The organism is Pseudomonas sp. UBA5706, assembly GCF_002419965.1.
Lineage (GTDB): Bacteria > Pseudomonadota > Gammaproteobacteria > Pseudomonadales > Pseudomonadaceae > Aquipseudomonas.
Map to the genome: position 1 here is coordinate 1 of NZ_DIHC01000017.1, position 42,356 is coordinate 42,356.

Below are 42,356 nucleotides of genomic sequence, written 5' to 3' on the forward strand. Positions count from 1 at the left end.
CCCCGGACACTAGTGACGCGCTGCGTGGGAACGCATCCAGGGACGCTCGCGTCCGCTATGAATAACGCGCAGCGTCATGAGCGGCATTCCCATGCGGAGCATGGGAACCATCCGCGCTTGGCCATGAATTTCACGGGTGCTTAATGGTGCTCACGCGTTGCGCGGAATTTCACGTCCGGCCAGCGCTCTTCCATCAACGCCAGGTTGACCCGGGTTGGCGCCAGATAGGTGAGGTGACCGCCGCCGTCCACGGCCAGGTTTTCCACCGCCTTGTTCTCGAATTCCTCAAGTTTCTTCTTGTCAGCAGAGTCGATCCAGCGCGCCGACCACACGGTGATTGGCTCGTAAGAACATTCCACCTTGTATTCTTCCTTCAGGCGGCTGGCGACCACGTCGAACTGCAGCACACCGACGGCGCCGAGGATGATGTCGTTGCTGCGCGTCGGGAAGAACACCTGGGTGGCGCCTTCTTCGGCCAGCTGTTGCAGGCCCTGACGCAATTGCTTGGATTTCAGCGGATCGCGCAGACGCACACGGCGGAACAGTTCTGGGGCGAAGTGCGGAATACCGGTGAAGCCCAGCGCTTCGCCTTCGCTGAAGGTGTCGCCGATCTGGATCGTGCCGTGGTTGTGCAGGCCGATGATGTCGCCGGCGTAGGCTTCTTCCAGCTGCTCACGCTCGCTGGAGAAGAACGTCAACGCGTCGCCGATGCGTACGTCCTTGCCGGTGCGCACGTGGCGCATTTTCATGCCCTTGTCGTATTTGCCCGAACAGATGCGCATGAAGGCGATACGGTCGCGGTGTTTGGGGTCCATGTTCGCCTGAATCTTGAACACGAAGCCGCTGAACTTCTCTTCGACCGGCTCGACCGTGCGCTCGTTGGCGACACGCGCCAGGGGTTTTGGCGCCCAATCGACAACCGCATCGAGTACATGATCGACGCCGAAGTTACCCAGCGCCGTACCGAAGAAAACCGGGGTCAGTTGACCGTCGAGGAATTCCTGCTGATTGAATTCATGACAAGCGCCTTGCACCAGCTCCAGTTGCTCGACGAAGCGATCATACTCATCACCCAGGTGGGCGCGGGCTTCGTCGGAGTCCAGCTTCTCGATGATTTTCACATCGGTGCGTTCATGCCCGTGACCGGCGGTGTAGACGATGATGTAGTCGTCGGCCAGGTGGTACACGCCCTTGAAATCGCGGTAGCAACCGATCGGCCAGGTGATGGGCGCAGCCTTGATCTTCAGGACCGCTTCGATCTCGTCGAGCAGCTCGATCGGGTCACGAATGTCGCGGTCCAGCTTGTTGATGAAGCTGACGATCGGCGTATCGCGCAGGCGGCAGACGTCCATCAGGGCGATGGTCCGCGGCTCGACGCCCTTACCGCCGTCGAGCACCATCAGCGCCGAGTCCACGGCGGTCAGGGTGCGATAGGTGTCTTCGGAGAAGTCTTCGTGGCCCGGGGTGTCGAGCAGGTTGATCATGTGTTCGCGATACGGGAACTGCATGACCGACGTGGTGATGGAGATACCACGCTGCTTCTCCATCTCCATCCAGTCCGAGGTGGCGTGGCGATCGGACTTGCGGGATTTCACCGTACCGGCGACGGCAATCGCCTTGCCCATCAGCAGGAGCTTTTCGGTGATGGTGGTCTTACCGGCATCGGGGTGGGAAATAATGGCGAAAGTGCGGCGTTTCGCGACTTCGGCGGCCTGTCTGGTCATGGGAAATCGCCCGAGAGGTGATTCAAAAAAAGGGCGGCGATTATAGCCCAAACCAACGCAATATCCGAACCGTTCAGTCAATCAAGGGTGGCCAAATAGCATCTCGCATGGGAACCTTGCGGTTCCGGAGACGTCCATTCCTGGCTGCACAAGTAGCCAAGGACCGCAAAATCAGCAAGTTAGCTTGACGAAGCTGCGCTCATGGCTCGTGTTTTCGCCGAGGTTAAACCCTTTCCGGCGACCCACCCGCTGCTCTTCGCGAACGTTCGCAGGCTGTCTGCAAAGGTCAGTCAACGTGAGGCGTTCGCCGACTGAATAAGGAGTCCGCCTGTGGCAAATCGCTATGGCAAGGGGCTATTGGGAGGTGTGATTGTCATCGCGCTTCTGGCCCTGCTGGTCCAATGGATCGGCATCGACACACTCAGGCAGTATCAGGATGATCTGCTGTTCTATCTGCAAGCGCATGTGCTGCTTGTGCTGGCATCGATGCTGGCGGCACTGGTAGTCGGAATTCCGACTGGCATTGTGCTTAGCCGACCGAATATGGTTGGCCGAGCCGAACGCTTCATGCAGATCTTCAACATCGGTAACACCGTTCCTCCTCTTGCAGTTCTGGCCATTGCCCTGGGTGTTCTGGGTATTGGCAGCGGACCTGCCATCTTCGCGTTGTTCCTCGCCTCTCTGTTGCCCATCGTGCGCAACACCTACGAAGGCCTGAAAAACGTTCAGGGCTCACTCAAGGAAGCTGCCACCGGCATCGGCATGACACCGCGTCAGGTGCTGTGGCGTGTCGAGCTGCCCAATGCCGTGCCGATCATCGTGGGCGGCGTGCGAGTCGCGCTGGCGATCAACGTCGGTACCGCGCCGCTGGCCTTCCTGATCGGTGCCAACAGCCTTGGCAGCCTGATCTTCCCTGGCATCGCCCTGAATAATCAGCCGCAGCTTGTGATCGGTGCCGCGTGCACTGCATTGCTGGCCCTGTTGCTCGATGGCGCCGTGACCCTGGCGAGTCGTATCTGGCTGGAACGTGGCCTGGCTCGATAACCGGTCGCGCTGATGAAAGGAATACGAATGAAGAAGTTATGCACATTGATAGTGGGCGCTGGCCTGCTGCTGGCAGGATTCGTCCAGGCAGCCGAAATGCCCGTCTTGCGCATTGGCGCACGGGTCTTTACCGAACAGACCATCCTCGCCGAGCTGACCGCGCAGTACCTGCGCGACAAGGGCTATCAGGTCCAGATCACCGGTGGGCTGGGCAGCAACCTGGCGCGCAGTGCGCAGGAATCCGGACAACTCGACATGCTCTGGGAATACACCGGTGTCTCGCTGGTGGCCTATAACCATGTCGACGAAAAACTCGACAGCGAGCAGACCTATCAGCGGGTCAAGGAACTCGACGCGAAAAAGGGCCTGGTCTGGCTCTCGCCATCGAAGTTCAACAACACCTACGCCCTGGCGTTGCCGGACAAGATCGCGCAGCAGTATCCGCAGATCAACAACGTCTCCGAACTGACAACCTTGCTCAAGGATGAGGCCAAGGAGGGTCATATCGTCGCGCTCGACACTGAGTTCGCCAACCGTTCCGACGGACTGGTGGGCATGGTCAAGCACTACGACATGAACCTGAGCCGTGAAAATACTCGTCAGATGGACGCCGGTCTGGTCTACACCGCGCTGCACAACGGGCAGGTCTTTGCCGGGTTGGTATACACCACCGACGGGCGCCTCAATGCCTTCAAGCTCAAGGTATTGGCCGATGACAAACACTACTTCCCGGACTACACCGCAGCGCCAGTGATCCGCAAGGAGTACCTGGACAAGCACCCGCAACTGGCCGAGCAACTCAAGCCGCTGGCCACGCTGCTGGATGATCAGACAATGATTGCGCTGAACGCCCGCGTCGACGTGGATCACGAAAGTCCTACCGTGGTGGCGGCAGATTTCCTGCGCACCCATCCGATCAATCCTTCCGCGGAAAGCGTGCCGATCAAGCAGACGCCAGCGGAAAAACAGGAGGAGAAACCATGAGCTTCTGGAGCGCTTTCTCCCATCTTGACTGGAACCAGGTGTTTCACCTGACCCTGCAACACATCACCCTGGTTGGCATCGCAGTCTCGCTGGCGATTCTGGTGGGTGTGCCGCTGGGCGTGCTCATGACCCGCTTTCCTACCCTTGCCGGTCCTTTGCAAGCCAGTGCCACGGTGCTGCTGACCATCCCGTCGATTGCCTTGTTCGGCCTGCTGTTGCCGTTCTATTCCAGGTTTGGGCAGGGCCTGGGTCCGATGCCTGCCATTACCGCTGTGTTTCTGTACTCCTTGTTGCCGATCATGCGTAACACCTACCTGGCGCTGACCGGCGTCGAGCCCGGCATTCGCGAAGCCGCCAGGGGCATTGGCATGACCTTCGGCCAGCGTCTGCGCATGGTCGAATTGCCAATCGCCGTGCCGGTGATCCTCGCCGGTGTACGCACGGCCGTGGTCATGAACATCGGCGTCATGACCATTGCTGCCACCATCGGTGCCGGTGGTCTTGGCGTACTCATCCTCGCTTCCATCAGCCGCAGCGACATGTCGATGCTGATCGTCGGCGCCGTACTGGTCAGCATTCTGGCCATCTTCGCTGACCTGCTTCTGCAATGGCTGCAACGCTCGCTGACTCCAAAAGGATTGCTCAAATGATCGAACTTCAAAACCTCACCAAGACTTTCCAAAGCAACGGCAAAGAAGTGAAGGCCGTCGATTCAGTGAGCCTGACCGTCAATGAGGGCGAGATCTGCGTTTTCCTGGGGCCGTCCGGTTGCGGCAAGAGCACGACACTGAAGATGATCAACCGCCTGATCATGCCCACCTCGGGCAAGGTGCTGATCAACGGTGAAGACACCACCAGCCTCGATGAAGTGACCCTGCGCCGTAACATCGGCTATGTGATCCAGCAGATCGGTCTGTTCCCCAACATGACCATCGAAGAAAACATCGTGGTCGTGCCCAAGTTGCTCGGCTGGGACAAGCACAAGTGCCACGACCGCGCTCGCGAACTGATGAGCATGATCAAGCTCGAACCCAAGCAATATCTGCATCGTTATCCGCGCGAACTGTCCGGTGGTCAGCAGCAGCGCATCGGCGTGATCCGTGCGCTGGCAGCCGACGCCCCGTTGCTGTTGATGGACGAGCCATTCGGTGCCGTGGATCCGATCAACCGGGAGATGATCCAGAACGAATTCTTCGAGATGCAGCGTGCGCTCAACAAGACCGTGATCATGGTCAGCCACGACATCGACGAAGCCATCAAGCTGGGCGACAAGATCGCTATTTTCCGCGCTGGCAAACTGCTGCAGATCGACCACCCGGACACGCTGCTGGCGCACCCGGCAGACGACTTCGTCAGCAATTTCGTCGGCCAGGACAGCACCCTCAAACGTTTGTTGCTAGTCAAAGCCGAAGACGCCGCTGACAACGCGCCGTCCGTCAGCCCGGAAACCCCGGTGGCCGACGCGCTGGAAATCATGGATGAAAACGACCGACGCTACGTCGTCGTGACCGACGGCGACAACAAAGCCATGGGTTACGTCCGCCGCCGCGACCTGCACCGCCAGAGCGGCACCTGCGAGCAATACCTGCGTCCGTTCAACGCCACCGCCGCCTACGACGAACACCTGCGCATCCTGCTGTCGCGCATGTATGAATTCAACCGCGCCTGGCTGCCGGTGCTGGATGCCGAGAATGTGTTCCTGGGTGAGGTGACTCAGGAATCGATCGCCGCGTACTTAAGCTCCGGGCAGTCGCGGGGCAAGAAAACCAGCATTGTTTCACCGGCTGAGGTGGCGGAGCAGGCGGCTGGCTGAGGCGTGTGATTCTGGCCGAAGGCCGTAGGAGCCTTGCTTGCAGGCGATCTGGCGCGAAGCGGCAGCAAGATCAGGCTGCGTGGTTGTGTCCAGGCACACTCCATTTCTTCGAATCTACTGCCCTTCGCTCGGACGCGGCCTGGGGCAGATCGGCGGCGAGCCAGGCTCGCCACCTTCGGGCAGAAGCAGGGCAGCACTCACTGTGCGGGAACATCGTCCTGTCACGTCTGTCGGTTACTACAGGGTGATTGAACGAGCGCGAATGCCCGTCTGGCAAAAACGGGCACAAACGCGACAGTTTTTGTTGATCTCCAGCCCTTCTGGTCCTACAGTTCGCGCCGAACGTCCATGCTGGAAACGATCCATCCGGCTCAAGTACTGACGACGAGACAGCAAGGCCAACCGGGGGGGCACCACCGGATGGCCTTTTTGCTTTCGGCGAACAGCCTTGGGAAGTAGGCGAACCAAAGTGGGGATACGGAGGACGTTCATTTGCACCCATTGATTTTTACCGTTTGCCAACAGGAGTCCCCCGCATGTCGATCCAGGTCGAAGACTATTTCGAGAAAAGCACCTTCGAGAAAATGAAGGCGTTCGCCGACAAGCAAGAAACCCCGTTCGTGGTCATCGATACCGCAATGATCAGCAAAGCCTATGACGACCTGCGTGCCGGTTTTGAGTTCGCCAAGGTGTACTACGCCGTAAAGGCCAATCCTGCCGTCGAGATCATCGACCTGCTCAAGGATAAAGGCTCGAACTTCGACATCGCTTCTATCTATGAGCTGGATAAAGTGATGAATCAGGGCGTTGGCCCGGATCGCATCAGCTATGGCAACACCATCAAGAAATCCAGGGACATTCGCTACTTCTACGACAAAGGCGTGCGTCTTTACGCGACCGATTCGGAAGCCGACCTTCGTAACATCGCCAAGGCCGCACCGGGCTCGAAAGTGTACGTGCGTATTCTGACCGAGGGTTCGACCACGGCCGACTGGCCGCTGTCGCGCAAATTCGGTTGCCAGACCGACATGGCGATGGACCTGCTGATCCTGGCGCGTGACCTGGGTCTGGTGCCTTACGGCATTTCGTTCCACGTCGGCTCGCAACAGCGCGACATCAGCGTATGGGACGCGGCAATCGCCAAAGTGAAGGTGATCTTCGAGCGCCTGAAAGAAGAAGACGGCATCGAGCTCAAGCTGATCAACATGGGGGGTGGCTTCCCGGCCAACTACATCACCCGCACCAACAGCCTGGAAACCTACGCCCAAGAAATCATTCGCTTCCTCAAGGAAGACTTCGGTGATGACCTGCCGGAAATCATCCTTGAGCCGGGGCGTTCGCTGATTGCCAACGCCGGCGTCCTGGTCAGCGAAGTCGTGCTGGTGGCGCGTAAGTCGCGTACCGCCGTGGAGCGTTGGGTCTACACCGACGTGGGCAAGTTCTCCGGCCTGATCGAAACGATGGACGAAGCCATCAAGTTTCCGATCTGGACCGAGAAGAAGGGCGAAGTCGAGGAAGTGGTCATCGCCGGGCCGACCTGTGACAGCGCGGACATCATGTACGAGAACTACAAGTACGGCCTGCCGCTGAACCTGGCCATCGGTGACCGCCTGTACTGGCTGTCCACCGGCGCCTATACCACCAGCTACAGTGCCGTGGAGTTCAACGGCTTCCCGCCGCTGAAGTCGTTCTACGTCTGAGGCTGACGCTGCAGCGCAAAAAGCCCGCGAGTGATCGCGGGCTTTTTTGTGTGCAAGGATCCTGGTCTTTTTTTTGCGACGAATCTACAGCAGGGCTTCCAGTTCAGCGTGATCCGACGCGTCACCCAACTCGGCGGCGCGTTGGTGGTAATCCTGCGCCATTGCGCGAATGTCCGGGTGCGTGGCGTGCAGCAGGGTCTTGCGGCTGACTCGAAGGAAATTCAGATTACCGATGCGCAGCGCTGTCTGGAACCAGACCACGGCTTCGTCGATCAGGCCCCGGTCGGCCAGGGCAGCGGCGTGGCTGAACTGCCCGCGGAAATCGCCAGCCTCTGCCGAACGTCGATACCAGTCGTGAGCGGCTGGCACGCTCCGTTCGCAGCAAAGGCCCTCTTCCAGATAACGGCCCAGCATGTTCATCGACTTGGCGTGACCCATTTGCGCGGCCTTGCGGTAGCAGGCCAGCGCGCGGGCCTGATCCTTGTTCACGCCCCGGCCGGTGGCCAGCAGGTTGCCGTAGTTGTAAAACCCCCAGTCCAGCCCGGCTTCGGCCGCCTGTCGGTAGTGTTCAGCGGCTTTCACTGCATCCGGTTCGCAGCCCCAGCCATGTTCGAAGCACCGCCCGACCATGTTGCTTGCCATGGCGTGGCCATTGCGTGCGGCGATCTGAAACCAGGTCAGCGCCAGGGCTGCATCCTGTTCGATGCCGGTGCCGTCCAGCAGAATCTGCCCGAGCAGTGCCTGGGCTTCGACCATGTTTGCCTGTGCGGCAATGAGGATTGCCCGCGCGGCGCTGGCGGGGTTGTCCTGCAGCATGGCGCGCAACTGGTCGCCATCGAGCACCTCCTGACGTCGCAGATTCCAGCTCATGTCAGACCTCGACCCATTGGCGCAGCAGGTTGTGATAGGTGCCGGTCAGCTGGATCAATGAGGGATGATCGGGGATATCGCGGCTTAGCTGCTGGATCGCCGTATCCATCTCGAACAGCAAGGTGCGGTGGCCGTCATCGCGTACCAGGCTCTGGGTCCAGAAGAACGATGCATAGCGCGCCCCCCGTGTCACCGCGTTGACCTTGTGCAAGCTGGTGGCGGGGTAGAGCAACATGTCGCCCGCCGGTAGCTTGACTGCGCGCGTGCCGAAAGTGTCTTGAATCACCAGTTCGCCGCCGTCGTAGTCGTCGGTATCGCTGAAAAACAGCGTTGATGAAAGGTCGGTTCGCACGCGCTCGATGCTGCCTTGGGCCTGACGCACCGAATTGTCGATGTGGAAATCGAAGCTGCCACCGCCGGTGTAACAATTCACCAACGGCGGGAACACCTTGTGCGGCAGCGCGGCAGACATGAACAACGGGTTCTGCCACAGGCGCTCGAGCATGGCCGCGCCGATTTCCTTCGCCAGTGGATGGCCTTCGGGCAACTGCAGGTTGTGCTTGACTTTTGCCGACTGATGCCCGGCGGTGATCCTGCCATCCGCCCATTCGGTCTGCTCCAGGGCTTGGCGAATACGCAGCACTTCCTCGCGGGTAAAGAGGCCGGGTATGTGTAGGAGCATGGTGTTGCCACTCGAGACGGAAACGGTAGCGAATGGTAGTGATTCTTATTGATCGTGTAAAACCCCTGAGCGCGCGTAGACGAACGATGGGCGCAAGACTGCAAAACGAAATTGTAAAGAATGTAAGTTTTATGCGAATACAAATGATTCCCAACTATATTGCGCGTCCTCAGCATTCCTTGGGGAAGGAAACCTCCTATGTCGCGCCTACACCTGCAACCCTCTGTCAGCTCACCACGACTTCTGGCCTCGGCAATCGGCATGGCCGTTACTGCAATGTCCGCATCGCAGATGGCGCACGCCGCCGAGGAATCCGAGAAGGCTAGTGGCGGCGCGATTTCGTTGGGTGCGACCAGCATTACCGGTGAGGCACAGCAGTCCACCGACTACAAGACCGAAAAAGGCGCCTCACCCAAGTACACCGCGCCTCTGGTGGACACCGCCCGTTCGATCACCGTGGTGCCTCAGCAGGTTCTGAAAGATACGGCCTCCGTCTCGTTGCAAGACGCGTTGCGCACCGTACCAGGGATCACCTTCGGTGCGGGCGAGGGCGGTAACCCCCAGGGCGACCGGCCGTTCATTCGTGGTTTCGATGCCCAGGGCGATACCTACATCGACGGCGTGCGTGACACCGGCGCACAGACCCGCGAGATTTTCGACATCGAGTCGATTGAAGTCAGCAAGGGGCCCAACTCGGCCATGGGCGGTCGCGGCTCGGCCGGTGGCAGCCTGAACCTGGTGACCAAGTTGCCCAAGGCCAATGACTTCACCGACGGCAGTTTCACGTATGGCACGGACCAGACCCGCCGCTACACCCTCGACGTGAACCGCAAGTTCCTCGACGACGCCGCATTCCGTCTGAACCTGATGAGCCACGAGCAAAACGTCGCCGGGCGTGACGCGATCAACTACGACCGTTGGGGCGTGGCGCCGTCGGTGACGTTCGGCCTGGGCACTGAAAACCGCCTGAACCTTAGCTATTACCACATGCAGAGCGACGATCTGCCGGACTCGGGGATTCCCTATGGCTACGCCTCGCCGACCGCGACCGCTCACGTGCATGACAAACCGGACGATGGTGGCAACAGCAACAATTTCTATGGCCTCAAGGATCGGGATTTCCGCAAGACCCGCACCGACATCGCCACCATCAGCTTCGAGCATGACTTCAACGAAGGCATGACCCTGAAAAATACCTTGCGTCACGGCAACTCCGGTCAGGACTACATCCTCACCCAGCCCGACGACAGCCAGCGCAACGTCAACCGCTACGCCACCGTATGGCGCCGCACCAACACGCGTGTGTCCAACACCGACACCACGACCAACCAGACCGATCTGTTCGGTTCGTTCCAGGCCCTGGGGTTCAAGAACAATTACTCCACTGGTATTGAACTGACCCGCGAGAAGAGTCGCGTCAGCGGCTACACCTACAGCACCAGCGGCCTGCAGAACTGCTCGCCGACCGGTATCGGCAACAGCGTCTCGGGCAACTGCACCTCGCTGGCCAATCCGAACCCGGACGATTTTTACGGTGGCACCACGGCGCGCAACTACACGACAACAGAGACAGCCGCCAACACGCGCTCAATCTATGCATTCGACACCCTGGAGTTGACGCCGCAGTGGCTGATCAACGGCGGCGTGCGTTACGACAGCTTCGACGTCACGGCCAATTCGCCAACCGTGCACGCCAGCAGCGACAACAATTTCTGGAACTGGCAGGCGGGCATCACCTACAAGCCGGCTGAAAACGGCAGCATCTATGCCTCGTTCGCCACCTCAGCCACCCCTCCGGGCGGTCTGGTAGGCGAGGGACAGGACGGTAATCCGTTGACTGCCGGCACGGCGACCAGCGAGCTGGAGCCCGAAACCACCAAGAACTATGAAATCGGCACCAAGTGGGATCTGCTCAACGAGCGCCTGTCGCTGACCGCAGCGGTATTCCGCACCGAAAAAGAGAACACTCGTGTATTGGTCAGCAGCGGCACTTACCAGAACGCCGGTAAGTCCCGCGTCGACGGGGTCGAGCTGTCTGCCAGTGGCAAGATCACCGACAAATGGCAAGTGTTCGCTGGCTACAGCTACCTCGATAGCGAGCTGGTCAAATCGGGTCTGGTTGGACGTAACGGCGCGGTCAACGCAGGGGCTGCCTCACAGGACGGCAATGAGATGCCGAACACGCCTAAACACAGCGCCAGCCTGTGGACGACTTATCAGGTGCTGCCCAAGCTGACCGTCGGTGGCGGCGCGTTTTATGTCGACGATGTCTGGGGGGATACCGGCAACACCGTGTATGTCCCGTCCTATACCCGTTACGACGCAATGGCTGCCTACAAACTGACCAAGAATATCGACTTGCAGCTGAACGTGCAGAACCTAACCGACAAGACCTATTACGACAAAGCCTATGCCGCGCACTTCGCGACCCAGGCAGCCGGTCGTACGGCGCTGTTGACCACCAGCTTGCACTTCTAATAAAGGCGGAACCGGGAAGCCCTGCTCGCCGTTGGTGAGTGGGGCTTTTTGTGTATGAAGCAAGCAGGGGTCTATGTACGAGCGCAGCGTGTCGACAGTGGTGTCCGCAACATCCCTGCCGCTGGCAAGCCCGACGGCTATAGCGTTGGCGTGTGGCTGATGACGAAGCGTTTTTATCTGCGAACGAAGAAGAATCAAACACGGATGAGAATGCATGCCGTTTGTGCGCATAATGCGCGTCGCAGCGGGTTATCGAGGTGATCGAGGGTGTTGAAGAAGGTCCTGTTTCAAGTGCATTGGTTCTTCGGGATCACGGCGGGTCTGGTGTTGGCCTTGATGGGCATTACCGGCGCGTTGTATTCGTTCGAAGACGAAATCACCGGTGCGCTCAATCCCGAGACGCTGTTCGTGCAGCCGAGCGAACACCAATTATCCCTGGCGCAAATGGTCAGCACGCTCCAGGCGCAAGGTAATGACACGGTCTCGATGTTTCGCATTGAAGTTGATAGTAACCGGGTCGCGCAGGTCTGGTTTAAACCGCCGCCCGGCGAACGTCGTGGTGAAATGCACAACTTCGACCCGTACACCGGCGAGTTCAAGGAGAACGCTGTCGGTCAGGACTTCTTCGACTTCGTGCTCAATCTGCACCGCTTTCTGGCTGCCGGTGAATATGGCAAGCAGGTCACTGCGGCCTGCACGCTGATGCTGCTGTTCTTCTGCCTGTCCGGCTTGTACCTGCGTTGGCCGCGTCAAGCGCTGAACTGGCGCGTTTGGCTGACCCTGGACTGGGCGAAGAAAGGACGCAGCTTCAATTGGGATCTGCACTCGGTGTTCGGCACCTGGTGCCTGATCATTTACCTGTTGCTGGCGGTTACCGGGCTGATGTGGTCCTACGACTGGTTCAGCAACGGCATGAACAAGCTGATCGGCGACCCGCCCGTGGCTGGCGAACAACGCCGTGGTGGCGGCCCGCGCTCGGGAACGGTTCCCAAGCAGGTGGCGCCTGGCCAAGCGCCTGCCCCCGATTACGTGGCTATTTGGGACACCATCCAGAAAGCCGCCGGCCCCGATCTGAAAGCCTACAATTTGCGCCTGCCGCAGGCCCCGGGGCAGATGGCGACGGTTTACTACCTGCTTAAGAACGCGCCGCACCCGCGTGCGCTGAACCAAATGACACTCGACCCGGCCAACGGAGAGCTTAAAGCCAACTCGCGCTACGCCGACAAGGGCTATGGTGGACAGTTATTGGTCAGTAACTACGCGCTGCATACCGGCAGTTATTGGGGCCTGACCGGGCGTATCGTGATCACGGTCGCGGCACTGCTGATGCCGCTGTTCTTCATCACAGGTTGGCTGTTGTACCTGGATCGTCGACGCAAGAAAGGCGAGATTCGCGCTGCCCGTGGCGAGGTTGCGCCGACCTCCGGCGGTTATGGCCATCAGGGCCCGGCGTGGCTGATCGGCTTCGCCAGCCAGAGCGGATTTGCCGAGCAACTGGCGTGGCAGACTGCCGGGCAACTGCAGTCAGCGGGCCTGCCGGTACGGGTGCAGCGTCTGGCTGACATGACCGAACAAGACTTGCATCAAAGCCGCAATGCGCTGTTCGTCGTCAGTACCTTCGGCGATGGCGAGGCGCCAGACAGCGCCCGCGGGTTCGAGCGCAAATTGCTGGGCCGCCCGCTGTCGCTGGACAACCTCCATTACGCGGTGCTGGGCCTGGGCGACCGCCAGTATCGGCACTTTTGCGGTTTTTCCCAGCGCCTGCATGGCTGGCTGACCGAGCGCGGTGGCAACACATTGTTTGCGCCGATTGAGGTGGACAGTGGCGATCACGCCGCGCTGCAGCACTGGCAACAACAATTGGGCGCACTGACCGGATCGACGTCAGCCAGCCCCTGGCAGGCGCCTGATTATGAGAACTGGATCCTGAGCCAGCGTCAGTGGCTGAACCAAGGCAGCGTGGGGTCGAAAGTGTTTCTGCTGAGCCTGCGTATGCAGGCTGATGTGCGTTGGGAGGCCGGTGATCTGGTTGAGGTATTGCCGCGCAACGTCGATTCGGTTGTCGAAACCTTTCTGTTGGGGCTGGGGACCGCCACTCATGCGCCGGTCGTCGTCGATGGCTTGAGCGAAACCCTCGGGCAGGCGCTGAGCAGCCGTCAGCTGCCTGCCAATCGCAGCCATCTGGTGGGCCTGCACGCACAATCGCTGGTAGATGCGCTGGTGCCGTTGGCGATGCGTGAGTATTCGATTGCGTCGATTCCGCAGGACGGTTCGTTGCAGTTGATCGTGCGTCAGGAGTTGCACCCCGATGGCAGTCTCGGGGTGGGTTCCGGATGGCTGACCGAGCATGCGGCGGTGGGCGGCACGGTCAGTCTTCGCGTTCGTCGTAACAGCGGCTTTCATCTACCGAACGAGCCGCTGCCGATGATTCTGATTGGCAACGGTACAGGACTGGCAGGGCTGCGCAGTTTGCTCAAGGCGCGGATTGCCCGGGGGCAGCAGCGTAACTGGCTGTTGTTCGGCGAGCGAAATGCCGCTCATGACTTGCATTGCGCGCAGGAGCTTCAGGGCTGGTTGGCGTCGGGAGACCTGGCGCGTATGGATCTGGCGTTTTCGCGGGATCAGGCGCAGAAGGTTTATGTGCAGGATCGTTTGCGCGAAGCGGCGGATGAGCTGCATCGCTGGCTGGCCGATGGAGCAGTGATTTACATCTGCGGCAGCCTGGAAGGCATGGCCAGCGGTGTGGATGAGACGTTGAAGGCACTGCTGGGTGAGGAAGGGGTTCAGGCGCTGATCGAGCAGGGGCGGTATCGACGGGATGTTTATTGATGCATCGGATAGCGCAATGTCAGGCGGCTTGTTCGCAGCTGCCGCACCGCGCTCGCTGCCGTCGTAACCTGCGACTTCTCCTGCAGCGATCGCATCAGGGCTCAAAGTCTGCGGTACTGCATGTCGGAGAGAGAGGGGTAAAAGGCGCAAACCGCGCCCTTCTACAACGGATCAACACGCGCAGTTTGATGAGTCTAACGAGAAGTTGTTGATGGCAAGTGCATCTAACCTACTGTCAAAAGTGAGAGCGACCTTAGAGGCACCCTCCCGAAGCGCGGTGACGTACATCCTCGACAATGCGCCGGATTTTCCCCGATTCCGGACCTTGTCCGAGGATAAAAAGCATGCCGTGCTGAGTGACTTCATTACCGTGATTTGCGCTACGGACTTTGTGGCTCCGTTTGACTGGATGACGGAGTTTCCCAAGGACGATCCCAGATGGGACGACGTTCATTTATTGAAAGAAGCCGACGCCGCAACGGTTAGGAAGTTGCTGATCGCACACTTGAGGCTTGACCGTTTCAGTGACGGGCATCTGCAGCGGATTATGACTTCAGGTTATCTTGAGGCTGCATTGAGCCGGCTGCGCACCTTGTTCGCTGCCACGCCCTGAAAAACAAAGCCCTCTGCTTCCGGGAAGCAGAGGGCTTTGATTTCGCTACCACGACGTGCCGGTTGGCTCGATCAAACCACAAACTGCTCCGCGTAATGACAGGCCACTTGCCGGTTATCCACAGTTCGCAACTCCGGCACTTCAGCAACGCAGCGCTCGGTCGCGTACGGGCAACGCTTGTGAAAAGCGCACCCGGACGGCGGATTCAGCGGGTTAGGCAACTCCCCAACGATCTTGATCTTTGGCTTCGACGGATCCGGATGAATCGTCGGTGTCGCCGACAACAGCGCTTGGGTATAGGGGTGCAGCGGACGGTTATAGATTTCCTCCTTCGGCCCCATCTCTGCCGGACGCCCCAGATACATCACCAGCACCGTATCGGCGACATGACGCACCACGGCCAGGTTGTGCGAAATGAACACATACCCGGTGTTGAACTCCTGCTGCAGATCCATGAACAGGTTCAGCACCTGGGCCTGAATCGATACGTCCAGCGCAGAAGTCGGCTCATCCGCCACCAGCACCTTCGGCTGCAACATCATCGCCCGCGCCAGCGCAATACGCTGACGCTGACCGCCGGAAAACATATGCGGATAACGCTGGTAGTGCTCAGGACGCAGACCCACCTGCTTCATCATGGCCTGCACTTTCTCGCGACGCTCGGCCGCAGACAGCTTGGTATTGATCAGCAGCGGCTCGCCCAGTTGATCACCGATTTTCTGGCGAGGGTTTAGCGAGGCGTATGGGCTCTGGAACACCATCTGCACGTCTTTACGCAGTTGTTTGCGCTGATCCTTGGTCGCGCCGGTCACTTCCTGCCCGGCAATTTTCAACGAGCCGGACGAAGGTTCTTCGATCAGCGTCAGGGCGCGGGCAAGGGTGGATTTGCCGCAGCCGGACTCACCGACCACCGCCAGGGTCTTGCCAGCCTCCAGTTCGAACGACACGCCGTTGAGGGCGCGCACCGTGGCGTGGGGCTTGAACAGACCCTGGGATACATCGTAGTGACGGGTCAGGTCACGGGCAGTCAATACGACTTCGCTCATTACGCCACCTCCTGATTCAGCGGAAAGAAACAACGCGCCAGACTGTGTGCCTTAGGGTCAAGCGTCGGGCGTTGTTGGCGGCATTTTTCCTGGACATAGGGGCAGCGCGGCGATAACAGGCAACCGCTGGGACGATCATAGCGACCGGGCACGATGCCGGGCAGCGTCGACAGTCGGGCGGCGCCCATGCTGTGCTCTGGGATTGCCGCCAGCAGGGCTTCGCTATACGGGTGTGCAGGTACGTCGAAGAGGCCGGGAACCTGACCGACTTCCACCGCTTGACCGGCATACATCACACAAACGCGTTGAGCGGTTTCGGCCACCACGGCCAGGTCGTGGGTAATAAGCACCAGCGCCATGTCCTGCTCTTTCTGCAGGGCCAGCAGCAGGTCCATGATCTGCGCCTGAATAGTCACGTCCAGCGCGGTGGTCGGTTCGTCGGCGATCAGCAGTTTCGGCTCGCCGGCAATTGCCATGGCAATCGCGACGCGTTGGCTCATGCCGCCGGACAGTTGATGCGGATAGGCGTCCAGGCGCTGTTCGGCGCCGGGAATCTCGACTTTCTTGAGCAACTCCAGGGCACGCTGGCGCGCCGCGCGGCCCGACATGCCCAAGTGTGCGCGCAGCACTTCCTGGATCTGGAAGCCCACGGTGTAGCTGGGGTTGAGCGCGGTCATCGGGTCCTGGAAGACCATCGACAAGTCCTTGCCGACGATCTGCCGACGCTGGCGGGCGCTGAGCTTGAGCATGTCTTTGCCGTCAAAGCTCAGCGAGTCGGCGGTGACGATGCCGGGATGATCGATCAGGCCCATCAGCGCCATCATGGTCACGGATTTACCCGAGCCCGATTCGCCAACGATCGCCAGGACTTCGCCTTTGTCCACGGCCAGGTCCAGGCCGTCGACGACCGGGGTGGCAGTGGCGTCGCCGAAGCGAACGTTGAGGTTGTTGATTTCTAGAAGTGGCATTCGGACGTCCTCAGGCGGCGTTCTTGAGTTTCGGGTCCAGCGCATCGCGCAGACCGTCGCCCATCAGGTTGATTGCCAGCACGCTGAGCAAGATGGTCAGACCGGGTAGGCTCACCACCCACCAGGCGCGTTCGATGTAATCGCGAGCCGAAGCGAGCATGGTGCCCCACTCAGGCGTCGGCGGTTGTACACCCAGACCCAAAAAGCCCAGCGCCGCGGCGTCGAGGATGGCCGAGGAAAAGCTCAGGGTGGCCTGAACGATCAGCGGTGCCATGCAGTTGGGCAGTACGGTGATGAACATCAAGCGTGGCAGGGTGGCGCCGGCCAGACGGGCAGCGGTCACGTAGTCGCGGTTCAGTTCACCCATCACGGCGGCGCGGGTCAGCCGCACGTAGGACGGCAGCGAGACAATGGCGATGGCGATCACGGTGTTGATCAGGCCAGGGCCGAGGATTGCGACGATGGCAACCGCCAGCAGCAGCGAAGGCAAGGCCAGCATGATATCCATCAGACGCATGATGGTCGGCCCGAGGATTTTCGGGAAGAAACCGGCCAGCAGGCCCATGAGGATCCCCGGAATCAGCGACATGACCACCGACGACAACCCGATCAGCAACGACAGGCGCGAACCCTGAATCAGGCGCGACAGCAGGTCACGTCCCAGCTCGTCGGTGCCCAGCAGAAACTGCCATTGGCCGCCTTCGAGCCAGACCGGCGGGGTCAGCAGGAAGTCACGGAACTGCTCGCTCGGGTCATGGGGCGCGACCCACGGGGCAAAGAGGGCGCAGAAAACCACCAGCAGCATGAACACCAGGCCTGCAACGGCGCCTTTGTTCTTCGAAAAGTGCTGCCAGAACTCTTTGTAGACGGACGGGTAGAGCAGGCTTTGATCGACTGCTACTACGGGAGTAGATGTGCTCATAAAAGTGATCTCAGCGCTGGTGACGAATGCGTGGGTTGGCAAAGCCGTAGAGGATGTCCACCACGAAGTTGACCAGAATCACCAGGCAGGCGATTAACAGGATGCCGTTCTGCACGACAGGGTAGTCGCGCGCGCCAATGGCTTCGATCAGCCATTTGCCGATACCCGGCCAGGAGAAGATCGTTTCGGTCAGTACCGCACCGGCGAGCAGCGTGCCCACCTGCAGGCCGAACACGGTCAGCACGGGAATCAACGCGTTACGCAGGCCATGGACGAACACCACGCGAGCCGGCGACAGGCCCTTGGCGCGAGCGGTGCGCACGTAGTCTTCGCGCAGGACTTCGAGCATCGAAGAGCGGGTCATCCGCGCGATCACTGCCAGCGGAATCGTGCCCAGCACGATGGCCGGCAGAATCAGGTGACGCAGTGCGTCAATGAACGAGCCTTCTTCATCGCTGAGCAGGGTGTCGATCAGCATGAAGCCGGTTTTTGGAGGAATGTCATACAAAAGGTCGATACGACCCGACACCGGGGTCCAGCCCAGCGATACCGAGAAGAACATGATCAGGATCAGGCCCCACCAGAAGATCGGCATTGAGTATCCCGCAAGCGAGATACCCATGACCCCATGATCGAACAGGGACCCTCGTTTGAGGGCCGCAATCACCCCGGCCAGAAGCCCGAGGATGCCAGCGAATATCAGCGCCGCAATCGACAGTTCCAGGGTGGCCGGGAACAGTGACGTGAATTCGGTCCACACGCTGGTGCGCGTCCGCAACGATTCGCCCAGGTCGCCATGGGCGAGCTTGCCGACGTAATCGATGTATTGCGCATAAAGGGGCTTGTTCAGGCCAAGACGTTCCATGGCTTGTGCGTGCATTTCCGGATCGACCCGGCGTTCACCCATCATGACTTCGACCGGGTCGCCCGGAATCAGGCGAATCAGTGCGAAGGTCAACAAGGTGATGCCGAAGAAGGTGGGTATCAGTAACCCCACTCGGCGGGCGATAAAACTAAACATCTTTTCGTGTACCTCATCAGCCGGTTAGGCGTGTTCCGGCGGGTCTCAACTAAGAGCCCGCCAGATTCTTCTTCTACTTCACTTGGGTGGTAGCGAAGTTATTAGTGGTGAGAGGGCTAATGTAATAACCCTCCACGTTTTTGCGCATAGCAGTGAACATCTTGGTGTGCGCCATGCTGATCCATGGCTGGTCCTGATTGAAGATAACCTGCGCCTGCTCATAGAGTGAGGCCCGTTCGGCCGGATCGGTTTTTTCCCGAGCCTGATCGATCAGCGTCTGGAACTTCTGATTGCACCAGCGTGCGTAGTTTTCGCCGTTTTTGGCGGCCTCGCAGCTGAGCATTGGGGTGAGGAAGTTATCAGGGTCGCCATTGTCGCCTGACCAGCCGGCCGACACCATGTCGTGCTCGCCGTTTTTGGCCCGTTTGAGCATTTCGCCCCATTCCATGACGCGAATATCTACCTTAATGCCGACTTTCGCCAAATCGGCCTGCATCATTTGCGCGCCCATCGTCGGATTCGGGTTGGTCGGGCCGCCGCCATTACGCGTGAAGAGGGTAAACGTGGTGCCATCCGGTACGCCCGCTTCCTTAAGCAACGCACGTGCCTTGTCCAGGTCGTGCGCAGGGTTCTTCAGGTCTTTGTTGTAGCCCAGCAGCGTGTCCGGGTAAGGGTTGACCGCAGCGGTCGCGTTGCCTGCCCCAAACAACGCCTTGACGTAGGCCTCTTTGTCGAAGGCGATGTCGATGGCCTTACGAACGCGCACGTCGCTCATGTATTTATGCGCGGTGTTCAGCGCGGTATACGCGGTGGTCATCGCGTTCAGCTCGTCGACCTTCAGATTCGGATCTTTCTTGATGCTCGGGATGTCATCGGGTTTGGGGTATAGCGCCACCTGGCATTCGTTGGCCTTGAGCTTCTGCAGACGCACATTGTTGTCGGTGGTGATGGACAGGATCAGCGCGTCAGCCGGCGGCTTGCCGCGGAAGTAGTCCGGGTTGGCCTTGAAGCGCACCTGGGCGTCCTTGGCGTAGCGCTGGAAGATGAATGGGCCGGTACCGACAGGCTGACTGTTCAGGTTGTCGGTCTTGTTGGCCTTGAGCAATTGATCGGCATATTCGGCCGGATAGATCGAAGCGAAGGCCATGGCCATGTCGGCGAGGAAGGGTGCTTCGCGACGGGTGAGGGTGAATTTGACGGTGTTGTCGTCAATCTTTTCGACACTACTGAGCAGTTCCTTGAAACCCATGCTCTCGAAATATGGATAGCCTACGGCCGACTGTTTATGCCATGGGTGGTTCGGGTCCAACTGCCGCTGGAAACTCCAGACCACGTCGTCGGCGTTCATATCCCGTGTCGGTTTGAAGTATTCGGTGGTGTGGAACTTGACGCCTTTGCGCAGATGGAACGTGTAATTGAGCCCGTCTTCACTGATCTCCCACGAATCGGCCAGCGCGGGCTGGATCTCGGTGGTGCCGGGCTTGAAGTCCACCAGCCGGTTGAACACGGTTTCGGCTGACGCGTCAGCGGTAACGGCCGTGGTGTACAGCGCGATGTCGAAGCCTTCCGGACTGGCTTCGGTGCAGACCACCAGTGGCTTGGCCGAGACGCCGACCGCGACGCTGAACAGTGCCAGTGCAACTGCGTTTCGCAATGTTGCGAGTTTGAATGTCGATTTCAAGAAAGCGCCCTCCGCAAGTGTTGAAGCCATTACTGAGTGGGTGTTTCGAGGCATTAAGTTCTGTTTGGGAACTGCCTCGAAACTGCCCACGGTTGTGGTGGTTACAAGATGTTGAACGGAATGGTGGTCACCAGACGGAATTCATTGATGTTGCCATCAGCCTGGTTGGCGCTCGCACGGTGGGTGGTGTACGTGCCGCGCATGGTCGACGCCTTCAGCGGGCCGGACTGCATGGTATAGGAAGCGCCCACGCCGTATTCGTAGTGGGTTTCGCCATCCATGCCGCGTACGTCATAGGCGGTACCTTTATAGTGGGTGCCGTCGATATCAAAACCACGCGCCTGATAGACGTTGAACTTCAAGCCCGGCACGCCGTAATCGGCCATGTTCAGCAGGTAGCTCAGCTGTACCGATTTCTCGTTCGGGCCGTTGAAGTCCGAGAGCAGGGAGTTGGCCAGGAAGATGGCGTTGGTGTCATGCACGTAGTCGAAGTAGGTGTCACCCTCGACTTCCTGGTACGCGATGCTGAAGCTGTGCGCCTTGTGGGTAGCGGTCAACGACAGGCTGTAGGTGTCGTTGTCGATCGGGCCCATCTTCTTCTGACCGGAATCTTTGGTTTTGTAGTAGTTCAGGTTGGTGCTCAGGCCCAGCACATCGGTGTCGCCCAGTTCATGCAGGAACGAGAAGTAGTACTGGTGCCAGAAGTCCTGAACGTTGGAGACGTAAAAGCTGGTGGTCAGACTCTTGAGCGGCTTGTAGTCCACACCGGCCATGTCCACGCGATCGGCTTCGACATTCGCGTTTGCAGTGTACTCGGAGCGGAATTTGGTCAGGCTCTGTTCGGAGCGCGGTGAAACGCGATCAAAGCTGCCGGCCTGGAATGACAGGTTGTTGAATTCCTCGCTGAGGATGCTCACGCCTTCAAAACTGGAGGGCAGTGCACGGTTGCCAATGTAGGCGATCACCGGCGTGTTCACAGACTGGCGGCCTGCCGTCAGGGTGGTGTTGGAAATGCGCGCCTTGATGTTGCCCAGGCCCAGCTTGCTCCACTGGCCGACCGCGTCACCGTTGTTCCGGGTGAGGGTACGGTTGGCGCCGCCCATCAGGTCGTCTTTGTCGCGATCCAGCGCAACGGCGTTGTAGACCGCCATCTGGGTCGCAAAACCGATAGGGCCTTGGGTAAAGCCCGAGCTGTAGTCAACGATGGTGCCCTGCACCCAGTTGATCCGGCGTGGATCACGGTCGACCACGGCGCCGTTCTCGCTGCGGCTGAATGTGCCGCCCCGACGCAGCAACTCATTGGCGTACCAGTTCTTGGTCGAACCGGTCACTTTCGAGTCTTCCAGAAAGCCGTTGGCTTCGCTCTGGGCGTTACTTGTCGCCAAGGTGGTCGGTACGAACTCCTGGCTGGTTGGCTCGGCGTGAGCCGTGACGCTAAATGCAATTGCGGATAAGGCGAATACAGCTGTGCTGGCTTTTTTCACGTTTTCAAGCTCCCGTTTACATCTTTTATAGAGGCCGGTTTTTATGAGTGGGCCGGCTTTGGTGGAACGGCCTCGTGGGCCTTTTTTCGCTCTTTCCGCGGATTGCGGATAAAGCTGTGCCAAAGGCGAAATCACCTGTGGCGGGGGTTGCCTTGGGTTATTCGGCGATGCTTACGCCCGAGAAGCTGTTGCGTCCGAAGGGACTGACCAGAAAGCCCTGGACCTGCGTGCGCATAGGCTGGATGACAGTTGAGTGGGCTATCGGCGTGATCGGCACCTGACTCTTGAGGTAGTGCTGCGCTTGTTTGTACAGGGTGATCCGTTGGCCGGTGTCCGCCGTTGAAATCGCCGACTTGATCAACGCCTCGTATTTTTCATCGCACCACATCGAGTAATTGTTGCCGCCGATTGATGCGCAGCTGTACAGCGTGCCCATCCAGTTGTCCGGGTCGCCGTTGTCGCCGGTCCAGCCGATCAGCGAGATATCGTGCTCGCCGTTCTTGGTGCGCTTGAGGTACTCGCCCCATTCGTAACTGACGATGGTGACCTTGATGCCGACCTTGGCCCAATCTGCCTGGAGCATCTGTGCCATCAGCTTGGCGTTGGGGTTGTAGGGCCGCTGCACGGGCATTGCCCACAGCGTCAATTCGGTGCCTTCCTTGACGCCGGCGGCACGCAGTAGCTCGCGGGCCTTGTCGAGGTCGTACGGCGCGTCCTTGACAGTTTCGTCGTAGGACCATTGGGTCGGTGGCATGGCGTTTTGCGCCAACTGGCCTGCACCCTGATACACCGCGTCGATGATGGCTTTCTTATCGACTGCCATGTCCAGCGCCTGACGCACTTGCAGGTTGTCCAGCGGCGCGTGACGGACGTTGTAGGAGATGTAGCCAAGATTGAAGCCAGGCTTCTCGATGACGTTCAATTGTTTATCCGCCTTGATCGAAGCAAGGTCAGCCGGACGCGGGTTGAGGGTAACCTGGCACTCGTTTTTCCTGAGTTTCTGCACACGCACCGATGCGTCGGTATTGATGGCGAATATCAGTTGATCAACCTTTACCCGACTCGGGTCCCAAAAGTGTTTATTGGCAACATAGCGGATCTGCGAATCTTTCTGATAACGCTGGAAAACAAAAGGGCCGGTACCAATCGGAGACTGGTTTATCTCGCGAACATTGCCTGATGCTATCAGTTTGGCGGCATATTCCGCGGAGAGAATTGAAGCGAAGTTCATTGCGATATTCTGGATAAACGCGGCGTCTACTTTGTTCAGCGTAAATACAACGGTCATTGGCCCGGTTTTTTCAACCGACTTGATGTTCTTGTCCAGTCCCATGCTGGTGAAGTAAGGGAATTCGGTCGGATAGGCGACACGGAATGGATGGTCTTTCTGCAGCATCCGGTTGAACGTAAACAGGACGTCATCGGCATTGAAGTCGCGAGTGGGTGTGAAAAATGTGTTGCTGTGGAATTTCACCCCTTCACGCAAATGGAAGGTGTAGCTCAGACCGTCCGGGGAAACGTCCCAGCCGGTTGCCAAGGCAGGAACCACGCTGGTCTGTCCGCGTTCGAACTCGGCCAGGCGGTTGTAAATTGGCTCTGCGGCATCGTTGTCCGTGCCGGACGTGTACTGGGCGATGTCGAAGCCCGCAGGACTGCCCTCGGAGCAGAACACCAGACTTTTGGTTGCAGCTTGGGTTGCCGGAACTGCAGCCAATAGCCCGGCGGTTAATACTGAACTCAGCACGATGTGTTTAAACATGACAATCCTTATCGTCTGTTGCGTGAGGCACTCCGGAAACACCATTGGCATTCGTTTGCGCAAACGGAATTTCCAGTCGGAAAACCCGACCGACAGATCAACGGCAAATATCAGATGCGGGAACCGAAGACGGTATGTCGGTCACACCGCACAGTAAATACATCTGAGTCCTTAAAACTTTGTAGGAAAAGTGTATATCGTTAGTAGGCCAATTCTTAGACTTGCGGTTGCGCATCTAACGATATGCATTTTCATTTATGAATCACGCACATAGCGACACAGTCGCGATACCTGAAGGTACCGCGACCGTGAAGTCACATGGAGGTATTACTTACCGCTGACGCTCACGCCATAGAACGAGTTCAGACCGAATGGGCTGATCTTGAAGTCCTGAACTTCCTTACGCATTGGCTGATAAACAGTGGAGTGGGCAATCGGAGTCATCGGAACCGCGTCCTTGAGCAAGTGCTGAGCCTGTTTGTACAGCTCGGTGCGCTTGGCCTGGTCGGTGGTTTCCTTGGCTTCGTGGATCAGCTTGTCGAAAGGCTTGTCACACCACTTGGCAAAGTTGTTGCCGTTCATTGCGTCACAGCCGAACAGGGTGCCCAGCCAGTTATCCGGGTCGCCGTTATCGCCGCTCCAGCCAATCAGCATCGCGCCGTTTTCACCCGCCTTGGCGCGCTTGATGTACTCGCCCCACTCGTAGGAGACGATCTTGGCGTTGATGCCGATCTTCTTCCAGTCGTTCTGCAGCATCTCGGCCATCAGCTTGGCGTTCGGGTTATACGGACGCTGAACCGGCATCGCCCACAGGGTAATTTCGGTACCTTCCTTCACGCCGGCTTGCTTGAGCAGGTCCTTGGCTTTGGCGACATCGTATGGCGAGTCCTTGATGGTGGTGTCGTAAGACCACTGAGTCGGCGGCATGGCGTTGACAGCCAACTGGCCCGCGCCCTGATACACCGCGTCGATGATGGCTTTTTTGTCGACTGCCATATCCAATGCCTGGCGTACTTTCAGGTCTGCCAGAGGGTTCGGCTTATCGTCGCCCTTGATTTTCGGCATCACGTTGTAGGCGATGTAGCCCAGGTTGAAACCTGCCTGATCAGGCATCTTCAGCGCAGGGTCGGCCTTCAACGGCGCCAGATCGGCAGGACGCGGGTAGTCGGTGACCTGGCATTCGTTCTTCTTCAGCTTCTGCATGCGAACCGAAGCGTCGGTGGTGATGGCGAAAATCAGATTGTCGACTTTGACGTCTTCAGGCTTCCAGTAATCCTTGTTTCCGGTGAAACGGATGTTGGAGTCTTTCTGGTAGCTCTTGAATACGAAAGGACCGGTACCGATCGGCTTCTGGTTGATTTCTTCCGGCTTGCCTTGCTTGAGCAACTGGGCGGCGTATTCAGCGGACTGAATCGAAGCGAAGCTCATAGCCAGGTTCTGAATGAACGCTGCGTCTACCACGCCGAGGGTCATCTTGACCGTGTGATCGTCAATCTTCTCGATCTTGGTGATGTTGGTGTCCATCGCCATGTCGGTGAAGTACGGGAATTCGGTCGGGTACGCCTTACGGAACGGATCATCCTTGTTGATCATGCGGTTGAACGTAAATAACACGTCGTCGGCATTGAAGGCACGGGTGGGTTTGAAATAGGGCGTGGTGTGGAACTTGACACCTTCACGCAGGTGGAAGGTGTAGCTCAGGCCGTCCGGGGACACGTCCCAGCTGGTGGCCAGGCCTGGAATGACAGCGGTGCCGCCTCGTTCGAACTGGCTCAAACGGTTGAAAACGGTCTCGGCCGAAGCGTCGAAGTCGGTGCCGGTGGTGTATTGACCTGGGTCGAAACCAGCGGGGCTGCCTTCAGAACAGAACACCAGGTTTGATGCTGCTTGAGCGAAGGGAGCGCTGGCGATCAAACCTGCGCCGAGTAGAAACGGAATGACCGCTTTTTTGAGCATGGTGGCCTCAGTTGTTGTCATTTTTTGGTTGAGGGTACGACCTTATGGGTCGGCCCTGCGGATACTTATGCAGGCGCCATACCCAAAGCAAGATGCAGGCGCCAATCGGGTGTCAAAGAGTGGCACGAACGTACACGAATGTCGCAAAAGTATAATTATTGACGCTGTTGAACGTTTGCGTGTCGCATATCGGTATCTTTGTTGCGCTTTTAAGGTGCGTCGCCACGTGGCGAATGCACCCGTTTGTATCGTAAGTGTTACCTTGCGATTGCTGGTCGATGATGTTATTTGGCCACGCTCACGCCATAAAAGGGCGTGAGCCCGAACGGGCTGAGTTTGAAATCCTGCACCTCGTTGCGCATTGGCTGAAACACCTTGGAGTTGGCAATCGGGGTGATCGGCACGTCGTTTTTCAGGATGTTCTGCGCCTGCTGATACAACTTGATCCGCTCATCGCGGTTGCTGGTCAGCTTGGCCTGGGTGACCAGCTTGTCGTATGCCGGGTTGCACCATTTCGCGTAGTTGCTGCCCTTTACCGCCGCGCAGCTGTAGAGCACGCCGAGCCAGTTGTCCGGATCCCCGTTGTCCCCTGTCCAACCATAGATCATCACATCGTGCTCGCCAGCTTTGGCGCGCTTGATGTACTCGCCCCATTCGTAGCTGACGATGTTGGCCTTGATGCCGATCTTCGCCCAGTCGGACTGGATCATCTGTGCGGACATCCGCGCATTCGGGTTGGAGGCGCGCTGTACGGTCATCGCCCACAGGTTGATCTGCGTGCCCGGCGCTACGCCAGCTTCCTTGAGCAGTTGTCTGGCCTTTACGGGGTCATAAGGTGCGTCCTTGATGTTTGGGTCGTAGCCCCATTGCGCAGGTGGCAAGGCGTTTTGTGCGAGTTGACCTGCGCCCTGGTAGACCGCCTTGATAATTGCCGGCTTGTCGATGGCCATGTCCAGCGCCTGACGCACCTTGAGCTGATCAAGCGGCGGGTGGGTCACGTTGTAGGCCAGAAAGCCCAGGTTGAAGCCAGCCTGACTCAACACCTTCAGGTTCGGATCTTTCTGTGCTTCGGCGATGTCTTCCGGTCGTGGATAGCCGCTGATCTGACACTCGTTGGCCTTGAGTTTCTGCAAGCGGGTGGCGGCGTCGGTATTGATCGAGAAGATCAGGTTGTCGAGCTTCACATCCTCCGGTTTCCAGTAGTCCTGGTTGCCGACAAAGCGGATCTGTGCGTCTTTCTGATAACGCTTGAACACGAACGGGCCGGTTCCAATGGGCTTTTGATTGATCTCTTCGGCCTTGCCTTCCTTTAGCAGTTGCGCGGCGTATTCGGCGGACTGAATCGAGGCGAAACTCATGGCCAGGTTCTGGATGAACGCAGCGTCGATGTTGTTCAGGTGAAACCTGACGGTCTGCTGGTCAACCTTCTCCACCTGCTTGATGGTTTTGTTCATGTCCATGTCGGTGAAGTACGGCGACTCGGACGGGTAGGCTTTGCGAAACGGATCGTCGGCGTTGAGCAGGCGGTTGAAGGTAAACAGCACGTCGTCAGCGTTGAATTCGCGTGAGGGCTTGAAGTAGTCGGTGGTGTGAAACTTCACGCCTTGGCGCAAATGGAACGTATAAGTCAGGCCGTCTTCGGAAACCTCCCATTGGGTCGCCAGCCCCGGTTCCACTTCAGTGCCGCCGCGCTTGAACTGGGTCAGGCGGTTGAATACGGTTTCGGCTGATGCATCGAACTCGGTGCCGCTGGTGTACTGGCTGGGATCGAAGCCTGCGGGGCTGGCTTCGGAGCAATACACCAGGGTGCTGGCGGCCTGCACCGATGGCGCACACATTGCCATCGCAGCAGCCAAGAGCAGGGGTTTGAAGGTTTTCTCCATGTGAACCTCATACAAGTGCGGCATTCATGCCTGGAATTATTGAGTGACAATAGACCGCGCAGAATGCCGCAGGGTTAAACGCGCCGACAAGAAAACCATTAGATCGATTTGATCAGCTTTCAGAACGCAACACGGCGGGTGGAGCGTCAGGCGCTACCGCTGACGCTCCACCCGCGCAGTCCCGTCAAAATCTTTTGAAAAACGCGATGAAGTGTTCAGCCAGGTAATCGAGGGTCGATTGCCCCTCTCTTTTCAATTGTTCGAAGGAACGTTGCGCTGCGCGCTCGATGCCTTCATGAATGTGCTCCATCTCGAACTTCGACGCCGCCCGCCGAATCTGGTGCGGGTTAGCCCGCGCCCAGTTTTTTACGTAGGTATCGAACTGATTGTAGGCGTCGTTGGGGTGGATGAAACAAGAAGACGCCACGATGACCGGGTTCGGTGCGTCGGGTCCGTGGTCCCAGCGTTGCAGCATCGCCTGTGTCAATTGATGTGCGGCAATCCGGGCCAGGTGCGCTGCCAATTCGTGAAGCGGATGATCGCCGTGATCCTTGGCCAGTTGCGAATGGGTGGGGTCGATGGAGGCGTCCAGATGGGGGTCGGCGCCCAAGTGTGTCTGGATGTCGTCGATTCTGCTACTGATCAACGTGATCACCGAATTGAACATCGAGCCAAAGGCACTGCCTACCAGGCGTGCCGGGGTCGAGGTGATCCAAAGATAGAACTGTATCCATTCGCTCGCTGGAAGCTGCGCATATTGGTCGCGCACGCTGAGGTAGGTGTTGAATGCCGAATACGGCTTTCGCAGACCGGCCTCCTTGAGCAAGATGAGCATCATCTTTTCGGTGTCCGAGCGATATCCCGCTTCGGTCGGCATGAACCGCCAGTCAATCGTCGGCTTGAGCAGATGGGCAAAGCCGGATGCGAGGCTGGCGAATGCGTCACCGGAGCCGAACGTGCCGGTCACCACTGGCAGCGTGTTGAAGCAATGGGTCGGAGCAGTCCATGGCAACACCTGGTAACCGTGCTTGATGAGGCTCAATTCGGCGTAATTGGAATGAGCATAGAAGTCCTCGAGCATGTGCAGGGCAGAGCCGAACCGACGCAGCCCTTCATCGGTCCGGCCCAGCGCCATGGCCGCTTCCAGGTCGTCGCACATCACCGCTTCGCTGCGATGGATGTAGCGCTTCATGGAGCTGTCGAAATCCACCTCCAGTAACTCGTCGCCCAGGAAAACCCACGGCTCGAAGTCAGGATCGAGAAGCGTGGGATCGCAGGAGGCTGCCTCCACTTTCGGATTGTCGATGTGCTCGCTGGGCCGGTAGACGCCCAGGTTCTCCGGGGTCACGGTAAAGGCCTGCGGATTGTCCTTGCGCACGTCAGCGAATTTGCGCACCGCCAGTACATCGACCATGGCGGTCATCGCCTTGCGCCCCACAAGCCTTGGGAAGTTTTTCGGCGCACCTTTCGGGCGGGTCAGGGCAGGGTCGACCAGTTGCGAATAATCACGCAACCAGTTGCCAAAGTTGATCGCCTGCGTCTCCCTTTCCGAGAGGCCCAGGTCTTTCAGTTCACGTTCGATCGATTCATGGGTGAAATGGTGAGTGCTGCCAGCGCCGGCCGAGAACCGTGCTTGCCTGGCGCTATCGGGGAGCGGTCGTTCATGCTCGAACCCGGGGTTTGAAATACGTTTGATCGCCGCATTGAAAGACGTTCGGATTGCGCCCGTTTGGCCATCGGCGGTGGTGTAGTTACCCACTCGAAAGTCATCGCGACGGGGCGGGGATATCTGCGCCATGGCGACCCCATAAGACGGTCGGTCTTTCCCTGACCCGTCGGGGGTCACATTAACGGTTGCATCAGAGAGCGCCGGGACCAGATCGTTGCGCAGGATATTTTCCAGATGGCTGCCAAACGCGTGCAGCAGAGCGGCCACCAGTTCCCAGGTGTGCGTCGGGTCGTCAATGACCCGGTCAAGCAGCCCTGCATGCAAGCGGATGATGCGGTCCGCAGTGTCGTATTCGATGGGGTAAACACCGTCGCTGAGCAGCTCGATGGGTGGGTTTTCTACAGCCCCGGCCAGTGCTTCTTCGCGCAGCGCGTCGTACACTTTGGGCGGCAGGTCGTAGCCGAATATCGGCACCATTGCCAGGGCGAACCCGGCCGGATCGCCGCGCTTGGCGGCCTGGATGAACTGGTTGAAGGCAAAGGTGCTGCGAAATCCACTCAGTGCTATGTCTTGAGTGCTGCCCAGCGGTGTCGGTTCGTCGTTGTGGTCGGCCATGCGGGTATCGATCGATATATTCATCAAGCACCTCAGCCCTTCGCCAGATTCAGCAGTTTCTGGCCCCAACCGGTGCTGGAAACGAGGTTCATGAACGCTTGATCGGCGAAGCCCTTGAGACCCGATGGAAGCGCGTCCTGGCTGTTGAACAGGTAGTCCAGGAACTTCTCGCTGTTCTCGGTCAGTTGGCGATGAATCTGCTCGAGTTCACTGACCGCTTTTCTGTGCACTTCATCGAGATCGGATTTGGACTGCGCCCGCAGCACCTTTTCCGGATTGGCAGCTGCCCATGCGCGGACAAGTCGATCCTGCCATTGAACGTCTTCTGGATGGCTGAAGAACGACGATGCCACGGCGATCGGATCGGCATCGGGCTTGCCGTCCCAATAGTCGATCATGGACTGCGCAACCCGGCGCACGGCTTCACCGGCAAGCCGGGCGGCGAGATCGTGCAGGGGATGCTCGGCGTGGTCCTTGGACAGTTGTGAATGCGTCGGCTCGGTTCCGGCATCGACGTTCGGGTCGTGCCCCAGTGCAGTCTGTACATCGGCAATGCTGTCGCCAATCCAGGACAACACACCCTGGGCAGCAGTGTTATAGGCGTTCAGCAAGATGCTGGCCGGACTTGAGATCACCCAGCGGTAGAACCTGACCGTATCGATACCTGCTTTTTGTGCCAGGCTCACCAACTGATCCCGCGCCGACAGCAATGAATTGAAGGCGCGGTAGTAATCCTGATCAGGGTGTTCGCTGAGCAGGATCAGCATGACCTTGTCTCGTTCTGATCGGTACTCGACGCGGGTGAGTTCGAACTCGAGGTCTTCGGTGGAATAAAGAATCTTGCCCAGCGGTTCGGCCAGACTCGCGATGACGTCGCTCGCGCCGAAGGTCCCGGTCACCAGCGGCAACTTCCATTTGGCGTCCGTCGGCGTCGTCCAGGGCAACACCTGTTCATGACCGGCCTTGATCAGGCTGAGTTCGGCGAAGTTGGAGTGGGCGAACAGATCCTCGATCACATGCAGCGCTGCGCCAAAGGCGCGCAGCCCCCTGAGCGAGCGCTTGCCGCGCATGGCGACGCGCAGCTCATGCTTGATGTACTCGACGGAGCCTGCAATGTAGCGCTTGATCGATGTATCGGGATCGGCTTCGAGCAGAGGATTGCCTTGCAGGACCCAAGGGCGGAAGCCCGGATCGCGCACTTTCGGATCGGGGAAGGGCGGGTCGGTTACCAGCGGGTTATCGATATGTTCGAACGGTAGGTAGATACCGAGCTTTGCTGGCGTCACTTTCATGTGCCTTGGGTAAGCCGCGCGCAACTCCTGAAATTTCTTCACGCTGAGAATATCGACCAGCGCGGTCCAGGCATGGCGCGATAGAACGGCCGGAAACTGTCTGGGCATGCCTGGTGCGCGCACCAGCTTGGGGTCGATGACCTGGGAGTAGTCACGCAGCCAGTTGCCAAAGTAGATGGCGTCCCTCTCGCCATCATGGAAACCCAGCTCTTCAAGCACCCATTCGATGCTCTGGTGTGTATGGGCGTGAGAGTCCTCGCTACCGGCCAGGAAACGCGGTGTTGGTTTGAAATTCATGGGTCGATTCTTCCTTGAGATAGGTGTGTTGCGCTTGGCCTTGCCCCGGTGTCGAGGCTGGCGCGTTCCGTGCGCAAGCGATCATGGATGTCGCGAAGTCGATTTTAGGGCGCGGGAGTTTTTTTCAAATCGGAAGGATCGGTGCAGAGCGTAGGACGAGGCTTCAGCGTGCTGGGGAAGGTGTTAGAAGGGAGCAAGGGAAAGAGGCGAAGCTTAAGGCGGAAACAGCGGCAGCCACGGGCTGCCGCTGGGCGAATCAGGGAATGGCGACTTCGATCACGCCGTCGGCGGTGACGCTGACCTGGCTGGTACCGGCCTCGACGTCAGGCGTGGGCGCGGCATCGGCACGGGCGGCTTTCATCATCATGACCGGCGCACGCAGGTAAGGCTGCGGGTAGCCGGATGTATTGAGGTTGAGGTTGACCAGTTTATAGCCGTTGCCACCCAGTGCCTCGGTCACCAGTTGTGCGCGGGCCTTGAACGCGTTCACGGCGTCTTTGAGCAAGGTGTCTTCACTGGCCTTGCGTGCCGGGTTGGAGATAGAGAAGTCCATGCCGCCCATTTTCATGTCGCTGCCTAGCAATTCGCCGGTCAGTTTCGACAACGCGGCGAAATCCGGGCTTTCCAGGCGCAGTTCGGCGCGCTCACGCCAACCGGTGATCTTCTGGCCCTTGTCGTCGTAGATCGGGTAGCTGTTGCGGCTGCCTTGGCGAATGGTCACTTCCTTGACCTGCCGTGCCTGGCCGAGTGCCTTATTGAGGGTTTGCGTGACCCCGGCGGCCAATTTTGCAGGGTCGGTATCCTGCGATTCGGTGTACACGGTCACGTTCATCAGGTCGCGCTGGACCTCCTGATTGACCTCGGCGCGCACGGACACCTGATTGTAATGAACCTCTTCGGCCATAACGGGAGCGCTGGCCAGAGCGACGGCGCCCAGGGTGAACAGGGTAGCGGTGGGGCGAAGGCTGAACATGTAAAACTCCTTGTTTGGCGAGCCGTCCAGGCTGCCTCCACGAAGCATGCCGGACGATGCCCATCAGACTGTGATCCGGGGAACTTGTTCCGGTGACGAATTGACCTCGCCGGTCCAGGCTGAGGCGCCGGTAGCCGCACGGCTTGTCGGCAGTGGTGCCGCTGAGATCGCTGCCGCCGGCAGGCCGAACGGCTACGGCGGCACCGCTGTGGCGCTTTGACGCACTTTGATGCTGTTTGACGGAAAGCCGCGTCGCATTGGTTATACTCGCTGCGATCCGCCTGGAGCGCTCATCAGGAGAGCTCATGCTCGCCCCCGTACAATTACTCTCTGCCACCCGTCAGAACCTCTGGCGATTGACATTCGTCCGCATTCTGGTGCTAGGTGCCCAAGCCGGCTCGGTCGGTTTCGCCTATCTGTTCAACCTGCTGCCGCTGCCTTGGCTGCAACTGGACGTCACCCTGGGTTTTTCTGCCATCGTCTGCCTGCTGACGGCGATCAGGCTGCGCACGTCTTGGCCGGTAACCGAGCTTGAATATGCCGTGCAACTGGCGTTTGACCTGTTTATCCACAGTGCGCTGCTGTATTTCTCGGGCGGCTCGACCAACCCGTTCGTCTCCTATTACCTGGTGCCGCTTACCATCGCCGCTGTGACCCTTCCTTGGCGGTTTTCCCTGATTCTATCGGGCATTGCGTTGGCGCTGTACACCCTGATGCTGGCCAATTTCTATCCACTTGAACCTTTTGCCATTGCCCGCGAGAAGATGCAGATCTACGGGATGTGGCTGAGTTTCGCGCTGGCCGCCGGAGTGATTACCTTCTTCGCCGCGCGCATGGCCGAGGAGTTGCGCCGTCAGGAGCAGATGCGCGCCTTGCGCCGGGAAGAGGGCGCGCGCGATCAGCAATTGCTGGCCGTGGCCACCGAAGCCGCCGGCGCCGCCCACGAGTTGGGCACGCCGCTGGCGACCATGAGCGTGTTGCTCAAGGAGATGCAGCAGGATCACAAAGACCCAGCGCTGCAGGACGACCTGTCGGTGCTCCAGGATCAGGTCAAACTGTGCAAGGAAACCTTGCAACAGCTGGTCCGCGCTGCCGAGGCCAACCGGCGGCTGGCGGTGCAACAGCAGACCGTTACCCGCTGGCTCGATCAGGCGCTCAATCGTTGGCACCTGATGCGCCCCGAAGCCAGTTACCGCTTTCAACGTCTGGGGCAGGGCGACGTACCGATGGTCGCGCCGCCACCCGATCTGACCCAGGCCCTGCTGAACTTGCTGAACAATGCCGCTGACGCCTGCCCGGAAGGTCTTGAAGTCAATCTGGACTGGAGCCCCGTGGAGATCAGCATCACCATCCGCGATCATGGCGCGGGCGTGCCGCTGGCCGTGGCCGAACAGATCGGCAAACCGTTCTTTACCACCAAGGGCAAAGGCTTCGGCCTGGGCCTGTTTCTGAGCAAGGCTAGCGTAACCCGCGCAGGCGGCTCGGTAAGACTCTATCCTCACGAGGAAGGCGGTACGCTCACCGAACTGCGCCTGCCCCGTAACGCACCAGGAGATGAAACATGACTGATGAGATCCAGGTCGAAGGCGAAGAGCTGCCGCACCTGTTGCTGGTGGATGACGATGCCACCTTCACACGCGTAATGGCTCGTGCCATGGCCCGCCGTGGCTTTCGCGTCAGCACCGCCGGCTCCGCCGAGGAAGGCTTGAAGCTGGCCCAGGAGGATCTCCCCGACTACGCCGCGCTCGATCTTAAAATGGAAGGCGACTCCGGTCTGGTGCTGCTGCCCAAGCTGCTGGAACTGGACCCGGAAATGCGTGTCCTGATACTGACCGGTTACTCGAGCATCGCCACCGCTGTCGAAGCCATCAAGCGCGGCGCCTGCAACTACCTGTGCAAGCCGGCCGACGCTGACGATGTGCTGGCTGCGCTGCTGTCCGAGCACGCCGACCTGGACACCCTGGTGCCGGAAAACCCGATGTCCGTGGACCGCTTGCAGTGGGAACATATTCAACGGGTGCTGACCGAGCACGAAGGCAATATTTCGGCTACGGCGCGGGCGTTAGGGATGCATCGCAGGACGCTTCAACGCAAATTGCAAAAGCGACCGGTCCGTCGTTAGGCAGGATCGCCACATAAAGATTTCTTCATGGAAGACCGTGTGTGGCGTCTGGCACATTGGGGCCAACGCCATTAAATGCCTGTCGCCGAGCCTTCACCATGAATGTTGATATCGATGAATCCAGGGTCAATGACGCTGTGACCGGAAGCTTTTTCTCCCGGGTCTGGAAGCTGGTCACTCCCTATTGGCGCAGCGAAGAAAAAGCGATGGCCTGGGTCCTGCTGGTGGCTGTGATCGCGTTGTCGCTGTTCAGCGTATTCATCTCCGTGCTGGTCAACAGCTGGTACCGGGATTTCTACAACGCTTTGCAAAACAAGGATCTGGGCGCCTTCACCCACTTGATCCTGTATTTCTGCGGGATCGCCGCCATCGCTATCCTCGGCGCTGTCTATCGCCTCTACCTCACGCAAATGCTGACCATCCGCTGGCGTCGCTGGCTCACCGAAAAGCATTTCACCAAGTGGCTGGCGCACAAGAACTATTACCGACTGGAGCAGGGCGGTTACACGGATAACCCCGACCAGCGGCTGTCCGAAGACCTCAATAATTTTACCTCCGACACGCTTAGCCTGAGCCTAGGCCTGTTGCGCACAGTGGTCAGCCTGGTGTCGTTCTCGGTGATTCTGTGGGGCGTGTCCGGCAGCATCGAACTGTACGGCATTACCATCCCCGGCTACATGTTCTGGGCCGCGCTGCTGTATGCAGCCCTGGGCAGCTGGCTCACGCACCTGATCGGCAAGCGCCTGATCCCGCTCAGCAACCAGCAACAGCGTTACGAAGCCGACATGCGTTTTTCGCTGGTGCGGGTTCGCGAAAATGCCGAAAGCATTGCGTTGTCCGACGGTGAAGCCAACGAGAACCAGCGGCTGAGCGCTCGTTTCGGCAGGGTCTGGAGTAACTTCTGGACCATCATGAAAGTGCAGAAGCGCCTGACATTCTTCACAGCAGGCTACTCACAGATCGCCATCGTCTTTGCCTTCGTCGTCGCCGCACCGCGTTACTTCGCCGGCAAGATCGAACTGGGCGAGCTGATGCAGATCAATTCGGCGTTTGGCAATGTGCAGGAGAACTTCAGCTGGTTCATCGATGCGTATACCCAACTGGCATCCTGGCGTGCGACCTGTGATCGTCTGCTCAGCTTCCGCCAGGCGATGGACGAGAACGAGGTACGCGTGCCGGCGATCAAGGTCAGCCATGAAAGCGATGCGCTGCATGTGCAGGGTCTGGAGCTGTCACTTAATGGCGGCCGTCAGTTGTTGAACAATGCCAGCATCGACATCACCGCGGGCGAGAAAGTCATGCTCAGCGGGCGATCCGGCAGCGGCAAGAGTACGTTATTACGAGCGATGGGCGGGTTGTGGACCGAGGGGCACGGTGCGCTGAAGTTGCCGGCCAAGCGCGCGTTCTTCCTGCCGCAGAAGCCCTATTTGCCCATCGGCACGCTGCGCGAAGCCTTGAGTTATCCACAAGCGCCCGAGGCATACCCGGCCGAGCGCTTCGCTCAGGTGCTGGAGACCTGCCGTTTAGGGCATTTGGTGTCGCGCCTTGACGAAAGCAATCACTGGCAACGCATGTTGTCTCCGGGCGAGCAGCAACGTGTGGCGTTTGCCCGAGCGCTGTTGTTCGCGCCGGATTGGTTGTATCTGGACGAAGCCACCTCGGCGATGGACGAGGAAGATGAGGCAGTGTTGTACCAGGCTTTGCTCGATGAGCTGCCGGGTGTGACCCTCCTCAGCATCGGCCATCGCAGCAGTCTCAAGCGTTTTCATCGCCGTCATCTGCGCATCGACGCAGGCCAGCTGAAGGAACAGCCGCACCCGGAGGCGGTGATTTGCGATTGAACTGTGCAACATGCCGCAAAAACCGACTAACTTGCCGGGTTTGTTATGTGATCGTACAACTCGCGTGAGCTATGATTGCCCCTTTCACCGTATTAGAGATGCCTGTTGGATATGGAAAATCAGAGTGCTCCGCCTCGTGCACGCAGAAAGCACCGCAGCCTCGCGCAGGAACTGGTAACCGAGCTTTCCGAGCGCATTCGCAGCGGCCAACTCAAGCGCGGCGATAAGTTGCCTACCGAGTCGGCGATCATGGAAGAGCAGGGTGTAAGCCGCACGGTGGTCCGTGAAGCCATTTCGCGGCTGCAGGCCTCCGGCTTGGTCGAGACGCGGCATGGCATCGGCACCTTCGTCCTGGATACGCCAAGTCCGAGCGGATTTCGCATCGATCCGGCGACCATCGTGACCTTGCGTGATGTGCTGGCGATTCTGGAGCTGCGCATCAGCCTTGAGGTCGAATCCGCCGGTCTGGCGGCACAGCGCCGCTCGCCCGAGCAACTGGCTGACATGCGTGCCGCCCTCGACGCGCTCAATGAGAGCGCATCTCACGCCAGTGATGCCGTGGGCGCGGATTTCCAGTTCCACATGGCCATTGCGCTGTCCACCGGCAACCGCTACTTCACCGACATCATGAATCACCTGGGCACCAGCATCATCCCGCGCACGCGGCTGAATTCCGCCCGGCTGGCGCACGACGATCATCAGCACTACATGAACCGCCTGAGCCGCGAGCACGAAGAAATCTACGACGCCATTGCCCGCCAGGACTCCGACGCCGCCCGGGCCGCCATGCGCCTGCACTTGACCAACAGCCGCGAGCGACTGCGCCATGCTCACGAAGAGGCGCAATCGCAGCGAGCTTGAGGGCTTTTGCTGATCGCTGTGTAACATCGATACCTGTAGAAGTCCGGCTTGCCAGCGTTATGACCTTGCCATTGGTGCCGCTGGCAAGCTGGACTGTCGCAGAAGGCTCGCGGAAAAGCTGGTGGTCCGTCGTGCCTGACACACCGGGGTCCATGGGTTCACGGTCGGTTCCCGGCAAGCGATGCTCCGATGCCCGTTGGGCACTCTCACAAGCCTCTCCCTTGAGCGAAGTCATCACAATCCTCCCTCCAACCTTCTCATGCCGCTACCGGATAAATAATTCCACGGCCCTATTGAGAGATGTGATTCCTAGTTGTACGATGACTTACGACATCAGCGCAGTCTGGTGATCCCTTCAAACAATTAGCTTCCCAGGGTGTTCGAATAATGAATCCACAAGAACTGAAGTCCATCCTCTCCCACGGTCTGCTTTCTTTCCCGGTCACCGATTTCAACGCCCAGGGCGACTTTCACCGCGCCGGCTACATCAAACGTCTGGAGTGGCTGGCACCGTATGGCGCCTCTGCACTGTTCGCCGCGGGCGGTACCGGTGAGTTCTTCTCCCTGACCGGCCGCGAATACTCCGAAATCATCAAGACTGCCGTCGATACCTGCGAACATAGCGTGCCGATCCTGGCGGGCGTCGGTGGTCCTACTCGCCAGGCCATCGAGATGGCCCAGGAAGCCGAGCGCCTGGGTGCCAAAGGCCTGCTGCTGCTGCCGCATTACCTGACCGAAGCCAGCCAGGACGGCGTTGCCGCCCACGTTGAAGCGGTGTGCAAATCGGTAAAGATCGGCGTAGTCGTCTACAACCGTAACGTCTGCCGCCTGACCCCGGTACTGCTGGAGCGTCTGGCCGAGCGTTGCCCTAACCTGATCGGTTATAAGGACGGCCTGGGCGATATCGAACTGATGGTTTCGATCCGTCGCCGCCTGGGTGATCGCTTCTCCTACCTTGGCGGTCTGCCGACCGCTGAAGTCTATGCCGCAGCCTACAAGGCGCTCGGCGTGCCGGTTTACTCCTCGGCGGTGTTCAACTTCGTACCGAAGCTGGCAATGGACTTCTACCATGCCATCGCCAAAGACGATCACCAGACCGTTGGCAAGCTGATCGACGACTTCTTCCTTCCTTACCTGGACATCCGTAACCGCAAGGCCGGCTACGCCGTCAGCATCGTCAAGGCGGGCGCGAAAATCGCTGGCTACGATGCAGGCCCGGTTCGGGCGCCATTGACCGACCTGACGGCCGAAGAGGTCGACATGCTGGCTGCGCTGATGGACAAGCAAGGCCAGCAGTAATCGCCGAACTGCCGCAAAGCCGCTGAGAAATCAGCGGTTTTTTTCCATGGGCGAGCCTTGTTTCAGTGTCTGGCCCGGCATCACTGTTTTGTTTTAACCCGTCACGCTGGCAGCAACGCCATGCGTGAGTTTTACCCAAGGTGTCACCGTAACAGCCTGGCTACACCTGTGAAGCGACGCTTGAATCGCATCTGGATTCAGGGACAGAGGCGAGCAGCACACACACACACACATAAAAAATCGTTTAACCCGCGCAAAAAAATAATTAGTGGGAGTTTTCGAATATGCAAAAGACCAAGCCGACTCACGTCCGCTATTTGATCCTGCTCATGCTGTTTCTGGTGACCACGATCAACTACGCCGACCGTGCAACCATCGCCATCGCAGGCTCCAGCCTGCAAAAGAGCCTCGGCATCGACGCCGTCACCCTCGGGTACATCTTCTCCGCTTTCGGTTGGGCCTACGTCGCCGGTCAGATCCCTGGCGGCTGGCTGCTCGATCGCTTTGGCTCAAAGAAAGTCTACGCACTGAGCATCTTCACCTGGTCGCTGTTCACCGTGCTGCAAGGCTATGTCGGTGAGTTCGGCCTCTCCACTGCCATCGTTGCGCTGTTCATGCTGCGCTTTTTGGTGGGCCTGGCCGAAGCGCCGTCCTTCCCCGGCAACGCGCGCATCGTCGCGGCCTGGTTTCCAACCCCTGAGCGTGGCACCGCTTCGGCGATCTTCAACTCAGCGCAATACTTCGCCACGGTTTTGTTCGCTCCGATCATGGGCTGGATCGTCTTCACGTTTGGCTGGCAGCATGTGTTCATGATCATGGGCGGCGTTGGGGTAGTGTTCTCGCTGGTCTGGCTGAAGATTATCCACAGCCCTCGCAACCATCCGATGATCAACCAGGCTGAACTCGATCACATCGCCAACAACGGTGGCATGATCGATATGGATCAGGACGGTAAAGGCAAGCGTGGTGGCCCGAAATGGGACTACGTCCGCCAGTTGCTGACCAACCGCATGATGCTGGGCATCTACCTGGCCCAGTATTGCATCAACGGCATCACCTACTTCTTCCTGACCTGGTTCCCGGTGTACCTGGTGCAGGAGCGCGGCATGACTATCCTCAAGGCCGGTTTCATCGCCTCGCTACCGGCGATTTGCGGTTTCATCGGCGGTGTACTCGGCGGAATAATCTCCGACTGGCTGCTGCGTCGTGGCAACTCCCTGACGTTCTCGCGCAAGGCGCCGATCATCGGTGGCCTGTTGCTATCGACCTCGATCGTGACCTGTAACTATGTCGACATCGAATGGATCGTGGTGGGCTTCATGGCCCTGGCTTTTTTCGGCAAGGGCGTGGGTGCGCTGGGTTGGGCGGTGATGTCCGACGCTTCGCCCAAGCAAATCGCAGGGCTGTCCGGCGCGCTGTTCAACATGTTCGGTAATATCGCTTCGATCACCACCCCCATCGTGATCGGCTACATCATCAACACCACCGGCTCGTTCAAATGGGCGCTGGTGTTCGTCGGCGCCAACGCCTTGGTGGCAGTGATCAGCTACATCTTCATCGTGGGCGAGATCAAACGAGTGGAATTGAAGGACACCCCCAAGCAGGGTGATTTGCCGGCCAGCGAAGCCAGCAAGCTTTCCCAAGCGAAAATCTGAGGAAAACCGTGATGGACTTGATTCAACATGCCGACTCGCCACGTTACATTCGCCTGCATGAGCGCGATAACGTTGTCGTCGTGGTCAATGACCAGGGCGTACCGGCGGGAACAGAGTTCGACAATGGTCTGGTGACCATCGATAACGTGCCGCAGAGCCACAAGGTCAATACAGTGGACATCCCCGAAGGTGGGGCGGTAATTCGCTACGGGCAAACCATCGGTTATGCCCTGCAGCCGATTGCTCGCGGCAGTTGGGTCAAGGAGGATCAACTGCGCATGCCGAGCGCGCCGCCGCTGGACAGCCTGCCGCTGTCCACCGAAGTGCCGGTCAGGGGCGAGCCGTTGGAGGGCTTCACCTTCCAGGGCTACCGCAACGCCGATGGCACGGTCGGCACGCGCAACATCCTGGGCATCACCACCACCGTGCAATGTGTCACCGGCGTGCTGGATTTTGCGGTCAAACGGATTCGCGAAGAACTGCTGCCCAACTACCCCAACGTCGATGATGTGGTGGCGATCACTCACACTTACGGCTGCGGCGTGGCGATCACCGCCAAGGACGCGTACATCCCGATCCGTACCGTGCGCAATCTGGCGCGCAACCCGAACCTGGGTGGCGAGGCGTTGGTGATTGGCTTGGGCTGTGAAAAACTGCAGGCCGAACAAGTCATGCACCCGAACGATCCGTCGGTCGATCTGAGCGACCAGTGGATGTATCGTCTGCAGGATTCCAAACACGGTTTTAACGAAATGATTGAGCAGATCATGGAGCTGGCCGAATCCCGCCTGAAGAAGCTCGATCAGCGTCGTCGCGAAACCGTGCCGGCCTCCGAGCTGATCCTGGGCATGCAGTGCGGCGGCAGCGATGCGTTCTCCGGCATCACTGCCAACCCTGCTTTGGGTTATGCCTCGGACCTGCTGCTGCGCGCAGGTGCTACGGTGATGTTCTCCGAGGTCACCGAGGTGCGTGATGCGATCTATCTATTGACGTCCCGCGCCGAAACTACGCAAGTGGCCGAGGAGCTGGTGCGCGAGATGGACTGGTACGACCGCTACCTGGCCAAAGGCGAAGCCGACCGCAGCGCCAACACCACGCCGGGTAACAAGAAGGGCGGGTTGTCGAACATTGTCGAGAAGTCCCTGGGATCGATCGTCAAGTCGGGCAACAGCGCAATCAACGGGGTGTTGGGCCCTGGCGAGCGCGTCAACCGCAAAGGATTGATCTTCTGCGCGACCCCGGCCAGCGACTTTGTCTGTGGCACGCTGCAACTGGCCGCCGGGATGAACCTGCATGTATTCACCACGGGCCGCGGCACCCCTTACGGGTTGGCAATGTCCCCAGTGGTGAAGGTTTCCACTCGGACCGAACTGGCGCACCGCTGGCCGGACCTCATCGATATTGACGCAGGGCGCATTGCAACCGGCCGCGCCAGCATCGAGGAACTGGGTTGGGAGCTGTTCCATTTCTATCTGGATGTTGCCAGCGGCAAGAAGAAAACCTGGACCGAGCACTATCGTTTGCACAACGACATCACGTTGTTCAATCCTGCGCCCATTACCTGATTAGAGGTGATACGTCCCAGAACCCACTTCAGATTTGCAGTGCTCAACGCCCCGCTCACAATGAGCGGGTCTCTGGCGTATTAAGATTTGAGATGCCGACAGGAGCGTTTGTTCGCAACGACGATGTGGGGTCAACCCATGCTGTTGCGGACACGCAGTTTTACCGCGCCAATGCACAACGCTGGAGCGTCACGCTGCTCAGCGGCGTACTCGTTTTTGTTTTAAGTGGGAATTTTCAGTTTCCCGGTTTGTGCTGAGGGAGCCCACTCGCTGTCTTTTGCTCTAGTTGAACTTAGTCAAGATGTATCTCGGACAAAAGTACCGCTGTTTATAAATTTATAGGTATAAAGCGCGAACGTATAACTGCATTAAACATCAAGTCTCAGCGGGCAGTCCCGTCCCCAGCGTCATGGTGTTCGATAACATCGCGCATTCGTTCCCCAAAAGTCATCAGGCGGCCTAGTGTGCCGTTTTCGAAATAATTCACCCATGAGCCTGTGAGACCAGCGTCTCACAGGCTGGCTGCATCTTGTTCAAAATAATCTTCCTTTCGAATTTCAGGCGTAGTGCGTCAGCTGAAGATTTCGCAGTGTCAGGCATAGGGTAGTCGAACTCTCTAGGTTTTGTACGAAAAGTCGGCAGGGTAGAATTGCCGCCATGATTGGCTGGAGGCCCGTATGGCAAAGCGCTACGAACTCTCCGACGCATCG

At 58.9% G+C, this 42,356-nt stretch carries 30 protein-coding genes; 15 read left to right on the forward strand and 15 right to left on the reverse strand.

From position 1 onward, the window contains the following. Positions 1-140 precede the first annotated feature (140 nt). Positions 141-1,724, reverse strand: coding sequence for a peptide chain release factor 3 (locus tag B3I26_RS09855; protein WP_296257489.1), 1,584 nt, complete (start codon positions 1,722-1,724; stop codon positions 141-143). Between the two features lie 330 nt (positions 1,725-2,054). Between B3I26_RS09855 and B3I26_RS09860 the strand changes: the two genes are divergently transcribed. The 5 genes from B3I26_RS09860 (at position 2,055) to B3I26_RS09880 (ending at position 7,265) form a co-directional block, all read left to right on the forward strand. Further along, positions 2,055-2,768, forward strand: a complete 714-nt coding sequence (locus B3I26_RS09860) for an ABC transporter permease (RefSeq protein ID WP_296257490.1) — start codon at positions 2,055-2,057, stop codon at positions 2,766-2,768. 27 nt (positions 2,769-2,795) lie between these two features. Continuing rightward, a complete protein-coding gene (locus tag B3I26_RS09865) occupies positions 2,796-3,752 on the forward strand; it encodes a glycine betaine ABC transporter substrate-binding protein (RefSeq protein ID WP_409522092.1) in 957 nt (318 codons plus the stop codon). Beyond that, positions 3,749-4,402, forward strand: coding sequence for an ABC transporter permease (locus tag B3I26_RS09870; RefSeq protein ID WP_133752733.1), 654 nt, complete (start codon positions 3,749-3,751; stop codon positions 4,400-4,402). The genes B3I26_RS09865 and B3I26_RS09870 overlap by 4 nt, the downstream gene beginning before the upstream one ends. Further along, positions 4,399-5,565, forward strand: a complete 1,167-nt coding sequence (locus B3I26_RS09875) for a betaine/proline/choline family ABC transporter ATP-binding protein (RefSeq protein WP_296257494.1) — start codon at positions 4,399-4,401, stop codon at positions 5,563-5,565. Before B3I26_RS09870 ends, B3I26_RS09875 begins: the two co-directional genes overlap by 4 nt. A gap of 536 nt (positions 5,566-6,101) precedes the next feature. Continuing rightward, positions 6,102-7,265: a type III PLP-dependent enzyme gene (locus B3I26_RS09880; RefSeq protein ID WP_296257495.1), complete on the forward strand. Its 1,164-nt coding sequence runs from the start codon at positions 6,102-6,104 to the stop codon at positions 7,263-7,265. A gap of 84 nt (positions 7,266-7,349) precedes the next feature. Here B3I26_RS09880 and B3I26_RS09885 read toward each other — a convergent pair whose 3' ends face one another. Together B3I26_RS09885 and B3I26_RS09890 are read right to left on the reverse strand one after the other, a co-directional pair. Then, positions 7,350-8,135, reverse strand: a complete 786-nt coding sequence (locus tag B3I26_RS09885; RefSeq protein ID WP_296257497.1) for a tetratricopeptide repeat protein — start codon at positions 8,133-8,135, stop codon at positions 7,350-7,352. Between the two features lies 1 nt (position 8,136). Next, the gene (locus B3I26_RS09890) at positions 8,137-8,817 is read right to left on the reverse strand and encodes a Fe2+-dependent dioxygenase (RefSeq protein WP_296257499.1); all 681 of its coding nucleotides are present in this window, start codon (positions 8,815-8,817) and stop codon (positions 8,137-8,139) included. A gap of 198 nt (positions 8,818-9,015) precedes the next feature. Here B3I26_RS09890 and B3I26_RS09895 point away from each other — a divergent pair, with 198 nt between their 5' ends. From B3I26_RS09895 to B3I26_RS09905, 3 genes are all read left to right on the forward strand, one after another. Then, on the forward strand, positions 9,016-11,295 hold the full coding sequence (locus tag B3I26_RS09895; protein ID WP_296257501.1) for a TonB-dependent receptor: 2,280 nt from the start codon (positions 9,016-9,018) through the stop codon (positions 11,293-11,295). A gap of 270 nt (positions 11,296-11,565) precedes the next feature. Further along, the gene (locus B3I26_RS09900) at positions 11,566-14,124 is read left to right on the forward strand and encodes a sulfite reductase flavoprotein subunit alpha (RefSeq protein ID WP_296257520.1); all 2,559 of its coding nucleotides are present in this window, start codon (positions 11,566-11,568) and stop codon (positions 14,122-14,124) included. A 277-nt stretch (positions 14,125-14,401) separates the two neighbouring features. Further along, positions 14,402-14,737 (forward strand): DUF6508 domain-containing protein, encoded by a 336-nt coding sequence (locus B3I26_RS09905; protein WP_296257502.1) that lies wholly within the window; start codon positions 14,402-14,404, stop codon positions 14,735-14,737. A 71-nt stretch (positions 14,738-14,808) separates the two neighbouring features. Here B3I26_RS09905 and B3I26_RS09910 read toward each other — a convergent pair whose 3' ends face one another. From B3I26_RS09910 to B3I26_RS09965, 12 genes are all read right to left on the reverse strand, one after another. Next, a complete protein-coding gene (locus B3I26_RS09910) occupies positions 14,809-15,783 on the reverse strand; it encodes a peptide ABC transporter ATP-binding protein (protein WP_296257503.1) in 975 nt (324 codons plus the stop codon). Beyond that, positions 15,783-16,751 (reverse strand): ABC transporter ATP-binding protein, encoded by a 969-nt coding sequence (locus B3I26_RS09915; RefSeq protein ID WP_296257504.1) that lies wholly within the window; start codon positions 16,749-16,751, stop codon positions 15,783-15,785. The genes B3I26_RS09910 and B3I26_RS09915 overlap by 1 nt, the downstream gene beginning before the upstream one ends. A 10-nt stretch (positions 16,752-16,761) precedes the next feature. Continuing rightward, a complete protein-coding gene (locus B3I26_RS09920) occupies positions 16,762-17,673 on the reverse strand; it encodes an ABC transporter permease subunit (RefSeq protein ID WP_296257505.1) in 912 nt (303 codons plus the stop codon). A gap of 10 nt (positions 17,674-17,683) precedes the next feature. Then, positions 17,684-18,694, reverse strand: coding sequence for an ABC transporter permease subunit (locus tag B3I26_RS09925; RefSeq protein ID WP_133752720.1), 1,011 nt, complete (start codon positions 18,692-18,694; stop codon positions 17,684-17,686). A 73-nt stretch (positions 18,695-18,767) separates the two neighbouring features. Continuing rightward, positions 18,768-20,375 carry an ABC transporter substrate-binding protein gene (locus tag B3I26_RS09930; protein WP_296257506.1) on the reverse strand — a complete coding sequence of 536 codons (1,608 nt, stop codon included), beginning with the start codon at positions 20,373-20,375 and terminating at the stop codon, positions 18,768-18,770. Positions 20,376-20,476: 101 nt separating this feature from the next. Beyond that, positions 20,477-21,859, reverse strand: a complete 1,383-nt coding sequence (locus tag B3I26_RS09935) for an OprD family porin (protein WP_296257507.1) — start codon at positions 21,857-21,859, stop codon at positions 20,477-20,479. Positions 21,860-22,016: 157 nt separating this feature from the next. Beyond that, positions 22,017-23,618, reverse strand: a complete 1,602-nt coding sequence (locus tag B3I26_RS09940; RefSeq protein ID WP_296257508.1) for an ABC transporter substrate-binding protein — start codon at positions 23,616-23,618, stop codon at positions 22,017-22,019. Positions 23,619-23,945: 327 nt separating this feature from the next. Then, a complete protein-coding gene (locus B3I26_RS09945) occupies positions 23,946-25,574 on the reverse strand; it encodes an ABC transporter substrate-binding protein (RefSeq protein ID WP_296257509.1) in 1,629 nt (542 codons plus the stop codon). A 284-nt stretch (positions 25,575-25,858) separates the two neighbouring features. Then, entirely contained in the window at positions 25,859-27,457 is a 1,599-nt protein-coding gene (locus B3I26_RS09950) for an ABC transporter substrate-binding protein (RefSeq protein WP_296257510.1), read from the reverse strand. Between the two features lie 184 nt (positions 27,458-27,641). Next, positions 27,642-29,765, reverse strand: a complete 2,124-nt coding sequence (locus B3I26_RS09955) for an HET-C-related protein (RefSeq protein ID WP_296257511.1) — start codon at positions 29,763-29,765, stop codon at positions 27,642-27,644. 8 nt (positions 29,766-29,773) lie between these two features. Next, complete coding sequence (locus B3I26_RS09960) at positions 29,774-31,330, reverse strand: HET-C-related protein (RefSeq protein WP_296257512.1); 1,557 nt, start codon at positions 31,328-31,330, stop codon at positions 29,774-29,776. 256 nt (positions 31,331-31,586) lie between these two features. Beyond that, entirely contained in the window at positions 31,587-32,303 is a 717-nt protein-coding gene (locus B3I26_RS09965; RefSeq protein ID WP_296257513.1) for an SIMPL domain-containing protein, read from the reverse strand. Positions 32,304-32,608: 305 nt separating this feature from the next. Between B3I26_RS09965 and B3I26_RS09970 the strand changes: the two genes are divergently transcribed. From B3I26_RS09970 to garD, 7 genes are all read left to right on the forward strand, one after another. Beyond that, complete coding sequence (locus tag B3I26_RS09970) at positions 32,609-33,868, forward strand: ATP-binding protein (protein ID WP_296257514.1); 1,260 nt, start codon at positions 32,609-32,611, stop codon at positions 33,866-33,868. Further along, positions 33,865-34,425 (forward strand): response regulator transcription factor, encoded by a 561-nt coding sequence (locus B3I26_RS09975; RefSeq protein WP_296257515.1) that lies wholly within the window; start codon positions 33,865-33,867, stop codon positions 34,423-34,425. Before B3I26_RS09970 ends, B3I26_RS09975 begins: the two co-directional genes overlap by 4 nt. A gap of 98 nt (positions 34,426-34,523) precedes the next feature. Further along, a complete protein-coding gene (locus B3I26_RS09980) occupies positions 34,524-36,266 on the forward strand; it encodes an ABC transporter ATP-binding protein/permease (protein WP_296257516.1) in 1,743 nt (580 codons plus the stop codon). Between the two features lie 111 nt (positions 36,267-36,377). Next, the gene (locus B3I26_RS09985; RefSeq protein ID WP_296257521.1) at positions 36,378-37,127 is read left to right on the forward strand and encodes a FadR/GntR family transcriptional regulator; all 750 of its coding nucleotides are present in this window, start codon (positions 36,378-36,380) and stop codon (positions 37,125-37,127) included. A 387-nt stretch (positions 37,128-37,514) separates the two neighbouring features. Beyond that, the gene (gene kdgD, locus B3I26_RS09990) at positions 37,515-38,426 is read left to right on the forward strand and encodes a 5-dehydro-4-deoxyglucarate dehydratase (protein ID WP_296257517.1); all 912 of its coding nucleotides are present in this window, start codon (positions 37,515-37,517) and stop codon (positions 38,424-38,426) included. Between the two features lie 284 nt (positions 38,427-38,710). After that, complete coding sequence (locus B3I26_RS09995; protein ID WP_296257518.1) at positions 38,711-40,081, forward strand: MFS transporter; 1,371 nt, start codon at positions 38,711-38,713, stop codon at positions 40,079-40,081. Positions 40,082-40,092: 11 nt separating this feature from the next. Continuing rightward, on the forward strand, positions 40,093-41,646 hold the full coding sequence (gene garD / locus B3I26_RS10000; RefSeq protein ID WP_296257519.1) for a galactarate dehydratase: 1,554 nt from the start codon (positions 40,093-40,095) through the stop codon (positions 41,644-41,646). Positions 41,647-42,356 lie beyond the last annotated feature (710 nt).

Bases quoted from the DNA above. Each gene is read 5' to 3' on its own strand.
- B3I26_RS09855 (WP_296257489.1), bottom strand. From the start codon at position 1,724: ATGACCAGACAGGCCGCCGAAGTCGCGAAACGCCGCACTTTCGCCATT.
- B3I26_RS09865 (WP_409522092.1), top strand. From the start codon at position 2,796: ATGAAGAAGTTATGCACATTGATAGTGGGCGCTGGCCTGCTGCTGGCA.
- B3I26_RS09870 (WP_133752733.1), top strand. From the start codon at position 3,749: ATGAGCTTCTGGAGCGCTTTCTCCCATCTTGACTGGAACCAGGTGTTT.
- B3I26_RS09875 (WP_296257494.1), top strand. From the start codon at position 4,399: ATGATCGAACTTCAAAACCTCACCAAGACTTTCCAAAGCAACGGCAAA.
- B3I26_RS09880 (WP_296257495.1), top strand. From the start codon at position 6,102: ATGTCGATCCAGGTCGAAGACTATTTCGAGAAAAGCACCTTCGAGAAA.
- B3I26_RS09885 (WP_296257497.1), bottom strand. From the start codon at position 8,135: ATGAGCTGGAATCTGCGACGTCAGGAGGTGCTCGATGGCGACCAGTTG.
- B3I26_RS09890 (WP_296257499.1), bottom strand. From the start codon at position 8,817: ATGCTCCTACACATACCCGGCCTCTTTACCCGCGAGGAAGTGCTGCGT.
- B3I26_RS09895 (WP_296257501.1), top strand. From the start codon at position 9,016: ATGTCGCGCCTACACCTGCAACCCTCTGTCAGCTCACCACGACTTCTG.
- B3I26_RS09910 (WP_296257503.1), bottom strand. From the start codon at position 15,783: ATGAGCGAAGTCGTATTGACTGCCCGTGACCTGACCCGTCACTACGAT.
- B3I26_RS09915 (WP_296257504.1), bottom strand. From the start codon at position 16,751: ATGCCACTTCTAGAAATCAACAACCTCAACGTTCGCTTCGGCGACGCC.
- B3I26_RS09920 (WP_296257505.1), bottom strand. From the start codon at position 17,673: ATGAGCACATCTACTCCCGTAGTAGCAGTCGATCAAAGCCTGCTCTAC.
- B3I26_RS09925 (WP_133752720.1), bottom strand. From the start codon at position 18,694: ATGTTTAGTTTTATCGCCCGCCGAGTGGGGTTACTGATACCCACCTTC.
- B3I26_RS09940 (WP_296257508.1), bottom strand. From the start codon at position 23,618: ATGTTTAAACACATCGTGCTGAGTTCAGTATTAACCGCCGGGCTATTG.
- B3I26_RS09945 (WP_296257509.1), bottom strand. From the start codon at position 25,574: ATGCTCAAAAAAGCGGTCATTCCGTTTCTACTCGGCGCAGGTTTGATC.
- B3I26_RS09950 (WP_296257510.1), bottom strand. From the start codon at position 27,457: ATGGAGAAAACCTTCAAACCCCTGCTCTTGGCTGCTGCGATGGCAATG.
- B3I26_RS09955 (WP_296257511.1), bottom strand. From the start codon at position 29,765: ATGAATATATCGATCGATACCCGCATGGCCGACCACAACGACGAACCG.
- B3I26_RS09960 (WP_296257512.1), bottom strand. From the start codon at position 31,330: ATGAATTTCAAACCAACACCGCGTTTCCTGGCCGGTAGCGAGGACTCT.
- B3I26_RS09965 (WP_296257513.1), bottom strand. From the start codon at position 32,303: ATGTTCAGCCTTCGCCCCACCGCTACCCTGTTCACCCTGGGCGCCGTC.
- B3I26_RS09970 (WP_296257514.1), top strand. From the start codon at position 32,609: ATGCTCGCCCCCGTACAATTACTCTCTGCCACCCGTCAGAACCTCTGG.
- B3I26_RS09975 (WP_296257515.1), top strand. From the start codon at position 33,865: ATGACTGATGAGATCCAGGTCGAAGGCGAAGAGCTGCCGCACCTGTTG.
- B3I26_RS09980 (WP_296257516.1), top strand. From the start codon at position 34,524: ATGAATGTTGATATCGATGAATCCAGGGTCAATGACGCTGTGACCGGA.
- B3I26_RS09985 (WP_296257521.1), top strand. From the start codon at position 36,378: ATGGAAAATCAGAGTGCTCCGCCTCGTGCACGCAGAAAGCACCGCAGC.
- kdgD (WP_296257517.1), top strand. From the start codon at position 37,515: ATGAATCCACAAGAACTGAAGTCCATCCTCTCCCACGGTCTGCTTTCT.
- B3I26_RS09995 (WP_296257518.1), top strand. From the start codon at position 38,711: ATGCAAAAGACCAAGCCGACTCACGTCCGCTATTTGATCCTGCTCATG.
- garD (WP_296257519.1), top strand. From the start codon at position 40,093: ATGGACTTGATTCAACATGCCGACTCGCCACGTTACATTCGCCTGCAT.